Origin of the sequence: Rhizobium sp. BK312 (genome assembly GCF_014193605.1) — a bacterium.
Classification (GTDB): domain Bacteria; phylum Pseudomonadota; class Alphaproteobacteria; order Rhizobiales; family Rhizobiaceae; genus Rhizobium.
Genome location: NZ_JACHZP010000004.1, coordinates 1 through 57,671, shown reverse-complemented (window position 1 = coordinate 57,671; position 57,671 = coordinate 1). Strand labels below are relative to the sequence as shown.

Annotated in this window: 48 protein-coding genes and 1 pseudogene (1 of these 49 running past the window's edge); 28 read left to right on the top strand and 21 right to left on the bottom strand. The window is 59.5% G+C overall.

Annotation, left to right across the window (positions count from 1 at the left end; genetic code table 11):
* Positions 1–251 carry the final stretch of a glycoside hydrolase family 26 protein gene (locus tag FHT85_RS12575; RefSeq protein ID WP_112400102.1) on the top strand. It extends 697 nt beyond the left edge of the window, so only the last 251 of its 948 coding nucleotides appear in the window; its start codon lies beyond the left edge, outside the window; its stop codon occupies positions 249–251.
* A gap of 60 nt (positions 252–311) precedes the next feature.
* Positions 312–776, top strand: coding sequence for a DUF995 domain-containing protein (locus FHT85_RS12570; protein ID WP_246779965.1), 465 nt, complete (start codon positions 312–314; stop codon positions 774–776).
* 130 nt (positions 777–906) lie between these two features.
* On the opposite strand, the gene FHT85_RS12565 is transcribed toward FHT85_RS12570, so the two are convergent.
* On the bottom strand, positions 907–1,227 hold the full coding sequence (locus FHT85_RS12565) for a hypothetical protein (protein WP_112411063.1): 321 nt from the start codon (positions 1,225–1,227) through the stop codon (positions 907–909).
* A gap of 488 nt (positions 1,228–1,715) precedes the next feature.
* Here FHT85_RS12565 and FHT85_RS12560 point away from each other — a divergent pair, with 488 nt between their 5' ends.
* A complete protein-coding gene (locus tag FHT85_RS12560) occupies positions 1,716–2,846 on the top strand; it encodes a helix-turn-helix domain-containing protein (RefSeq protein WP_112411064.1) in 1,131 nt (376 codons plus the stop codon).
* Between the two features lie 134 nt (positions 2,847–2,980).
* Here FHT85_RS12560 and FHT85_RS12555 read toward each other — a convergent pair whose 3' ends face one another.
* Positions 2,981–3,988, bottom strand: a complete 1,008-nt coding sequence (locus FHT85_RS12555) for a LacI family DNA-binding transcriptional regulator (protein ID WP_112411065.1) — start codon at positions 3,986–3,988, stop codon at positions 2,981–2,983.
* A gap of 320 nt (positions 3,989–4,308) precedes the next feature.
* On the opposite strand from FHT85_RS12555, the gene FHT85_RS12550 reads away from it, so the two are divergent.
* From FHT85_RS12550 to FHT85_RS12540, 3 genes are all read left to right on the top strand, one after another.
* Positions 4,309–5,295: a sugar ABC transporter substrate-binding protein gene (locus FHT85_RS12550; RefSeq protein WP_112338061.1), complete on the top strand. Its 987-nt coding sequence runs from the start codon at positions 4,309–4,311 to the stop codon at positions 5,293–5,295.
* 161 nt (positions 5,296–5,456) lie between these two features.
* Positions 5,457–6,983 (top strand): sugar ABC transporter ATP-binding protein, encoded by a 1,527-nt coding sequence (locus tag FHT85_RS12545; RefSeq protein WP_409527329.1) that lies wholly within the window; start codon positions 5,457–5,459, stop codon positions 6,981–6,983.
* A complete protein-coding gene (locus tag FHT85_RS12540) occupies positions 6,967–7,989 on the top strand; it encodes an ABC transporter permease (RefSeq protein WP_112411066.1) in 1,023 nt (340 codons plus the stop codon). Before FHT85_RS12545 ends, FHT85_RS12540 begins: the two co-directional genes overlap by 17 nt.
* Positions 7,990–8,042: 53 nt before the next feature.
* On the opposite strand, the gene FHT85_RS12535 is transcribed toward FHT85_RS12540, so the two are convergent.
* Entirely contained in the window at positions 8,043–11,069 is a 3,027-nt protein-coding gene (locus tag FHT85_RS12535) for an alpha-mannosidase (protein ID WP_112411067.1), read from the bottom strand.
* Positions 11,070–11,281: 212 nt separating this feature from the next.
* On the opposite strand from FHT85_RS12535, the gene FHT85_RS12530 reads away from it, so the two are divergent.
* Entirely contained in the window at positions 11,282–12,418 is a 1,137-nt protein-coding gene (locus FHT85_RS12530; RefSeq protein ID WP_112411068.1) for an ROK family transcriptional regulator, read from the top strand.
* A gap of 14 nt (positions 12,419–12,432) precedes the next feature.
* Here FHT85_RS12530 and FHT85_RS12525 read toward each other — a convergent pair whose 3' ends face one another.
* Positions 12,433–13,479, bottom strand: a complete 1,047-nt coding sequence (locus FHT85_RS12525) for a Gfo/Idh/MocA family protein (protein ID WP_112411069.1) — start codon at positions 13,477–13,479, stop codon at positions 12,433–12,435.
* A gap of 270 nt (positions 13,480–13,749) precedes the next feature.
* On the opposite strand from FHT85_RS12525, the gene FHT85_RS12520 reads away from it, so the two are divergent.
* The 6 genes from FHT85_RS12520 to FHT85_RS12495 all read left to right on the top strand — a co-directional run bounded on the left by FHT85_RS12520 (position 13,750) and on the right by FHT85_RS12495 (position 20,140).
* Entirely contained in the window at positions 13,750–15,048 is a 1,299-nt protein-coding gene (locus tag FHT85_RS12520) for an extracellular solute-binding protein (RefSeq protein WP_112411070.1), read from the top strand.
* A gap of 67 nt (positions 15,049–15,115) precedes the next feature.
* Complete coding sequence (locus FHT85_RS12515) at positions 15,116–16,045, top strand: carbohydrate ABC transporter permease (protein WP_112411071.1); 930 nt, start codon at positions 15,116–15,118, stop codon at positions 16,043–16,045.
* Positions 16,042–16,884, top strand: coding sequence for a carbohydrate ABC transporter permease (locus tag FHT85_RS12510; protein WP_112338055.1), 843 nt, complete (start codon positions 16,042–16,044; stop codon positions 16,882–16,884). Before FHT85_RS12515 ends, FHT85_RS12510 begins: the two co-directional genes overlap by 4 nt.
* A gap of 40 nt (positions 16,885–16,924) precedes the next feature.
* Positions 16,925–18,163 (top strand): ROK family transcriptional regulator, encoded by a 1,239-nt coding sequence (locus FHT85_RS12505; protein ID WP_112411105.1) that lies wholly within the window; start codon positions 16,925–16,927, stop codon positions 18,161–18,163.
* 39 nt (positions 18,164–18,202) lie between these two features.
* A complete protein-coding gene (locus tag FHT85_RS12500; protein ID WP_112411072.1) occupies positions 18,203–19,057 on the top strand; it encodes a sugar phosphate isomerase/epimerase family protein in 855 nt (284 codons plus the stop codon).
* Between the two features lie 21 nt (positions 19,058–19,078).
* Entirely contained in the window at positions 19,079–20,140 is a 1,062-nt protein-coding gene (locus FHT85_RS12495; protein ID WP_112411073.1) for an ABC transporter ATP-binding protein, read from the top strand.
* 13 nt (positions 20,141–20,153) lie between these two features.
* Here FHT85_RS12495 and FHT85_RS12490 read toward each other — a convergent pair whose 3' ends face one another.
* From FHT85_RS12490 to FHT85_RS12475, 4 genes are all read right to left on the bottom strand, one after another.
* Positions 20,154–20,369 carry a hypothetical protein gene (locus FHT85_RS12490; RefSeq protein WP_112338051.1) on the bottom strand — a complete coding sequence of 72 codons (216 nt, stop codon included), beginning with the start codon at positions 20,367–20,369 and terminating at the stop codon, positions 20,154–20,156.
* A gap of 183 nt (positions 20,370–20,552) precedes the next feature.
* Complete coding sequence (locus FHT85_RS12485) at positions 20,553–21,353, bottom strand: GGDEF domain-containing protein (protein ID WP_246779989.1); 801 nt, start codon at positions 21,351–21,353, stop codon at positions 20,553–20,555.
* A 401-nt stretch (positions 21,354–21,754) separates the two neighbouring features.
* The gene (locus FHT85_RS12480) at positions 21,755–22,285 is read right to left on the bottom strand and encodes a chromate transporter (RefSeq protein ID WP_112411074.1); all 531 of its coding nucleotides are present in this window, start codon (positions 22,283–22,285) and stop codon (positions 21,755–21,757) included.
* On the bottom strand, positions 22,282–22,797 hold the full coding sequence (locus tag FHT85_RS12475) for a chromate transporter (RefSeq protein WP_312861340.1): 516 nt from the start codon (positions 22,795–22,797) through the stop codon (positions 22,282–22,284). The genes FHT85_RS12480 and FHT85_RS12475 overlap by 4 nt, the downstream gene beginning before the upstream one ends.
* Before the next feature lie 155 nt (positions 22,798–22,952).
* On the opposite strand from FHT85_RS12475, the gene FHT85_RS12470 reads away from it, so the two are divergent.
* Positions 22,953–23,870, top strand: coding sequence for a LysR family transcriptional regulator (locus FHT85_RS12470; protein ID WP_183774100.1), 918 nt, complete (start codon positions 22,953–22,955; stop codon positions 23,868–23,870).
* Positions 23,871–23,949: 79 nt separating this feature from the next.
* Here the strand turns inward: FHT85_RS12470 and FHT85_RS12465 are convergent, their stop codons facing one another.
* The gene (locus tag FHT85_RS12465; protein ID WP_162709670.1) at positions 23,950–24,690 is read right to left on the bottom strand and encodes an ROK family protein; all 741 of its coding nucleotides are present in this window, start codon (positions 24,688–24,690) and stop codon (positions 23,950–23,952) included.
* A gap of 40 nt (positions 24,691–24,730) precedes the next feature.
* Positions 24,731–27,151 carry a glucan 1,4-alpha-glucosidase gene (locus FHT85_RS12460; RefSeq protein WP_112411077.1) on the bottom strand — a complete coding sequence of 807 codons (2,421 nt, stop codon included), beginning with the start codon at positions 27,149–27,151 and terminating at the stop codon, positions 24,731–24,733.
* A 179-nt stretch (positions 27,152–27,330) separates the two neighbouring features.
* On the opposite strand from FHT85_RS12460, the gene FHT85_RS12455 reads away from it, so the two are divergent.
* From FHT85_RS12455 to FHT85_RS12435, 5 genes are all read left to right on the top strand, one after another.
* Positions 27,331–28,857 (top strand): ABC transporter substrate-binding protein, encoded by a 1,527-nt coding sequence (locus FHT85_RS12455; protein ID WP_112411078.1) that lies wholly within the window; start codon positions 27,331–27,333, stop codon positions 28,855–28,857.
* Between the two features lie 183 nt (positions 28,858–29,040).
* A complete protein-coding gene (locus FHT85_RS12450; RefSeq protein ID WP_162709672.1) occupies positions 29,041–29,982 on the top strand; it encodes an ABC transporter permease in 942 nt (313 codons plus the stop codon).
* Positions 29,982–30,860 carry an ABC transporter permease gene (locus FHT85_RS12445; RefSeq protein WP_112411079.1) on the top strand — a complete coding sequence of 293 codons (879 nt, stop codon included), beginning with the start codon at positions 29,982–29,984 and terminating at the stop codon, positions 30,858–30,860. The genes FHT85_RS12450 and FHT85_RS12445 overlap by 1 nt, the downstream gene beginning before the upstream one ends.
* On the top strand, positions 30,861–32,069 hold the full coding sequence (locus FHT85_RS12440) for an amidohydrolase/deacetylase family metallohydrolase (protein ID WP_112411080.1): 1,209 nt from the start codon (positions 30,861–30,863) through the stop codon (positions 32,067–32,069). It abuts the gene before it with no gap.
* 17 nt (positions 32,070–32,086) lie between these two features.
* Entirely contained in the window at positions 32,087–32,599 is a 513-nt protein-coding gene (locus FHT85_RS12435; RefSeq protein ID WP_405048024.1) for a RidA family protein, read from the top strand.
* Positions 32,600–32,666: 67 nt separating this feature from the next.
* Here the strand turns inward: FHT85_RS12435 and FHT85_RS12430 are convergent, their stop codons facing one another.
* Positions 32,667–33,500 (bottom strand): IclR family transcriptional regulator, encoded by an 834-nt coding sequence (locus FHT85_RS12430; RefSeq protein ID WP_112411081.1) that lies wholly within the window; start codon positions 33,498–33,500, stop codon positions 32,667–32,669.
* 92 nt (positions 33,501–33,592) lie between these two features.
* Here FHT85_RS12430 and FHT85_RS12425 point away from each other — a divergent pair, with 92 nt between their 5' ends.
* The 6 genes from FHT85_RS12425 (at position 33,593) to FHT85_RS12400 (ending at position 42,649) form a co-directional block, all read left to right on the top strand.
* Positions 33,593–34,789, top strand: a complete 1,197-nt coding sequence (locus tag FHT85_RS12425) for an aminotransferase class V-fold PLP-dependent enzyme (RefSeq protein WP_112411082.1) — start codon at positions 33,593–33,595, stop codon at positions 34,787–34,789.
* Positions 34,790–34,821: 32 nt separating this feature from the next.
* Positions 34,822–36,654: an ABC transporter ATP-binding protein gene (locus tag FHT85_RS12420; protein ID WP_112411083.1), complete on the top strand. Its 1,833-nt coding sequence runs from the start codon at positions 34,822–34,824 to the stop codon at positions 36,652–36,654.
* 158 nt (positions 36,655–36,812) lie between these two features.
* Positions 36,813–37,811, top strand: coding sequence for a LacI family DNA-binding transcriptional regulator (locus tag FHT85_RS12415; protein WP_112411084.1), 999 nt, complete (start codon positions 36,813–36,815; stop codon positions 37,809–37,811).
* Positions 37,801–39,579, top strand: a complete 1,779-nt coding sequence (locus FHT85_RS12410) for an adenine deaminase (protein ID WP_112411085.1) — start codon at positions 37,801–37,803, stop codon at positions 39,577–39,579. Before FHT85_RS12415 ends, FHT85_RS12410 begins: the two co-directional genes overlap by 11 nt.
* Before the next feature lie 130 nt (positions 39,580–39,709).
* The gene (locus FHT85_RS12405; RefSeq protein WP_112411086.1) at positions 39,710–42,067 is read left to right on the top strand and encodes an Orn/Lys/Arg decarboxylase N-terminal domain-containing protein; all 2,358 of its coding nucleotides are present in this window, start codon (positions 39,710–39,712) and stop codon (positions 42,065–42,067) included.
* A gap of 21 nt (positions 42,068–42,088) precedes the next feature.
* Positions 42,089–42,649 carry a GNAT family N-acetyltransferase gene (locus FHT85_RS12400; protein ID WP_095438591.1) on the top strand — a complete coding sequence of 187 codons (561 nt, stop codon included), beginning with the start codon at positions 42,089–42,091 and terminating at the stop codon, positions 42,647–42,649.
* A 38-nt stretch (positions 42,650–42,687) separates the two neighbouring features.
* On the opposite strand, the gene FHT85_RS12395 is transcribed toward FHT85_RS12400, so the two are convergent.
* Positions 42,688–43,005 (bottom strand): hypothetical protein, encoded by a 318-nt coding sequence (locus tag FHT85_RS12395; RefSeq protein WP_112411087.1) that lies wholly within the window; start codon positions 43,003–43,005, stop codon positions 42,688–42,690.
* Between the two features lie 367 nt (positions 43,006–43,372).
* Here FHT85_RS12395 and dinB point away from each other — a divergent pair, with 367 nt between their 5' ends.
* Positions 43,373–44,488 (top strand): DNA polymerase IV, encoded by a 1,116-nt coding sequence (dinB, locus tag FHT85_RS12390; protein ID WP_246779964.1) that lies wholly within the window; start codon positions 43,373–43,375, stop codon positions 44,486–44,488.
* Between the two features lie 13 nt (positions 44,489–44,501).
* On the opposite strand, the gene FHT85_RS12385 is transcribed toward dinB, so the two are convergent.
* Positions 44,502–45,377, bottom strand: coding sequence for a helix-turn-helix transcriptional regulator (locus FHT85_RS12385; protein ID WP_112411088.1), 876 nt, complete (start codon positions 45,375–45,377; stop codon positions 44,502–44,504).
* 113 nt (positions 45,378–45,490) lie between these two features.
* On the opposite strand from FHT85_RS12385, the gene FHT85_RS12380 reads away from it, so the two are divergent.
* Positions 45,491–46,942, top strand: a complete 1,452-nt coding sequence (locus FHT85_RS12380) for an MFS transporter (RefSeq protein WP_183774097.1) — start codon at positions 45,491–45,493, stop codon at positions 46,940–46,942.
* 98 nt (positions 46,943–47,040) lie between these two features.
* On the opposite strand, the gene FHT85_RS12375 is transcribed toward FHT85_RS12380, so the two are convergent.
* Positions 47,041–48,825 carry an APC family permease gene (locus FHT85_RS12375; protein ID WP_112411090.1) on the bottom strand — a complete coding sequence of 595 codons (1,785 nt, stop codon included), beginning with the start codon at positions 48,823–48,825 and terminating at the stop codon, positions 47,041–47,043.
* A gap of 242 nt (positions 48,826–49,067) precedes the next feature.
* Between FHT85_RS12375 and FHT85_RS12370 the strand changes: the two genes are divergently transcribed.
* Positions 49,068–51,437 carry a DUF1989 domain-containing protein gene (locus FHT85_RS12370; protein WP_112411091.1) on the top strand — a complete coding sequence of 790 codons (2,370 nt, stop codon included), beginning with the start codon at positions 49,068–49,070 and terminating at the stop codon, positions 51,435–51,437.
* On the opposite strand, the gene FHT85_RS30820 is transcribed toward FHT85_RS12370, so the two are convergent.
* The 7 genes and pseudogenes from FHT85_RS30820 to FHT85_RS12335 form a co-directional block, all read right to left on the bottom strand.
* Positions 51,434–52,033: a PAS domain-containing protein gene (locus tag FHT85_RS30820; RefSeq protein WP_112338234.1), complete on the bottom strand. Its 600-nt coding sequence runs from the start codon at positions 52,031–52,033 to the stop codon at positions 51,434–51,436. The two genes, FHT85_RS12370 and FHT85_RS30820, sit on opposite strands and share 4 nt — an antisense overlap.
* A 116-nt stretch (positions 52,034–52,149) precedes the next feature.
* Complete coding sequence (locus FHT85_RS12360) at positions 52,150–53,487, bottom strand: NAD(P)-binding domain-containing protein (protein ID WP_112411092.1); 1,338 nt, start codon at positions 53,485–53,487, stop codon at positions 52,150–52,152.
* A gap of 68 nt (positions 53,488–53,555) precedes the next feature.
* Entirely contained in the window at positions 53,556–54,596 is a 1,041-nt protein-coding gene (locus tag FHT85_RS12355; RefSeq protein ID WP_112411093.1) for a heme-dependent oxidative N-demethylase family protein, read from the bottom strand.
* A gap of 29 nt (positions 54,597–54,625) precedes the next feature.
* Positions 54,626–55,591, bottom strand: a complete 966-nt coding sequence (locus FHT85_RS12350; protein WP_112411094.1) for a PDR/VanB family oxidoreductase — start codon at positions 55,589–55,591, stop codon at positions 54,626–54,628.
* Positions 55,588–56,193: a dimethylamine monooxygenase subunit DmmA family protein gene (locus tag FHT85_RS12345; protein ID WP_112411095.1), complete on the bottom strand. Its 606-nt coding sequence runs from the start codon at positions 56,191–56,193 to the stop codon at positions 55,588–55,590. Before FHT85_RS12345 ends, FHT85_RS12350 begins: the two co-directional genes overlap by 4 nt.
* Before the next feature lie 10 nt (positions 56,194–56,203).
* The gene (locus FHT85_RS12340; RefSeq protein WP_112400064.1) at positions 56,204–57,337 is read right to left on the bottom strand and encodes an aminomethyltransferase family protein; all 1,134 of its coding nucleotides are present in this window, start codon (positions 57,335–57,337) and stop codon (positions 56,204–56,206) included.
* 112 nt (positions 57,338–57,449) lie between these two features.
* Positions 57,450–57,671: pseudogene (locus FHT85_RS12335) on the bottom strand (bifunctional methylenetetrahydrofolate dehydrogenase/methenyltetrahydrofolate cyclohydrolase); the annotation flags it as partial.

Sequence of the window (57,671 nt, the reverse complement as noted above, 5' to 3'; positions counted from 1 at the left end):
CCTTCGTGGAAGCGACCAAACCCGGCTATGACCGTGTGAAGCGCTTCAAGAAGCCGATCGTGATCGCGGAATTGGGCTATCAGGGCAACGAGGCCTATGTTCATGGATGGGCCGAGGAAGCCAACAAGCCGCACTCCGAATTCCCCAACCTGCAGGCGGTAGTTTATTTCAACGATCGTGAAGTCTACCCCTGGCCGGACGGCCTGGGCAGGCCGGACTGGCGGGTCGCCACACCGCCCCTGCTGAACTGACCGCGATGAAAGGTGGAGGATAAGTATATGTCCTGGTTCCGTTTCATCATCCTGAATACCATGTTCGCGATGCTGCTGGCCGGCACCGCGAACGCGGCGACGCATCGTCATATCGATCGAATGACGGCGCATGCGGCCCACCAAGCCATGCCGATGAGTGCGAGGGAGCTCAAAAAGCTCTACGCGGGACGCTCCTGGATATGGAAAGACGGGGCCGGCTTCTTCTCACGCCATCACCGCCGATTTACGGCCTGGTCGCACGCGGGCGCTCGAAAATCCTATGCAAAGGGCACCTGGTATGCGACCGATCGCGGTAGCCTCTGCATGAGCGCGGTCTGGCACAGCAAGAAAAGTGCAGCATCCAATGTGTCCTGCTTCCTGCATCGCGAGAAAGCTGGGACCATCTATCAGAAACGAGCATCAGGCGGAAAATGGTATGTGTTCCGTCATAATCCGATCAAACATGATGACGAAGTTCTGAAACTGCGACCGGGCGATTATGTTCGCAGGCATCTGCCCGGTTGAAGTCGAATACTCACATAGGGGTTTTTCTTGGATAGCGGGCGGCACGCGTCCCCACTTGTTCCGTCGAACCGACATCCGGGAAAGCCCCTATTCTTTGCCGCGCACATGGCCCGGCAGCGATTGGCTCGCCTTAGAACACACCGCGATTGTAGCAATGCGACGTTTTTCCAAATCCGCTTGGCGTACAGATATAGGGAGAGCCCTTAAAGTAGTCCTCGGCGGAAATCGAAGTGGTGTTGGCAAGCGATCTTCCACTGTAGAAGACGACGTCGTTCTTTTGATACTTCTTCATATACAGCTGAATCGTCTTATTTTTTACATGCAGGTTCTCGGCCGCATTAGCGTTTGCAGCCATTCCTGCCGAAAATACAATCGCAAGTATTACAGGCACGGAAATAGCAATTTTTCGATTGCCAGTAGTCAGATTATAAGAGCTCTTCCAAAAACTCATAAGTTTACTCTCCTTTGCAAGTTTCACTCGTGTATTTCAGCTGAAAATATTTAAGCAATTTCTATAAATATCTTGAAAATATTAACGAAATCTGCTTAATTTCCCTACAGCCTTCCGGCGGGGAACTGCAACAATGCTGCCTGCGATGAATATAGCTTGGCGCGATATTCGATGGATGCACAGAGCCTTGACTCAGACATCCACAGACTTCTTTGGTTCGCTGGCCAAGGCGCATCGCAGGGCAGAATCATTTTCTCAAGACGTGATCCAATCACGTCCCTTTAGTCAGTCCGCCAACCGGCGGACGCTCGGATGGACTGAAATTCGGGCTGTTTTGCGACGACCGGGGAAGATCTTGGATATGCAAGATCTATACTATCCACGCGCGATCTATTTTGACCGTCCATCACTCCTTTTCATCCGCCCGTTGCCAGAACAACGCGGGAACCGCCAATCGAGTTGGAATGCTTCGTCGAAAGGCTATTACGATGATGTGGGATAAAACGGAGACTAGCTCCGAACAACCGACCCTTGTCGAAAGGCGCCGCTGGCCCCGCATTTCCGATGCTCCCCTTTGCGGCAACGCCACAGACCTGCCGGTACTGGTGTCGCTGCCATTTTCCACGTCCAATGAGGCTCCCAACCAGCAATTCCCGGCTTGGCGGAAGCATATGGCGCCTTTGATCGATGCTTATCTTCCCGAGAGCGCCGAGGCCGCCGATGGCTTTGCTGCGAGCCAAACCGTATGGAATCTGGAAGGGGCACTTCTCGTTCAGCAGCAAACGCCGGCTTTCCGTTATGAGCGCCCTGCAGAAAAAGTACGCTTCAGCGCCATAGATCATTGGCAGATCACCTTTCTGCGCACGGGCAGAACATGGACCAGCGTCAACGGACATGTGGTCGAAAACGAGCCTGGCATGATGGAAATCCGGGCACTTGGCTGCCCGTTTTACGGCCGCACCATAAGCGCGCAATCTGTCTCCCTTATCCTGCCTTGCGATCTGTTTGCCGATCACGGCGGACTGCCTGGAGCAAGCAACAACATCGTCCTGGGGGGTGAGCGCGTCAAGTTGCTGGCTGACTACATTGCTTTTCTTGAAGCAAACCTCGACCGTTTGACAAAAGACGACCTGCACAGTGTACGCAACCAACTGCAGGAAATGATATTTCATAGTGTCGCACCGCTGGTGAACGGCCACACGACCGGCGATCGCAGCTCCGAGATCGGCCTTATGACGAAAGCTCGTCGCTTTATTCAGAACAATCTCGGATCGGCGGATCTAACCGCTGAAGCATTGAGCCGTGAATTGGCAATCTCCCGAACCCGGCTTTATGGACTGTTCCAGACATCGGGTGGTGTGTTGAACTATGTGAGAAGACGAAGACTTCTGGCTGCACGCGCAGCACTTGCCGACCTGAGCAACGGTCAGAAAATCGCAGATATAGCAGGTAATCTCGGCTTTGAATCAGCAGCTAACTTCAGCCGGGCCTTCACACACGAATTCGGCTATAGCCCAAGCGAAGTCCGCAGGCATACAGGCGAATGCAAGGTCGATCATCTACCGCAGATGACGGAGACATCCACCTTCGGCGACTGGCTTAACACGCTCGGTATTTGAGCGGTATAAAGCTACATATCGGCATGGCAGTTCCAACGGCAGTAGTTCAGATATTGCTACAGATAAATGCGGCGAGTAATATATGCAGTCGATATGCGGTGTAGCGCCTGCTAGGTCACCGACATCGCCCGCTTTCAATCCGGCTGCGGTGAAGAGGTTGTTTCCCCCTCGGAAATCGCGCAGGGCAACAAGAGTGGTTTGCCGAGCTCGGGGGCACCCTGCTTGCTCAATAAAACAGCGACCGCTGCCGCCGCTATGTCCTGAATTGGCTGCTTGACGGTGGTCAGGCGTGGGATTGTCATGCTTGCAAGCGGAATACCGTCAAAGCCGACGATGGAAAGGGCAGCCGGGATTGGAATTCCCAAATCATGAGCTGCCCTCATGCAGCCGATCGCCTGTTGGTCGGAACTTGCGAATATCGCGGTTGGGCGCTCGTGGCGAGCGCGCGCTAGAAGATAGTTTCCGGCAGACCGGCCGCTTTCATAGTCGAAGGCGGCTTCGGCGATCAGTGGCGCCGCATTCTGCTTGCCCTCTCTGATCAGCTCCATCGCATCGATATAGCCCTTGAGACGATCATTCGCAGGAACTGAGTCTTTTGGACCGGAAATGAAGCCGATACGGCGATGGCCCAGCTTCACAAGATGCTCGACACCGAGGCGCACGCCGCTTCGATGATCGGCGGCAATGCCGGAATATCCCGGAAGGAGGCGATCGACGATGACGATCGGCAACCCCTTCGGCGGCTTGAGCGTATGGAAATCATTGCTGGGAACAAGGATGATGCCATCCACCTTTCGGCTTGTCAGCTGGCCGATCCGATCCGCCTCCTTGGCTGCTTGATCAAAGGAGGTCATGACGATGATGTTATAGCCATGCCTTGCCGCCGCCTGCTCTGCGGATTGCACAAGTTCCGAAAAGAAGGGGTTGGTAAGATCGGGAATGACGATGCCGATGAGACGGCTGACCTTGCCGCGCATGCTTCTGGCAGATGGGTCTGGCATATAGCCGAGCTGCTCGATAATGCCTCTGACCCGCACTCTCAATTCGCCGGTCACGGAAGGATGATCATTCAAAACCCGCGAAACGGTCCCGGTGGAAACTCCTGCCAGCTTGGCAACGTCACGAATTCCGACCTTTGGCATATGGATACCAATATCCCTTCATCTCACCCTTCCGGCGCGCCCTGATCCGGGCTCTCAGCTAATGGTCTCTGCAATCTTAGTCAAAGGCTTCATGTCAAGCTGATCTTCCATTGCTTTCACATAAACGCTCCGCACAATGGAAACGGTTCATCATACCTCTCTTCCAGCATTGGTAAAGTTGAAATTTAAGCCAGATTTCAGCCGAAATTTATAGCGCCTTGACAATTCTTGGCGGCATGCTACCCAATATACGTGGAAACGGTTCATTGTCGCAGACAACTCAGTTGGAGCTGAGCTCAGGATCGTTCGGGAGGAAAGAAATGTCCAATTCTACAAAGCGTGAATCCGTCTTGATCAACGCACCCCGGCGCGCGGCGCTGAAGCTCGGACTTGCCGGCACTCTGGTGCTTGCGCTGTCGTGCGGCGTGTCGCCCGCCTTTGCTGCCGGCAAGCCCAAGGTCGGGCTGATCATGAAATCTCTGTCCAACGAGTTCTTCAAGCAGATGAAGGCCGGCGCGGACAAGTATGCGGCTGAAAACAAGGACAAGTTCGACTTCAAGGCCGTCGGCATGAAGGACGAACGTGACTTTGCCTCGCAGGTCGACGCCGTCGAGAATTTCGTGACGCAGAAATACGACATCATCGTCGTCGCACCGGCCGATTCCAAGGCCATGGCAACGCCGCTTGCCAAGGCAGTGAAGGCCGGCGTGAAAGTCATCAATATCGATGTGCCGCTTGACGCCGACGCCAAGAAGGCAGCCGGTATCGATCTCGCCTTCTTCGGCCCTGACAACGCTGCCGGCGCCAAGCTTGCCGGTGATGCGCTCGCCAAGGATCTTGGACCCGGCGCAAAGGTCGTGATCCTGGAAGGCAATCCCGAGGCCGACAACGCCAAGGAGCGCAAGGCTGGCTTCATGGATTCCATCAAGAACGGCAAGCTCGAGCTTCTCGACAGCAAGACCGCACATTGGGAAACCGAAGAAGCCAATACCGTCATGACGAATTTCCTGACGAAATATAAGGATATTCAAGGCGTCATGGCTGCAAACGATTCCATGGCCCTCGGTGTCGTCAAGGCGCTCGATGCATCCGGCCAGGCAGGCAAGATCAAGGTTGTCGGCTTCGACAACATCCCGTCGGTCAAGCCGTTGATCAAGGACGGCAAGATGCTTGCCACCGTCGAGCAGTATGGCGCGGAAATGGCGGCCATGGGCATCAAGTACGGCCTTCGCGAATATGCCGGCGAAAAATTCACCGGCTGGGTGAAGACCGACGTGACGCTCGTCACCGCCAAGGACCTCAAATAGCCGATAAACCCGCCTTGCGGGCAGGGATGCGTCGGCATTCGCCGGCGCATCCGCTTTTCGATCGATCTTCTGACCGGCCGTTTAGCGTGAGGCGTTGGCCCCAGTGGAAGGCGCCGCGAGGAAGATCGTTATCTCCAATTCGAAATGGAAACGCTGAGGAGGTGGACGTGCCTGAGACAGTAGATGATGCCATCCTGAAGCTGGAAGGAATAGGCAAGCGCTTCCCGGGCGTCGTGGCGCTGAAGGATGTCTCAATAGAGATCGGTCGCGGCAAGGGCCACATTCTTCTTGGTGAAAACGGTGCCGGCAAATCGACCTTGATCAATCTGCTTGGCGGCGTCTTCAAGCCGGACGATGGCCGCATCCTGTTTGACGGCAAAGCCTATCATCCGTCCTCTCCGCTCGAGGCGTTCAAGGCGGGCATCCGGGTCATTCACCAGGAGCTGCATCCGCTTTCCAATCTTACCGTCGCCGAAAACTTACTTTTTGAGCATCTGCCGCGCCGATACGGCTTGGTAAACTACAGGCAAATGAACGCCAGGGCGGCGGAGCTGCTGGCGGAAGTCGGCCTCGACGTGGCGCCGACGACGCTTGCCAGCAGCTTGAGCGTCGCTCAGCTTCAGCTTCTCGAGATCGCCAAGGCGCTCTCCAACGAAAGCAAGCTTCTGGTTCTCGATGAACCGACGGCAACCCTGACCTCCAAGGAAGTTGATCGGCTTTTTGAGATTCTCAAGCGGCTGAAGGCGCGGGGCGTTACCACGCTCTATATATCGCATAGGCTCGAAGAGATCTTCGAGGTGGGCGATGACGTCACCATCCTGCGCGACGGGCAGCATGTGATTACGCGGCCGCTCGAAGGACTCGGAATTCCGAAAATCGTCGAACTCATGGTCGGGCGCGAACTTGCGCAGCACGACGCCTTCCGCGGCGACAGCACCATCTCCGGCGAGGCGCTTGGCATCTCCGGTCTCAAAGTGACGAGCCACAGCCCGGAATTGTCATTTTCCGTTGCCAAGGGAGAAATCGTCGGCATTGCCGGACTTGTCGGCAGCGGCCGCACCGAGGCGGTCCGGGCCATATTCGGCGCCGACACCAAGGCTGCAGGCGAAATCCGCATAGATGGCGAACCGGTCGAGATTGCCTCGCCCAAGCACGCCGTAACCGCCGGACTGTGCCTGGCGACCGAGGATCGCAAGATACAAGGGCTCATGCTCGACATGAGCTGTGCGCAAAACACCACCATCACCAATCTCGCCAAAGTCTCCCGCAAGGGGTTGATCATCCGCAAAGTCGAAGACGAGTCCTCGCAGCGCCTTGTGCGTGAATTGCGGATAAAGACACCGTCCATCCATCAGGCCGTCAGGACATTCTCCGGCGGCAACCAGCAAAAAGTCGTCATCGCTAAATGGCTGTTTCGCGGCCCCAAGGTGCTGATCTTCGACGAGCCGACGCGCGGCATCGATGTCGGTGCCAAGGCGGAAATCTACGAGCTTCTGGGGAAATTTGCCGCCGAGGGAAAAGGCGTCCTCGTCGTGTCTTCGGATCTGCCGGAACTCATGAGCATTTGCCATCGCATCATCGTCTTCTCGGACGGCAAGATAGCCGGGGAAATCCCTCGAGCCCAATTTGACGAGAGCAGGATCCTCTCGCTCGCTTACAAGGAGTACAGTCGTGTCCGGAAACATTGAAAAGGCGACCGAGGCAAAAGAAGCCAGCGTCTGGGACAAGCTCATCCGGATCTCGATGAAAGAGGCCGGTGTCGCCATCGCCCTCGTCCTGATTTTGATCTTCTTCTCGCTGACTGCGCCCTATTTCGCGACGCCGGAGAACTTCCTGAAGATCTTCGTGCAGATCGCCATCAATACGGTGCTTGCCGCCGGCATGACCTTCGTCATTCTCACCGGCGGCATCGATCTTTCCGTCGGATCGCTGCTGGCGCTTTGTACGGTCATCGGCGCAACGATCATGATCGACCCGAGATTTTCTCCCTGGCAGGCGATCGCTCTTGCATCGCTCGCCTCGATGGGGGCCGGCGCGATTCTGGGTGCCATCAACGGATGGATCTGCGAGAAGTGGAAACTTCCATCCTTCATCGTCACCCTTGGCATGCTTAACGTCGCAAGCGGCCTCGCCCGCGTCGTCAGTGACAACTCCACCATTACCGGCCTGCCGCAGCCCTTCGTCGACTTCGGCAATCTGATTTTCTGGGGCGTCCTCCCGTCGATCTTCCTGATCGCGATCGTCGTCGTCCTCATCGGCTGGTTCGTGCTGCGCTACACGGTGTTCGGGCGTTTCGTCTTCGCAATCGGGACGAATGAGGAGGCCGTCCGCCTCTCAGGTCATGAGCCGAAGAAGTACAAGATCGCGGTCTTCACCATTTCCGGGTTAACCGCTGGCATCGCCGCCATGGTCTACCTGCTCCGTCTCAATGTCGGCAGCCCGGTTGCCGGCATCGGCTATGAGTTGAACGCCATTGCGGCCGTCATCATTGGCGGCACCAGTCTCTCCGGCGGCAAGGGCTCGATCATCGGAACGCTTGTTGGAGCCTGCATTCTGCAGGTGCTGTCCACGGGGCTGCAGCTCCTGGGTGCCGACGACAACATCAAACCGATCGTTATCGGCGCCGTCATCGTGCTCGCCGTCATTCTCGACAGCTATCGCGGCCGGCTGATGCGGATATTGGAGAGCCGCTGACGAGGCGGCTCTCCGGAGCAAAGGCTATGGCTCGACAAAATCGAGCTTTGCCGTCAGGTCCGCTGCAATTTCCAGGTCCGGATTTCAAACGGCATGATGTCGGCAGGGCCGGTGCGTTCGATCGGCTCCTCCAGGATGTTCAGCGGCCCCGAAGCCTGCCATCCTGACGGCAGGGTCAGCGACAAGCGGCCGCGCCGACCGGCCGGTTCGTACAGCCGCAGGATAAGTCCCTCCCCTTCCTCGGCCGGCTTCAGGCCGGAGAAGGCGACAGGTATGCCTTCGATACCAAGCGGCGATAAGGTGCCGGCCGCAAGACCGCTTGCCTCCATGCTGAGCAGCGGCTGGTTGAGATCGATCGCCTCAGCTAGAACGCCAGCGTCATACCAGGCGCCTTCATGCGGCATCAGCGCATAGGTAAAGCTCTGCTCGCCTTCGTCGGCCAGTGGATCGGGATAGATCGGCGAGCGCACGAGGCTCATGCCGATGACATTGCCGCGGGCGCTGTGGCCGTATTTGGCGTTGTTGAGCAGGGCGACGCCGAAGCCAGGTTCGCTGAGATCGACGAAGCGATGCGCAGCCGCCTCGAACATCGCCTGTTCCCAGGAGGTGTTGGTATGCGTCTGCCGCTCGACGACACCGAAGGCGCATTCGAAAGTCGCGGTGCGCGACCGCACGGCAACCGGGTTCAGCGTCCGAAGCAGGGTGCGCCGGTCGTGCCAATCGATCGTCGTCTCGATATCCAGCCTGCGGGCATTGGCCGTCAGAACATAAAGCTGGGTCACGGTCGAGCTGCGGTATCGATTGATGACACGGATCGCGGCGCGATGCGGTCCCTCCTCGACCAGAGTGATGCTCTCCGGCCGATCGAGCCGGATGCCTTTCTCGGCATAGTCGGCGTCGACATCCCAGGCATCCCAGTTGCGCGGCTTGTCGACTGGATAGACCCAGAGCTGATTGGCTACCCCCTCAATCGCTTCCCGTCCCGTCGCCTTGTGAATAAGGCTCGATACGGCGCCATCCTCGCCGATGGTAACGGACAGATGCTGGTTTTCGAGATGATGGGTATCTGCCTTGAGCCCAGCTGCGGGCTTCAGTGCGTTGCGATCGAAGACCGCGACGGAAAGAGGCGCGATGGGATCGGTAGATGCAAGGACCGTTCCGTCCGATAGGGTTGCGGTCAGCGGGCGCGGCGAAAGGGATGGGTTGACCACAACAAGCGCATCCGTGACCTCGCCAACCGGAAGATGGGCCGACAGCGTTGTCAGAGACCTGACCTGCTCCGCCTTGGCATTGTCGATCACGCCGTCAAGCTCGCGCTCGGCATCGGCATAGACCTCGCGAATGCTCGATCCAGGCAGGATATCGTGAAACTCGTTCTTCAGAACGACGCGCCAATCAGCCTCCAGGCTCAGAGGTTTGGCAGCGCCCAGCATATGGGCAAGCGAGGCCAGCGTCTCCGCCGTGATCAGGGCGCGTTCGGCCTGGCGATGCTTGCGCTTGACCCCGCTTTGCGATGTCAGCGTCGCGCGATGCAGCTCGAGGTAGATTTCCCCGTCCCAGACCGGAAGCTCCTTTTCCTTAGCGGTGCGGTGCGCCTTTTCGTAATAGCCCTTCACGGTGCCCCAGCGTGCCTTCGGGATCGCCGGGAAGTCGCGGAGCTGTACCTCGCGCTCGACCATTTCCGGCGTGACGCCGCCGCCGCCATCGCCATAGCCGACGGCCATCAGCGAGGTGTCATGCTGTGTCTTGCCGCGGAAATTCTTCCAGGTCGGCACGAAGCAATCCGGCTGCACGAAGCCGTTGTAACCTTGCATGGGGTTATCGAACGTATGGGTCAACACCTTGCTGCCATCGAGCCCCTTCCACCAGAAGAGGTCGGACGGAATGTGATTACTTTCGCTCCAGTTCACCTTGATCGTGAAGAAGCTGTCGATGCCTCCAAGCCGCAGGATCTGCGGCAGGGCACCGGAAAAGCCGAAACAATCAGGCAGCCAGCAGACGCTGTGACGCAGGCCAAAATGCTTTTCGAAATAACGCTGGCCATAAAGCACCTGGCGTACGAGGCTCTCGCCTGTGGGCATGTTGGTATCAGGCTCGACCCACATGCCGCCGACGGTTTCCCATTTTCCTTCGGTAACCTTCTTCTTGATCCGCTGGAGCAATTCCGGATCATCCTCTTCCATCTGCGCATAGTATTGCGCGGTCGATTGATTGAAGCGGAAGTCGTCGGAGTGTTCCATCAGCGAAAGCGCGGTGTTGAAGGTGCGGCGCATCTTGCGGCGCGTTTCGTCATAGGGCCAAAGCCATGCCAGGTCGATATGGGCATGACCGGTCAGCAGCAGTTCGCCATTCTGTGGGAAGCGCTTTTGAAGCTCCTTCAGTTGCGCAAGCAATTCATCATAGGCAGCAGCTGCCGAAGCACTCTGCGCTTCGCTGAGACCGGCCGGATTGTCCTGAAGTTCCGGCAGTTCCCAGATCTTCTGCTGCATCGCCGCGCCCGAGGTGCGCGAGATATAGGCTGATGTGTCGGAGGGCCAATCGAGGCTGCGCAGCGCCCGTTCGGCGGCATCGATCAGATGCGGCACGACTTCGTGGCCGTCGAGAATATCGGCAGCCTCGCCGATCTGTTGCAACAGGAGATGCAGCCGGTGGACCGGTTCATCCAACCAGATCAATCGCGCCTTGTTGAGTTTCGGCGCCCTATTCGGCTCCCCGAACGGAAAACGCGCAACGCTCTCGGTGGCGATCTGGAAGTCGCGCCCCTTGATCGGAAATTCCTGGTGATAGGGGTCGAGGCCGAAAGTTTCCGCGTCGCCATCAGGATAACGCAGCGTCAGCAGGCTCTCGCCGCCAAGGTCGAGCTGTAGGCGGATCTGCTCGAGCGGCCAGTCCTGCGGCGCCGTTGCCTTGGCAGCGAAGCGAACCGTCCCATTGCGATGCGGCCAATCCTGATGATGCGCTATCGGCTCTCCATCGAAGGTCCAACCATCGATCTCGAGGCTTTGTCTGTCACGCCAATGCGCTAGCTCTGCGGTGCGGACTTTCAGGCGATCAAGGCGTTGAGCAATAGTAAGAGACATGGCGGATCCTATCGGAAAATCGGCAACTGACGGCAGAGGAGAGAACACGTGAACGCGAACAGGTCGCGGGCCTCGCGCCCATCTCCTCCCAGCAGATCGCACAGCCGGAATTTAGATTAAGTAACTTTGTTTTGGCGTCAAGGCGCACAGAAATAAGTTGCGAGAGTTTTGTCCGTGATACACAAGCATCAGGATACGCAAGGAAATCGAACATGCGATATCTTCGATCCGGGCCACGGCGCTATCAGCCGCAGGATGCGGACGTTACGCGGGGTAAGACACTCGGTCTGCGGTCTGGAGAAATCGCCGATAGAAATATTCGCGTCATTCTGGAGGCGATCCGCCGCCACGGCCCTTTGACCCGCATGGAGCTTGGAAAACATTCGGGACTGACCGGACCGGGAATCACCAACATTCTGCGCCGGCTTGGCGATGAAGGGCTGGTGACATCGCATAGGCGCAAAGGTGCCGGTGGCGGCGCGACATCAACGGAATTTGCCCTGCGGCCCGAAGGGGCCTTCTCGATCGGCATCCGTGCTCGTCAAAATCGCGGCGAGGCCGTGCTTGTCGATCTCAGCGGCCAGGTTCACGACCGCGTTTATTTTCCTCTTACGCAGAGAAGCAGGGTCACATCGATCCAATCGGCGATCGAGGGCATGATTGGCCGTCACGCCGACCTGCCGATCATCGGTCTGGGTATCGGCTCGAACGACTGGAGCGCGGAAGAGCGCGAGCAACTGGATGCCACATCGAAACTGCCGCGCAGCTATGTCGAGAGCGAATGCACGGCAAGCCTGCTCGCCGAGCGCACGATCGGCACGCCGCCCCTGAAAGGTGGTCTCGCGATGATCATCATCGACGAGGATGTGCAGGCCGGCTTCCTCGTTCGCGGTGTTCCCTATTCGGGCGTTCACGGCCGTGCGGGCAATATCGGCGATATGCGAACTGGTCCCGACAATGTTCCCTTGAACACGGTCGTCGGATTTGGCGCACTGCGCAAATTTCTCAGCGGCGACGAATTCAGCCGCCTGATAGACGGACAAGAGCCGCCATCACCATTGCTCGCGGAATGGATCCGCGAGGCGGCAAGCCACCTGCTTGATCCGATCATCGCGATGGCCGGCTTCATAGCGCCGAGCGTCATCATGATCGGCGGCGACCTGCCGCGAGGCGTCTTCGACGCGCTGATCCATCAGCTGTCCGTCGAGCGCCGTGATACGTCGAAGCGCCCCTTCCTCACGCCTTGGATCTCACCGATGAAGCCGGCAAGCTTCAGCGGCGGCGGCGTGGCACTGGGAGCGGCACTCCTGCCTTTTCTGAATACCCTGCTGCCGCCAGTCTCCGGCTGAACCTCACGGCGGATTCAGGCAAGCGCCACGTCCTTATGACTGATATCCGAGGCGAGCGCTTTGTCGAGAACCTTCTGAATGTTGGCCGCGCGGCGGAACGAAGGCTCCTGTGTCCTGCCCATTCTGACCGCCTGGACAAACCGCTGATAATTGGTTTCCACTTCGTCGAACGGGATATCGCGCCATGTTGCCGTATGAACGTCTTCGGCGAGGCAGGCGCGAAGCGTCGACTTTCCTGTGTCATAGATGATCTCGATCGAGCCCGTCTCGCCGTAAATCCGGAGGCGCAGTTGGTCCATCTGCCCGGCAGCGGTGCGCGTCGCCTGGATCGTGCCGATCGCTCCCGTCGTGAAATCGACATTCATGGTGAAGCTGTCATTCGCATCGAGATCGTATTCGCCGATCTTGTGGCCAGGCGCCTTGTCGAAAGTCTTCAGCCGCGCGAAAACATGAGCGATATCGAGACCGGAACCATAGGAAGCGAAGTCCACGATATGGATACCGATATCGCCGAGCGCACCGTTCGAGCCATGCTTCTTGCTGAGACGCCACAGCCATTTGCTCTCGGATTTCCAGTCGCCCCAATGCTTCCCCACCAGCCAGCTTTGCAAATGCGAAGCTTCGATATGCCTCACCTTGCCGATTTCGCCGGCGAGCACCATCTGCCGCCCCTTCTGCAGGGCAGGTGAATTGCGATAGGTGAAATTCACCATGCCGACCTTGCCGGCCTTCTCGATAGCCTCGGTCATTTCCATCGCCTTGGTTGCGTCGGTCGCAAGCGGCTTTTCGCAGAAGACATGCTTGCCGGCCGCAATCGCCTGCAGCGTCGTCGGGTGGTGAACAGCGTCAGGCGTCACATTGGCCACGGCATCGAACTCGCCCCAGGCCAAGGCCTCTTCCAGCGAGGCAAAACGATTGGGAATACCGTGTTCCGAGCAAAAGGCGGCCAGCCGCTCGGGCACGACATCGACGCCGCCCACGACGCTGACGCCTTCGATCTCCTTGAAACTTGCCGCGTGCTTGTTGGCCATTCCGCCGGTGCCGAGAATGAGCAGGCGCATCTGATCCTCCATGGATAATTTGGCCGTTTCGATAGCCAGAGTAAAACTTCGCCGTCCATCGCGGATGGCCGCGATGGCTCGACTGTTATGGGATCGGAAATGCGGGTTGAGGCCGCTAGCTACTGCTGAATGTCGCCAACATCTCAATCCTCCCGAGCCGCGACTTGACATCAAACCAAAGTAACTTAATCTAATTAATGCAGCATGGAAATGAGGAGAGGTCAACTGACCGCCAGGCTGTATCCGTTCAAAATGGGGAGGAGACCCATCATGAAGAGAGCGTTCGTCAGCGCCTTGGCGCTGAGCACGATGTTGTTTTCATTGCCTGCCGCATTAGCCCAGGAACTGGCGACGAAGGACAGGATCGGCCTTGCCGATGCGCCGAAAACCCTCACTATCCGGCTCACGAACGACAGCCCCAACAACGCCGATCCGGCGATTGCCCAGGGCTACCAAAAGCTCTTCGTCGATTTCATCAAGAAGCATCCCGACTGGAAGCTGCAGATGCAGTTCATGTCGGCGGATATCGGTACCGAACAGGCAAAAATGCTCGAACAGGCGAAGGCCGGCAACGCTCCCGACTGCGCCGCTGTCGACTCCTTCGTCCTCTCACAGTTCATGGTCAATCATGTGCTCGCCGACTTCACCCCCTATTTCTCGAAGGATGAGGTTGCCGATCTCTTTCCCTTCATCCGCAACGGCATTACCGACAAGGATCAGACCATCCGCGCCTGGTGGTGGGATACCGATCTTCGCGTTCTCTACCGCAACAAGTCCATCGTCCCCGATGCACCACAGACCTGGGACGACCTGAAGAAGGCCGGCATCGCCTCCGTCAAGGAAGGCATGGAGGGCATTCTTTTCAACGCCGGCCGCTATGAGGGTTCGACCTTCGACTGGCTCGCCAATTACTGGGCGCTCGGCGGCAAGCTCGTCGACGATAGCGGCAAACCTGTTTTCGGCGAGGGCGAAAACAAGGAGAAATTCCTCAAGGCGCTGACCTATTACAAGGATCTCGTCGATTCCGGCGCCGCACCCAAGCGTGTGACCACGATCGGCAACTATGATGATCTGAACGCGGCCGCGGCTGCCGGAACGACGGCGCTCTTCATCGGCGGCAACTGGCAGCTTGCCCAATTGAAGGCAACACTGGATGCAGACGAGTTCGCCAACTGGACTTTCTCGCCCATCCCAGGCCCGACTGCCGATCAGCGCTCGACCGGTACCGGCGGCTGGACGATTGCCTCGTTCAGCAAGGATAAGGACAAGGTCGAGATGTGCGCCAACCTTGCCCGCGACATCTACATGGGGCCGGGCAATGCGCTTCAGCAGCAATTGCCGACCCGCAAATCGCTCTTCGACAAATATGAAGTCTTCGCGACTGAAGCCAACAAGACCTTTGCCGAAGCTCTCGCCAACGGCCAGGCCCGCCCCGGCGCCCCGATCTATCCGGAAATCTCAAATCAGATCCAGATCATGATGGGCGACGTCCTGTCGGGTACCAAACAGCCGGAAGAGGCCCTTAACGCGGCTTTCAAGGCGACTATGGAGGCTTACAAGCGTCTCTAACGATTGCGATCACGGCAGCGCCCTTAGGGGCGCCGCCGGCAGTATCAAACCCGGACAGAGAAGCCCAATGACCCCAATCGCCATCGAGGCTGCCAGCCGACCCCACAGCAGATCGTTCATGCGCCGCTTTGCAGGTGCGCCTCTACCCTGGATCATGCCCGTGATCATCGTCATCGGCATCTTCTATCTCTATCCGATGATCGACGTGTTCCGTCTGTCTTTCACCAATGCGACGCTGATCGGTGACAATCAGGATTATACACTCGCTTCCATTGCGAACATGCTGAGTTCGCCGCAGCTTCCCGACATCCTCTGGGCTACCCTCGTCTTCGTCGGCGGCAGCGTCATCGGCCAGCAGATCCTCGGCCTTGCCGTCGCCGTCGTCGTCGTTCGCGGAGAAAAGCGCGGCCTGTTCGGCACGACAATCCTCAGAACCACGGCGCTGATCGCCTGGGTCGTGCCGGGCATTGCCGGCGGCATCATCTGGCAGATGCTGTTTTCAGAGGCGCCCTATGGCGCGCTGAACAGCATCCTGCGGCTCATGCACCTGCCGACGGTCGCCTGGCTTTCCGATCCCGCCATCGCGCCTTGGTCGGCCCTGATCTCGAACATCTGGCGCGGAACGGCCTTCTCGATGGTTGTCATGTATGCGGCGTTGAAGGCAATCGATCCGTCACTCTACGAAGCGGCGGAAGTGGATGGCGCGACGGGCTCGCAGCAGTTCTTCTTCATCACCATACCGCAGCTGCGCACGGCCATCCTCGTCAACATGATCCTGATTACGATCATGACGCTCAACACCTTCGACGCGATCATCACGCTGACGGGCGGCGGGCCTGGCCGCGCCACCGAGGTCATATCGCTCTATGTCTTCAACATCGTCTTCCGCAACTACGATCTGTCCGGCGGCAGCGTGCTTTCCGTGCTGATGCTGATTATCAGCCTCGGACTGGCCGTTGTTTATGCGTCATTCCTACCGAAGGAGGATGAACGATGAGCAGGCGCACCGGCACGCGCTTCGGCGATTTTCTGAGCTATCTCTTCATGCTGGCGATGTTCGTCTTCTTCGCCGGCCCGCTCACCTACCTTCTATCGATGGCGCTACGCGACAAGCGGGAGATTTATCGCGGCGTGGCGCGCTATATCCCGCACAATCCCACCATCGACAATTTCATCACCGTGCTCAACAACAGCTACTTCCCGCTCTATCTGTGGAACGGCCTGAAGCTTGCGGCTCTGAGCGGCTTCGGCGTTTTGATCGTCGCCATGCCCGCGGCCTACGCCTTCTCGCGCTTTCAGTTCCGGGGCAAGGGCCTTTCGATGATGGGGCTTCTGCTCTTTCAAATGATCTCGCCGCTGGTCATCATGGTGCCGCTCTACCGCTATATGAACCGTCTCGGCCTGCTCGATACGCATTTCGCCGTGACGATGGTCTATATCGCGCTTGGCGTGCCGCTTGCGACATGGCTCCTGAAGAGCACCATCGACGGAATTCCACGCAGCCTTGATGAAGCGGCGATGATCGACGGATGCAACCGCTTCTCCGTTTTCTGGCGGATCGTCCTGCCACTGTCGGCACCGGGCATCGCCTCCGTCTTCATCATCACGGTCATTGCCGGCTGGTCGCAATTCCTCGTACCTTTTCTGCTGCTCACGCAAAACAATTTGATGCCGATCGGCGTCGGGATCTTTAACTTCCGTGGCATGCAAACCGACTCATCCATCCAGCTGCTGGCGGCCGCCTGCCTCATCTCCGTCGTACCGGCGATCGTCGCGTTCCTGTCGCTGCAGCGGCTGATCCTTGGCTCCATGACCAGTGGCTCGGTAAAGGGATGAGGCCGGTTTGCGCGCCCCAGACTGATAAAGGATCCCGATGATGAACCAAACGACCGGTGTCAAACCGTCTCCCGACCTGACGGGAGCCAATGTCGAGGATGCGGGCGAGCATAATCGAGCCGTCGTTCTGCGTTGCATCCACAGGCAAGCACCGATTTCGCGTGCGGAAATCGCCCGGCAGACCGGCTTCACCAAGCCGGCGATCGCCCGCATCGTCGATCGCCTGCTCGATGAAGGCCTGATCATCGAAGCCCGCCGGCGCCATGGCCTGAGGGGGCAGCCGGCGATCGAACTTGAGATCAACCCCGACGCCTTCTTTGCGATCGGCATCAACATCGATCGTGACCATCTGACGATCCTCGCCGTCGATGCCGTCGGCAACGTGCGCGCCCGCGTCCACCATGAGAAGCGCTACATTCTGCCGGGCGAATTCATGCAGCTGACCGCCGATGCGATCTCGCATTTCCAGCGAAGCCGTCTGATCGACGACGCGCATCTGGCCGGTATCGGGCTTGCGATGCCGGACTGGCTCGGCGAGATCGCCTTCCTGGGCAAGCCCGACGATTACGGAGAGTGGATGGATTTCGATGTCCGGACCGCATTGGAAAACCTGACACAGCATCCCGTCTTCATCGAGAACGAAACCAATGCGGCAGCGCTTGCCGAGCTTGACTACGGGCTTGGCGCCGAAAGCCGCAGCTTCTTCTACATTTCGCTCAATGCCTGCCCCGGTGGCGGCCTTGTGCTCGACGGCGCCGGCCATCGCGGCGCCATGGGCCTGAGCGGCGAGATCGGCTGGCTGCCAATCGTCGATCCCCGCCACAGGGGAGGCCAGAAAGTCGAGCTTCTCGGCGAAATATTCTCGCTCTTCTTCCTCTACAAGTTCCTGGGCGAGCATGGCATCGAGGCAAACGTGCCCTCGGACCTCCTCACGCTGGATGCCCGTGGAAGGAAGCTGGTCTCGCAATGGCTGAAGACGATGAGCGCGCATCTCGCCGTCGCGGTCAAGCACATCGGCATGATCGTCGATCCCGACGCCATCATCCTTGGCGGCCGCCTGCCTATCCGCATGATCGATGAGCTGCTGCGCTATGTCCACGACCACCTTGATATGGAGGATACGGCGCTGCCATCGATCCATCGTGCCTCGCTCGGCGAGGACGCCTGCGCGATCGGCGCCGCGGCAATGCCGATGGCGGCAGCCCTCATGCTCGCCTCGGCCGATGAGGTCCAGCGCACGCGTTCACCGCTCAAATTCATGGACCGCCTGAACACCTGAACAATTGAATTGGCGGCTGCGGCCACAGGGAGGATTTTAATGAGGATCGGTTTTTATACGTCGACGTTCAACGACAGGCCATTCGAAGAGGTGGTGGACTTCGCCGCTTCCGCCGGCTTCGACGCGATCGAAATCGATGTCCGCGGCCATATCAAGACACCGGACAAGGTGCGGGCGGCGGTCGCCCTTGCCCGCGACCGCAACCTCTTCGTCTCCTCGATCGCCTTTTTCGGCAATCAGCTCGATACCGATCGCGCCAAACGCGGCGAGCTTCGAGCCATCACCGAGGAATTCGCCGACGCGATCGGCGAAGCGGACGTGCCGATCTTCGTAATCTTTCCCGGCCGAAACGACAGCGCCGACGAGGACGCCAATTATGACGATTTCGCCGACTTCGCCAACCGACTGATCGCCCGGACGACATCGAGCGGGTTGATCTTCGCGATCGAGAACTGGCCCGGCCCGAAGGACAATTTCATCGGCACCACGCCGAAAGGCTGGCAGGAGCTCTTCAAACGAATTCCCGACAAGCGCTTCGGCCTTGAATTCGACCCTTCCCATCTCATCCGCATCGGCGTCGATCCCTATGTCGCCATGGATGCGGTCAAGGATCGCATCGCCATCCTTCATGCCAAGGACACGGCAATCGATACTGCCGTACAGCAAGCCGTCGGCTATCACGGCAAGGGGTGGTGGCAGTACAAGCTGCCGGGCCATGGCCTTCTCGATTGGCCGCGTTTCCTGCGTCAGGCGCGCGCCAACGGCTTCGACGGGACGCTTTCGATCGAACACGAGGATGCAGCTTTCGGTTGGCCGGGTAAGGACCTCGCCCAACGAAAGGAAGGCGAGCGCCTCGGCCTTGCCTATCTCCGAAAGGTCTTGAACGGGCTTTGAAGCTATCCGGGAGGAGGGAAAATGGCACATGTCAGAGTGAACAACGCGCGTAAGGACTATGGCGCATTCAAAGCCATCAAAGGCGTGTCGGTTGATATCCGCGACGGCGAGTTCGTCGTGCTCGTCGGCCCCTCTGGTTGCGGCAAATCCACGCTGCTCAGAATGATCGCCGGCCTGGAGGGGATCACCTCAGGCGATATCCAGATCGGCAAGCATATCGTCAACGATCTCGCGCCGAAGGATCGAGACATCGCGATGGTGTTCCAGAACTATGCGCTCTATCCGCATATGACGGTCGCCAAGAACATGGGCTTCTCCCTGCGGCTGAAGCGGATGCCGAAGGCGGAAATCGATCAGCGGGTTGGCAATGCCGCAAAGATCCTCGGGCTCGAAAACCTTCTTGAGCGCTATCCGAAGCAGCTATCCGGCGGCCAGAGGCAACGTGTCGCCATGGGTCGCGCGATCGTACGCGATCCCGCTGTCTTCCTCTTCGACGAACCCCTGTCGAACCTCGATGCGAAGCTTCGCGTCCAGATGCGCTCCGAGATCAAGGAAATGCACCAGCGGCTGCAGACCACGACAATCTATGTCACGCATGACCAGATCGAAGCGATGACGATGGCGGACAAGATCGTCGTCATGAAGGACGGCCTGATCGAGCAATCCGGATCGCCGCTTGAGCTCTATGACCAGCCGGCCAATCTCTTCGTTGCGGGCTTCATCGGCTCTCCCGCGATGAATTTCATTAAGGGCAGCATGACGAACGCCGGTTTCCGTACCACCGACGGGATCGTGCTGCCGAGCGGTCAGCATCCGGCGGCGGCCGTTACCTATGGCATTCGCCCCGAAGATATCAGGCTCGTCCAGAATGGCATTGCGGTGGAAACCGTCGTCGTCGAACCGACGGGATCCGAGACTATGGTCATCGTCCGCCTTGGTACGCAAACGGTCACCTGCGTTTTTCGCGAACGGATCAGAGCCGCACCGGGCGATGTGCTGCACATCGCACCTGCCGATGAGGCAGTTCATCTATTTGACAAAAGTGGAGAGCGCATCGCGCGCGCACGCTCGGAATTCAATTGAGGAGAGATGTTTATTACCTGTGTGATGCCGCACGCAGCGATGGAGCAGAAGCCGTCTTGCGAATGGTAATTTCAATACCGCCCATGGACTTGCCGTCATCGGTCACATCCGGTACGCGAATGTAAAGGACCTCGGAATAGTTGCGGAACGTGCCGCCGATCAACTCATATATTGCAAGTGCAGTGTTCTCGGGAAGCTCTTCGACCGATACGCTTTTACGTTGCTGCATGGGATGCTCTTCCAAAAGTCGGGCCGCCTTCAAGAGATTGGGCAACTGCCGACACTTTAGTCCTGATTTGTCGCAAAGATATCCCGGGAATCATGAAAGCTGTCACAAATGCGTGAGGTTCATTTCCAGGAAAACGGTGCGGCGGCACGATGTCGTGATTGGCGACCGAGTGGCGGGCTTACTCTATAGAGCAGCCTCGCATCGGGACCATGAAGATGGAGCGATCCGGAAGCCGTTCTTTCCCGACGATTTCACTTCATACAAACCACGATCCGCTTTGGCGAATATGTCCTTGGAAGAATGACCGGGCACGATTATCGCCGCGCCGACGGAGGTCGCGATGCGAATGGTCTTCGTCGGCGTGGAGACGGTCCAGTTCAACTCTCTGACAACGCGATCGGCGATTTTTGCGAGATCCTCGGTCGAAAGGCATTCGTGAATGACGGCGAACTCGTCGCCGCCAATGCGCGCCACCATATTGGCCTTGGGGACCGCGCGTGCAAGCCTGCGCCCTGCCACTTTGAGACAATCATCCCCAGCCTGATGTCCGAGAGTATCGTTCACGGATTTGAAGCCGTCGAGATCCACGAGAAGGAGCGCTCTGCCGGTTCGGCCCTCGGCTGCGCATATTTCATTGAAAAACGCTTCGAATCTGGTGCGGGACGTCAACCCGGTGAGCATGTCGTACTCGGCCAATTGACGAAGCTGCTCGACCATCGTCTTCTCGGCGGTAACATCCTGCTTCATCCCGAAAATTCTGGTCGCAGCTCCGTTCGCGAATTCGACGCAGGCGGTTATTCTGATCCATCGCCGATTGCCTCTTGCGGTAATGATCTCAGCATCCAGGCTGAAGCCCTCGCCCGTGCGAATTGCCTTCTCGCGCACCTCATCGAGACGCTTTCGAACCTCGGGAGTATAGAGTTTAAGGATCTCATCCCTCGTCAGCGGCGTTTGCGGCGCAAGATCAAAGAGCTCGTAGACCATATCCGTCCAGCTGAGCGTCTGGTCGGGAAGACTGCATTCCCATACCCCGATACGAGCGGCCTTGAACGATCGATCAAACAATTCACGCAAATGCATGAACTCGCGCGAGGCGATTGCCTGAGGATCGAGTATTCCATTTCCATCGCAGGACACTGGGGGCCTCACCAGCTGATCAAAAGGACCTCACCAGCTTTATCGCCGGTAATCTTTCCCAGTGGAATGATTACATGGATTGTTTGCATATTGGTTTCCAAATGCAAGAGCGCCGCGATGATCATCGACATCAATAACCCTATTTTGAGGGCGGCCTCCATGAAACAGAGGATTTCAGGCGTTTGTGAAAATGAGTCCCAAGGGCAAGAAGGATGTCTGCCCCAAACCGGATACTGAACCACGCCGGCTCACATCTGGCCGACACCGCTCAAGCCGATCAATGCGCCAACGCCGAGAACGATGAGCGGATGGACGCGCGTTGTCGCAAGAACAAGTGCGGCCGCTGCGGCAATCGCCGCGAGAATCCACCCCTGGGTTGATGCCTCCGTGATGACAGCCGCGCTGGCGGTGACAAGCCCGGCGGTCATCGGCACCAATCCCGCCTGCACGATCCGTCGCCATGGCCTGTCCTTGAAGCGGTTCCAGAGATGGAGCACCAGATAGGTCAGGACCGAAGAAGGCCCGAACTTTGCCGCGGAAGTAACCAACACACCCGCCCATCCGGCAACGTGCCAGCCGACCAGAGGCACGACCATCAAGTTCGGACCGGGAGCCGCCTGCGCCAATGCGAACAGCGCACCGAATTGCTGCGCCGTCATCCAATGCTGCACGTCGACGACCTGCCGATGCATCTCCGGAAGAATGGAATTGCCACCGCCGAAGGCCAGCAGCGAAAGCTGAGTGAAAATGATTGCAAGAGAAATGAGGGTCGTGATCATGCTTCGAGCTTCCAGGTGGCGAGGATGCTGAGCGGCGCCAGAACCAGCATGGTCGGCAGCAAGGGTAGCCCGGCAATGGCGATGGCAGCAAAGCAAATGGCGGCAATGACCAGGGTGACTGGCCTGCGGCGCAGCGGCAGGACGATCTTGACGGCCATCGAGATGAGCAGACCGGCCGCGGCTGCAGCAAGGCCTGCAAACATGTGCTGGATGCGCGGATCGCTATTGAACTGATCGTAAACGACACCGAGGCCGATCACGATTGCCGTCGGCGCGACAATCAGGCCAAGAAGAGCCGAAAAAGCACCCACCACGCCCTGAAACTTCGAGCCGATCGCAACCGCCATATTGATGATATTGCCGCCGGGCAGGAACTGACACAGCCCGAGCAGTTCTGTGAACTCCTCCCCCGTCAACCATTTGCGATCCTCAACCACCATGCGGCGTGCGAGCGGCAGAACCCCGCCAAACCCGATGAGGCCGAGTTTGAAAAAGCCGAAAAAGAGCTCCACGACCGTTGGTCCTTCGCGTTGAGCAGCATTGGAATGAGAAATGGCATCCATATCGTGGCCTGTATGTTTATGTCGGACAGACCGTCAAAATAGGCTTTTACCGATCATGCGTCCAATATATGGATAGAACATCATCCATATGTTTGAGATATGCCATGATCGAACTTCGACATCTCCGTTATGCCATGACCGTTGCCGATGAGGGCCATATGACCCGCGCTGCCGAAAGGCTCGGCATCCAGCAACCACCGCTCAGTCAGCAGATAGCTAAGCTGGAGGCCATCGTCGGTGCGTCGCTCTTCAAACGGCTGCCCAGAGGCGTCGAGCTGACGGATGCGGGGCGGACATTTGTGGAGAGGGCAAGGACCATTCTCCACGATGTCGATCTTGCGATAGAGGCGACGAGGCGCAATGCCCGCGGAGAGGAGGGAAGCCTTGCGATCGGCTTTACCAGTTCGGCCGCCTTTCATCCGCTGGTCAGCGCAGCCGTCCGCTCGCTCGGCGAGACATCGCCGGATGTCGCACTCAAGCTTGAGGAAGCCAGTACGCCCGATCTGATCGCCATGCTGCATTCCGGCCTTCTCGACGTCGCGCTCGTGCGCTCTCCCGTTGCACAGTCGAGCGGCCTTGTGATTTCCCGAATTCTCGATGAAGAAATGCTGGTCGCTCTTCCCGATCGCCATCCTCTTGTGATGGCGAAAGGAGAGAAGTCTCGCCACGTTCGATTGTCGGAACTCGCAGACGAAGCCTTCATACTTTACCGCCGTCCCTCCGGGCCGGGGCTATACGACAGTATCATAGCGGCTTGCCTTGCCGCGGGTTTCAGCCCGAAAATACGGCATGAAGCTCCCCGGTTGCTGTCGACGCTCAGTCTGGTCGCCGCGGGACTCGGAATCTCCATCATTCCAGGATCGATCGCTCGGCTGGAGACGAACGGCATCGCATATCTAAGGCTCGACCCGGGTGCCAATCTCGTGGCGCCGCTTTATTTCGCGCGAAAAGATGAGCAGCCAAGCGGCGCGCTGCAACTATTTGCCCACATCGTTCAGCACGAGAAAGCCTTACTGAAATAAGCCGGCTATCTTTCTAGCCGCGAAGATCAAGCGACCTGAGACTGATCCTCATGCCGCTCCATTCGATCACCGCCGCAGCCTAGAAGCTCAAAGTCGTATCCGTCCAAAGCCGAAATCCTCCGAGAAACGCATTTTCGTTCCCGCCGATACGGCAGGCGGATGGCAGTTCCTTGAGCTTCTCGGCATTGCCGCCGCCGATAACGATTTCATGCGGCAGCAGTGCCGCCCTCAATCTCTCAACGATCTCCTCGACCGACTGGCGCCACTTCTTCTTGCCGTATTTTTCAAGGCCACGCTCGCCGATGAAGTCTTCGAAGGTGCCCCGCTTCTTGTAGGGCAGATGGGCGAGCTCCATGGGCAGACAAACGTGATTGGCAATCATTGCCGAACCCAATCCGGTGCCGAGGCCGAGAAACAGCATATTGCCATCTTTGTAGTTGCCGATTGCCTGCATCACGGCGTCGTTGACAAGCTTCACTGGCTTGCCGAAAGCGGCGGAAAAGTCGAAATCCTGCCAGCCGCTTCCCAGATTGTGCGGTTCCATAGCTGGCCTGTTGTTCGAAACGGGCCCGGGATATCCCATACCGATAACGTCGTATCGCCAATCACTCGTCAGATCCTTGACGGTCTGGACCATCTCTTTTGCCGACATTGTAGGCCCGGAGACGGCCGCCCGGCGCTCACCGCCGGAGCTGAGACGCATTTTTACATGCGAACCGCCGAGATCGATTGCCAAGACGACAAGCTCTTCTGTCGCAGCCGGCGCCACGGCTTTCTTCAGTTTTACGTTTGTTTTGCGGCTCTCTGTTACCTGGCTCATATTCGTCCACACTTTCTATCCACGACGGGCACAAATCGCACTATGGCGCCTCAACGACGGAGACGGAGAAATCCTCTCCCTCCCAGCGGTCGGTGTCAGGCCAGTAAAAGGTAAAGGCAATCGAACCGCCTTTGGGGAGGCGCTCGCATGACAGCTCCGCGACATGTATCCCGAAGCCGTTCTGGCTCGTTTCGGTATCGCTGGCGCTGGCCCAACCGTCGACACTCCAGCGAATGATGGCCCGCGCCATGACCTCGATCCGCAGGCGCTTGCCGACGGAAAGCTGCGACAGCTTGTTGTTGAAACGCCACGGCACGAAGGGTGCCGTCACCTTGTTTTTTAGATAGCGCTCGACACCTTGCGGCGGCATGTCGAAAACCGCTCCGTCTCTCAGCGAACGCAGGAGCTTGATATGCTCGGCATGAGCCCAGACGAGTGGCATGGCGCTGCCGGAAGGTTTCCCGAGGGCAAGGCCCAGCTCCGGAATATCGGGCTGGTCCCACACCTGTTCCGGCAGCAATCCGCCCTGCCCGGCAGACTGCTCGAGTGTCTTGAGCAAACCAAGAGCCGCTTCCGGCCGGCCGGCCGCGAGCTCATAATGGGCGCGCTCGCCCGCAAGTAAGGGCCATGGACGCCCGATGCCCGTGCCGTCGAACGGGCCGCCGTCTTCATGCTCGCCATAGCCGTCACCGGTATAACGATACCATAGAGACCCTTGCGGCAGGTCGCATTTGAGCTGTGCGTCGATCACCTTCACGGTGTCGAGGATGCGAGGATCGTCGGCAGCTCGCAATCCGAACCGTACCAGCGCCAAGGCATCGGGACTGACGACTCGCGCGGTCGGCAGGAACGATTCAGCGGGCGGCCTGTTCTTGATCGGCACGAAACCATCGGCGGGCGAGCTTCCGTCGGCGATCTCAGGCGGCGCAATACGGACATAATAGCCCTTGACCCCGAGAGCGGCGCTCTCCGCATCGCTGCTGACATAGGTCCAGCGCTCGATCTGGTCGTTCCAGGCATCCGCGGTCTGCCGCAGATAGTCCGCATTGTGCATCTGACCGGCAATTTCCAGAATATCAGCCGCCGCCAGCAGCGCAGCGATTTCAACCGCCAGCGTGAAGGGAGAAAAGCCGCCATCCTCCTCCCAGCGGTCCTCACCCGTGACAGGCCCGTTGACGACGACGTAGCGTGCTGCGCTTTCGACCATCGGCACGTAGGACAATAGCAGATCGCCCGTAAGGACTCCCTCGCGGCGCAGCGCATCGGCAAGCAGGATCGGGAAAGCGCATTCGTCCATTTGGATCCCGCTCCAATAAGGCTCGCCATCCAGCCAGCAATTCTGCGGCCAATGCCCATCCTCTTCCTGGATAACGCGCAGATAGGCCAGAATGCGCAGCGCATCCTGCGAAGCGCCCGCAGCTAAGAAGCCGCCTGCTGTCTCGACCAGATCGCGCGGCCAGACCAGATGATAGCCACCGAGGTCTTCGTCGCCCTTGGCAAAACCCCACGGAATGGAGAGAGAAGCAACGGCCGGCCCTTCGAAAGAAAGAGGCCGGTGCGTTGCCAGAACGGCTGTCGAGATCCGATAACGATTGACTTCGGGCGGCGGTGCTCTCGGTTCGTCGAGGGCCAGCAATCCGTCTTGCCAGACCCGCCAGTCGGCAACATAGCTGCGCTCGGCATTCTCATAACCGGCTTGCAAGCTGGCAAGGGCATTGTAGCCGGCCTCTTTGGAATGGCTTCCAAAGCCGAGCGATACGGTGACGGTGTCGCTGCCGCCGATCAGATCGATCTCCCCGGTCAGGGCGACGTTGCCGTCGACGGCACGCGCGACGGCCGGGTCCAACCGGGCCTCTTTCTGCAATTGCTGCCATCCGTCGGAAATACCGACATAGCCGGCAGATGCCGTCCGCCAGCCGCCGCTTACGGCAAGAGCCATCGAGACGCCGCCTGTGCCCGTCGCGAAAAGCATCGGCGTGCCCTTATAGTCTTCCACCCACCCCGTATTGCCGTAACCGGCATTGACCAGATGCGGAGCGGCAAGCAGATACAGACGATAATCGTGGATCGTTCCCTCAAGCGGCTCGAACGATATCTGCTGGAGCAAGCTACTGCGCATCGGGTCGACGATGATGCGCTTGATGATCCTGTAACGACCATCGATTGCAGTATTGATCAACCGATAGGCCGGAACGCCATCCTCGACCGTGGTGACGACGCTCTCCGTATCGCGCTTTTCCTCCGAAAAATAACCATCGGGACCTGTGACGATCAATCCGATGTCGCGGGTACAGGCGCTATCGACGCGGGGATAATAGATTTCGTTCAAGATGCCGTGACTGAGAGTGAACCAGATGCGGCAGGCCGGCGAAAGCGCCGTGCCAACTCCGCTCTTTGCACTGGACGTCCAACGAGGTTCGATACCGTTCACGTTGGGGCCGGAAGCATCGTAAGGCGCCATGCACTATCTCCTCTATCGCTGCAATCTGCTCCGACCAAACTGTTTCGGCAAGACGGAACCTTTGCGCATTCAAGCCGATACGCCCTTGTTTTCACCACCATTGACAGCCCCCGTCCGTTCTGTATTCTGTTATAAAATCTTATATAACATAATTGTGGAACATAATTGGGAGAATTTCGATGAAGTTAAGACTCGGATTCCTGATTGCGGCTGCCTTGGTTGCAGCGCCCTCACTGTTGATGGCTCAGGAAAAAGGTGGCGTCATCAATGTCGCGACGATCGGCGAGCCGCCGACGCTCGATCCAATGACTTCCACCGCAGATCTCGTCGGTATCGTCACCCAACATATCTTCGAAACGCTCTACACCTTTGACAAGGGGTGGAACGTCACGCCGCTGCTTGCCGAGAGCCTGCCTGAGATCAGTGCCGACGGCAAAACCTACACGATCAAACTCAGGACCGGCATCAAGTTCCACGACAGCAGCGTCATGACTTCCAAGGATGTGGTCGCCTCGCTCAACCGCTGGATCAAGCTGGCGTCGCGCGGCAAGCAGGCAGGCGGCTTCGTCGAATCGATCACCGCCCAGGATCCGGGGACCGTCGTCATCAAGCTGAAGCAGCCCTACGCGCCTCTCACCTCACTGCTTGCCTTCAACAACTCCGCCGCCATCATCATTCCAGCCGGCAAGCAGGCCGATACGATGACCGATTTCATCGGCACCGGCCCCTATATGCTGAAGGAGCGCAAGCCCGACCAGTATATCCAGCTGGTGCGCTTCGACGGCTACAAGCCGCGCGATGGCGAAAGCAATGGTTACGGCGGCGCCCGGCATCAATATCTCGACGAAATCCGCTTCGTCCCGGTGCCCGACGCCAATACTCGCGTGGAGGCGGCCATTTCCGGCCAGTATGACTACATCGACAGTCTTCCAGTCGAATCCTTCGACAAGCTGAAATCCGCTTCGGCGACCCAGCCGCTGCTCCTGAAGCCGTTCGGCTATCCGGTCTTCGTCTTCAATACCGCCGACGGCATCACGAAGAATGTCGCGATCCGCAGGGCGATCCGTCAGGCGCTCAGCATGGAAGATATGATGGCGGCAGCCTTCGGCAGCACAAATTTCTATACGGTTGACGGCAACATGTACCCCGCCCCGTTTACCTGGAGCACGGATGCCGGCGTCAAGGGCAACTACAACCTCGCCGATCCGGAAGGTGCCGCAACTACCGCCAAGGCGGCAGGCTACAAGGGCGAACCGGTCCGCATCCTGACCAGCCGACAGTACGAGTTCCATTACAAGATGGCGCAGGTCGCGGCCGAATATCTGAAACAGGCAGGCTTCACGGTAGACCTTCAGGTGGTCGACTGGGCTACGCTGACCCAGCGCCGTGCGGACAAGGCGCTATGGGATATCTACATCAGCCACAGCCCCTTCCTGCCGGAACCGGCGCTCATCGGCACGCTTTCGCCAAGCTCGCCCGGCTGGTGGACGACGCCGACGAGCAAAGCCGCGATCGACGCGTTCAACACAGAGGTCGATCCGAAGAAGCGCGTCGGCCTCTGGGCGAACGTTCAAAAGACCATCTATGACGAAGCCCCCATGATGAAGATCGGCGATTTCAACGCCGTTGCGGCGATCTCCACCAAGCTTCAGGGCGTCGCCCCCGCACCGTGGCCCTACTTCTGGAACGCATCGATCAAGAAATAAGCCTCCCAAGGCGCTCGGGCGCCGGTCACGGCCGGCGCCCGTTCCGAATCCCGTCCGTTTGCGGACTTAGAGCAATTCCAGGAAAAGCCCGCAGCGGTTTTCCGTTCGGAATTGCGAGAGAGCAGAGAAATAGAGTGGTTCCGCGATTCGAAGAAAAGCGGAACCACTCTGGGAACCGACCCAATGATACGCTACATCCTTCAACGTCTTGCGGGCATGATCGTCGTGATGTTTCTCGTCGTCACGATCGTCTTCGTGATCGTGCGCGTGACCCCCGGCGATCCGGCCGCCGTCATGCTCGGCCCGGATGCGACCGCGCAGGATATTGCCGAGCTCCGCACCCGGCTTGGCCTCGACCAGTCAATCTTCGTCCAGTACCTGTTCTATGTCGGGCAGTTGCTGAAGGGCGATCTCGGCCAGTCGATCTTCCTCAATATTCCGGTTTCCTCTGCGCTTCTCGGACGTGCCGAGCCGACCTTTTTCCTGACACTGTTCTCGCTCCTCATCGCTGGCGTCATCGCGCTGCCGATCGGCATCTATGCCGCCTATCGGCGCGGATCGCTCGTCGACCAGGCTTCGATGGCGATCGGCATGCTGGCCGCGAGCATACCGAGCTTCTGGCTTGGCCTTATCCTGATGCAGATCTTCGCGGTGCGCCTGGGAATGTTCCCGGTTTCCGGCTATGGCGGACCGGGCACAAGCTTCCTAGATCGCATGTATCATTTGACGCTGCCGGCCGTCGCACTGGGTCTCGTCTCCTCGGCCTTGATCCTGCGCTTCACCCGCGCATCGATGCTCGACGTGCTTGGAGACGACTATATCCGCACCGCCCGCGCCAAAGGGCTGATCGAACGCCGCGTCGTCCTCAAACATGCGCTGAAGAACGCACTCATTCCAATTCTGACCGTTCTGGGGCTGACGGCTGCCGTGCTGATTTCCGGCGCTGTCGTCACCGAGACGGTCTTCGGCCTGCCGGGTGTCGGAAGCCTCGTCGTCTCCGCGGTGCTGCGCCGCGACTATCCGGTGATCCAGGGGGCCTTGCTCGTCATCGCCGGCCTCTACGTCCTCATCAATTTTGCGATCGACATGCTCTATCTGCTGGTTGATCCGAGGGTACGCTACTGATGGCCGACATCGCAACCGAGACACCCAAACAGGCGCAAAGCGAGCGACGCAAGTTCCTTCGTCGGCTGCTGAAGCGCAAGACCGTTGCCATCGGACTGATTGTGCTGACGATCTTCGTGCTGCTCGCCGCCCTCGCGCCATGGATCGCACCCTATTCGCCCTCGAAGCTCTCGATCGTCAACCGACTGAAGCCGCCAAGCGGGGTCTACTGGTTCGGCACCGACGAGTTCGGCCGCGATATATTCTCCCGGACCATCTATGCCGGACGGCTGTCGCTGCTCGTCGGAGCCGCCGTCGTGGCGCTATCGGCTGTGATCGGCGTCACGCTGGGCCTGCTCGCCGGTTTCTTCCAAAGGCTCGACACGCCGATCGCCCGCCTGATCGATGCGATGATGGCGTTTCCCGACATTTTGCTCGCCATTGCGCTGGTCGCAGCCCTCGGCCCGTCGCTGACGACGGTCATCGTCGCACTGTCGATCGTCTACGCACCGCGGCTGGCCCGCATCGTCCGCGCCTCGACCCTTGTCATTCGTGAACTCCCTTACGTGGAGGCTGCCAAGGCTCTCGGCATCTCGACATTCCACATCATGACGCGGCATGTGCTTAGAAACCTCCTGTCGCCGATCCTGGTGCAGGGCTCGTTTCTCTTTGCCAGCGCCATGCTGGCCGAAGCCGGGCTCTCGTTTCTCGGCCTCGGCGTCAGCCCCGAAATCCCGACCTGGGGAACCATGATCGCCGCCGGCCGCCAATATATCGGCCAGGCCGACTGGATGACCTATTTCCCGGGCTTTGCCATCATTCTCTCCGTGCTCTCGTTGCAAATGGTCGGCGACGGCTTGCGGGACATGCTCGATCCAAGACTTCGAAAGGACCTGTAAATGACCGGTGAAAAAGCGGGCAAACCGCTCCTCCTCACCAATGTGAAGCCCATGGCATTCGGCGGTACTAAGGTCGCTGGCGTCATGGACATTCTCGTCGACGCTGACGGCAGGATCGCCGCTTTCGGCCCGCAGCTTGCCGCTCCCGGCGACGTCGAGCGCATCGACGGCAAGGGCGCCTGGATTTCGCCCGGCTGGATCGACCTGCATGTCCATATCTGGCATGGCGGCACCGATATCTCGATCCGTCCGTCCGAATGCGGCGCCGAGCACGGCGTCACGACGCTGGTCGATGCAGGTTCGGCTGGCGAAGCCAATTTTCATGGGTTCCGCGAATACATCATCGAACCGTCCAGGGAACGCATCAAGGCCTTCCTCAATCTCGGCTCGATCGGCCTCGTTGCCTGCAATCGCGTCCCCGAATTGCGCGATATCAAGGATATCGATCTCGACCGCATCCTCGAATGCTATGCCGAGAACAGCGAGCATATCGTCGGCATCAAGGTACGCGCCAGTCACGTCATCACCGGCTCCTGGGGTGTCACACCCGTCAAGCTCGGCAAGAAGATCGCCAAGATCCTGAAGGTGCCGATGATGGTGCATGTCGGCGAGCCGCCGGCGCTATACGACGAAGTGCTCGAAATCCTCGGGCCGGGCGATGTCGTCACGCACTGCTTCAACGGCAAGGCCGGATCCAGCATCATGGAGGACGAGGACCTCTACAATCTCGCCGAACGTTGCGCCGGCGAAGGCATCCGGCTCGATATCGGCCATGGCGGAGCGTCCTTCTCCTTCAAGGTCGCGGAAGCGGCGATCAAGCGTGGCCTGCTGCCCTACTCGATCTCGACCGACCTGCATGGGCATTCGATGAACTTCCCGGTATGGGATCTCGCGACCACTATGTCCAAGCTGCTCTCGGTCGGCATGCCGTTCGACAAGGTCGTGGACGCCGTCACCCATGCACCGGCCTCGGTCATCAAGCTTTCGATGGACAGCCGGCTGTCGGTCGGCGAACGAGCAGACTTCACCATTTTCGACCTGGTGGATGCGGATCTCGAAGCGACCGATTCCAACGGCGACGTCTCGCGCCTGCAGAAGCTGTTCGAACCACGTTACGCGGTCATCGGCGCGGAGGCGATCACCGCCAGCCGCTACGTGCCACGCGCTCGCAAACTCGTCCGCCACAGCCACGGCTATTCGTGGCGCTAATCAAACACCAGGCTCGCATAGCAGGAGCATACGTGAACACGTCCCCAACACAGGCCGCTTCAGCAGCGCAAACACCTTACCAGCGACTGGCGGCGCTCGGCATCGAGCTTCCACCGCCGCCGCCGCCGATCGCCAATTTCGTCACCCATGTCCGCGAAGGCAACGTGCTGTACCTTTCGGGTCAAGGGCCGCGGGAGCTGGACGGCCACCTCCATTCCGGCAAGGTGGGCGGTGACGTCGGCGTTGACCGGGCCTATCAACATGCGCGGCTGACGGGCATCAATCTTCTTGCCGTCATGCATGGTGCGCTCGGCGACCTTTCCAGGGTGAAGCGGGTGGTGAAACTACTCGGCATGGTCAATGCCGTGCCGCATTTCGAAGACCATCCGAGCGTCATCAACGGCTGCTCTGATCTCTTCATCGAGGTCTTCGGCGAGGCGGGCCAGCATGCCCGTTCGGCCGTCGGCTTCGGCTCGCTTCCCGGCAATATCACGGTCGAGATCGAAGCGATCATCTCGCTCAATGATTAGTTTTTGCGCAATTCCGGACGCAAAACCGCGTCACACTTTTGCTGGAATTGCTCTAAGAGGGACGAATTCAGTGGTTGCGCCAGCCCATCAGCTTTTCGATCCGCTCGGCAGCCGCTCGCACCTGCTCGCCATAATGGTTGCCGTCGGAAACGGCTTTCTGTTCGGGAAGCACGATCGAAATGGTCGCGACACATTGACCATCCCGGTCAACGACCGGCGAGGCGATACAGGCGACCGCATAATCGGACTCCGCCACCTGGATCGACAAGCGCTCCTCAAATGCTTTGCTCGCGGCATCGGAGAGCACGCCGGCATCGACCTCGGCCCGACCGGTCGGCGAGGTGCGGGCACAGCGCTTGAAAAGCTCGATCCTTTCCTCTTCGGGCAAATGCCCGACCAACAGCCGGCCGGAGGCCGTCCAGTTGAGCGGCACGCGGGTTCCGACGCGGGAGGCGACCTGGAAATGGCTTGGCCCATCCGCCATCGCCAGTACCAGCATGGAATCGCCGTCGCGCCCGCAGACTTGTACCGTCTCGCTCGCCTGCCGGCAGAGATCGTGCATCTCGCGCGTGGCGACGCTCATGAAATCCAGCGACCGGGCATAGGCGAGGCCATAGTGGTAAAGGCGCGCCCCGAGCCAGACGGACCCGTCGGCATTGCGGCCGAGCATGTTCTTTTCGACCAGGTCGTCGATGATCACGTAGACGGTCGAAAGAGGCGCCTTGATCGCCTTGGCAATCGCGTAAGCGCCAGCGGGCGCGCCGGTTTCATAGAGATAATCGATCACCTGCAGCGCGCGGTCGATGCCGCTCACGCGCGAACGGCGCGCGCCTTTCGTTTCCGCTTCCCCGATCGAATCGGCGTCTTCAGGGCGTGCGGTGGGTAGGGTCTTGGCGTCCAAATCAACGCTCCTCGTGAGATTTCGAGAAGCTATTACATTACTATGGTATAGCTGTCGATGACAATCGGCAGTCATCACTTTGGAGAGATAGAATGTCCGATGATATCCGCAGCAAGATCGGCCTGAGGCCCGTCATCAATGTATCAGGCACCATGACCAGCCTCGGCGCATCGATCGTCGTGCCCGAAGCCATCGCGGCAATGGCGGCGATCCTGCCGCAATTCGTCGAGATCAACGACCTCCAGCGCAAGGCCAGCGCGGTCATCGCGCGGCTGGCGGGTAGCGAGGCCGGCTTCGTCACGGCATCCTGCTCCTCGGGCATTAGCCTCGCCGTCGCCGGCGCCATTACCGGCAACAACCTCCTTGCCGTAGAGAAACTGCCTGATACCGCACCAGACAAGAACGAAGTCATCGTGCAAATGGGCCATGTGGTGAGCTACGGCGCTCCGGTGGATCAGGCAATCCGCCTTGCGGGCGGCAAGGTCGTGCTGATCGGTCAGGCAACATCGACGCACCGCTTCCACATGGAAAACGCCATAAGCGAAAAGACGGCGGCTGCCGTCTATGTCATATCCCATCACGTGGTCGATTACGGCCTGCTGCATCTGACCGAATTCGTCGAGATTGCGCATTCCAAAGGCGTGCCAGTTATCGTCGATGCCGCGTCGGAATATGACCTCAAGCTCTTCCTGGCACAGGGTGCCGACATCGTGCTCTATTCCGGCCACAAGTTTCTCGGCGGCCCGACCTCCGGCATCGTTGCCGGCAGGAAGGAGCTGGTGCGCAACGCCTTCCTGCAGAACATGGGCATCGGCCGGGGCATGAAGGTCGGCAAGGAAAGCATCTATGGCACTATGGCGGCGCTGGAAGCCTGGGAGAAGCGCGACCATGCCGGCATCCGCGAACGCGAGACCGGTTATCTGAACCTATGGAAGCGAACTCTCGACGGCCGCCCCGGTGTCACCGCCCTGATCGAACCCGATCCCACCAACAACCCGCTCGACCGCATGCGTGTCATCATCTCGGCGCCCGAGGCGCATATCACCGCCTGGGATCTTGCGGCGGCGCTGGCCCGCGGCAACCCGCCTGTCATTGTGCGGGACCACGAGGTGGAGCATCACTATTTCTATCTCGATCCATGCAACCTGCATCCCGGCCAGGAGACGATCGTCGCGACCCGGCTTGCCGAGGAGCTCGACAATGCCCGCGCCTCCAACGAGATCATCGCGACGCCGATCGAGAACCGCAGCCGGCACCGCTTCGACGGCATGTTGAACTGGCCGGATTGAGCTGTGGCACGGATCGCAAGAAGGAAACGAGCATGAGCATGTCGCAGGCAAAGGCCGCAGGGGCTGCCGAACCCATCCTCTCCGTGGAGAACCTCACCGCCTCGTTCCTGGTGGACGGCGTATGGAAGCCCGTCGTGCGCGACGTTTCCTTCTCGGTCGCACCAGGCGAGACGGTGGCGATCGTCGGCGAGAGCGGTTCTGGCAAGAGCGTCACCTCGCTATCAATCATGCGGCTGCTGCAGAGCGATTCAAGCCGCATCGAGGGCACAATCATGCTGGGTGGCCGCGACCTGCTTTCGCTTCCCGAGCATGAGATGCGCAAGGTGCGCGGCAACGACGTGTCGATGATCTTCCAGGAGCCGATGACATCACTCAATCCGCTCTTCACCATCGGCGACCAGATTTCCGAGGCCTTGCTCTGCCACAAGGATATGTCGGCGGCGGATGCCAAGGCCGAGACGATCCGGCTTTTGGAAAAGGTCCGCATTCCCTCAGCCGCCTCGCGCTTCGACGAATATCCGCACCGCTTTTCCGGCGGCATGCGCCAGCGCGTCATGATCGCCATGGCGCTCGCCTCGAAGCCAAAACTGTTGATCGCCGACGAGCCGACCACCGCCCTCGACGTCACGATCCAGGGCCAGATCCTCGATCTCATCAAGATGCTGCAGGAGGAGGAAGGAACCTCCGTCTTGTTCATCACGCATGACATGGGTGTGGTCGCAGAAATCGCCGATCGCACCGTCGTTATGTATCGCGGCGAGCAGGTGGAGACGGGCGCGACGGCGGACATCTTCCATCGTGGCCAGCATCCCTATACCCGCGCGCTGCTGTCGGCCGTGCCGGTGCTCGGTTCGATGCAATCCTATGAACAGCCGCTGCGCTTTCCCGTCGTCAATGCGGCAACGGGAGAGTCCGACACGCCTGCCGAGATGCCCGATACGGTGGCAAGAGAAAAACCAGTTCTGCAGGTGAAGAACCTCACCAAGCGCTTCGACATTCATTCGGGCCTCTTCGGAAAGCTCAAAGGTCGCGTGCATGCGGTCGAAAACGTCTCATTCGATCTCTTTGCCGGCGAAACATTGTCGCTTGTCGGTGAATCCGGATGCGGCAAGTCAACGACAGGGCGCGCCATCATGCGGCTGATCGCGCCGCAATCCGGCTCCGTCATCGTCGATGGCCGCGACGTACTCTCGCTTGGCAAGCGCGACATGCGAGAGATGCGCAAATCCGTGCAGATGATCTTCCAGGATCCCTTCGCCTCGCTCAATCCGCGCATGACGGTCGGGCAAGCGATCGCCGAACCCTATCTCGAACACAGGATGGGAACGGCAAGGGAGGCGAAAGAGATCGTCGCCGATATGCTGCACAAGGTCGGGCTGACGCCTGACATGGCCAGCCGCTACCCGCATGAATTCTCCGGCGGCCAGCGCCAGCGCATCTGCATCGCCCGTGCCCTGGCATTGCAGCCGAAGGTGATCGTCGCCGACGAAAGCGTGTCGGCGCTCGACGTGTCGATCAAGGCCCAGGTCATCAACCTGATGCTCGATCTGCAGCAGAGCCTCAACCTTTCCTTCCTGTTCATCTCCCACGATATGGCCGTGGTCGAACGCGTCAGCCATCGTGTCGCCGTTATGTATCTCGGCGAAATCGTCGAGATCGGCCCCCGTGCCGCCGTCTTCGGCAATCCGCAGCACGACTACACGAAGAAGCTGATGGCCGCCGTTCCGGTGCCAGATCCCGACCGGCGGCGCGAGAAGCGCGCAGGTGCCAATGACGAGTTGAAGAGCCCGATCCGGGCCGTCGATTACCTGGTCAAGCCGCGCGAGTATCGAGCTGTTTCACCGGGCCATCTGGTTGCCGTCTGAAGCTTCAATTCAGATAGGCTGAACGCCATACATCATCCGCAACGGCAGCAGGCGCCGACATTGCAGGAGCCTCCTCTTTCCCTCAGCAACAGGAGCTCTTGCAAAAGCGCGCCGCGTTGATTAATCGTTTAATCACGGAAATCGGAACGAACTCCTGGATGAGCCAGACACGCCCTTCTTCGATTCGGGAAATCGCGACCAAGCTGGGTGTCTCCACGGCAACGGTCTCGAATGCCCTGCGTGGCACGGGGCGAGTGTCTTCAGCCCTTGCGGCACAAATCCGTCTGGAAGCGGACAGGCTCGGCTATGTGCCTGACCATGCGGCCCGCGCTCTGCGCACCGGCAAGAGCAATACGATCGGCCTGCTGGTCCCGAATATCGGCCAACCATTGTTTCCCGCCTTTGCCCAGGCCGTCGAACGCGCCGCGAAACGACGCGGTCTCGTCGTTCTGATCGGCGACAGTCAGGGCGATCCGCGGCAGCAGGATTTCGAAATCAGGACCATGGTCGCCCGCGGCGTCGACGCGTTGATCGTGATACCGACACGCGGCACGACCATTGTGCCCACGGATGTCCCGGTGCCGGTCGCCGTCATCGACAGCGCCGCCACGGTCGGCAATGTCGCCGCCAGCGATCATCGCGAGGGTGGACGTCTCATCGCCCGCCATCTGCTCGAGCTCGGTCATAACCGGCTTCTCATCCTCGCCGGCCCGGAAAATTCGCTGGTGGCACGCGAGCGCGTCGAGGGAATGTGCGACATCTTCCGCCAGGCCGGCGTCAAACCGGCATTGCGACATAGCGAGGCGACTTTCGAAGCCGGCAGCGTCCTCGGACGCGAACTCGATCTCCGCCATTTTACAGCCTGCGCCGCCGCCTATGACGCTCTCGCCATCGGCTTTGCCATCGCCGTCAAAGATAGAGGCTGCAGCATTCCGGAAGACATGTCGCTCACCGGCTTTGATGATCTGATGTGGGCTCAAATCGTCTCCCCGCCGCTCACGACAGTTCGACAGGATCTGGAAACGGTGGCGAACCACGCGCTTGCCTTCGTTGCCGGAGAAACTGATACCAGCCGAATATTTCCAACGGAACTTGTCTTACGGCAATCCACCGCGCACCCATCCGCCTTTGCCAAGGGAGGCAGACATGCCGAATGAACCCTACGACCTCCATTCGTCCGAGCTGCGCGATCGTGCCGTGCGGGCGGCGTTGGGGCTTGAGCCGTTCGATGTGCTGATTACCGGCGGAACGCTCGTCGATGTCGCGACCTCGGAAATGAGACCGGCCGATATCGGGCTTGTTGGCCCCTTGATCGCAAGCGTCCACGCCTTGGGGACAAGGAGGGACGCAAAGCAGACCATCGACGCTTCGGAACGATTCATCACGCCCGGATTTATCGACACGCATATGCACGTCGAAAGCTCGATGGTGACGCCGAGGCGATATGCCGAAACGGTCGTTCCCCAGGGCACGACGACGGTCTGCTGGGACCCGCATGAAATCGGCAACGTCGCTGGCCTTGATGGTATTCGCTGGGCGCTTGAGGAGACACGGCAATTGCCGCTGCGCTTCCTGACACTGGCGCCGTCCTGCGTGCCTTCGGCGCCCGGCCTGGAACTTGCCGGCGCGGAGTTCCGCTCGGGCGAAATGTCGACCATGCTGAGCTGGCCGGAGATTTCCGGCGTCGCCGAAGTAATGAACATGCGCGGCGTCCTTGAGCGAAGCGAGCCGATGCGCAGTATCGTCGAAGCCGGACTTGCGAGCGGCAAGCGCGTCTGCGGTCATGCCCGCGGCCTCGAAGGCGCGGAATTGCAGGCCTTTATTGCCGCAGGCATCCAATCCGATCACGAACTCACCTCAGGCGAGGACTTGCTGGCGAAATTGCGGGCGGGCCTTACCGTCGAGCTACGCGGTTCCCACGACTATGTCCTGCCCGGCGTGATCGAGGCTCTGAAAAAGCTGCCTCATCTGCCGCAAACGCTGACAATCTGCACCGATGACGTCTTCCCCGACGATCTCGTGAATGACGGCGCGATGTCATCGGTTCTGAGGCGCCTCATAGGCTACGGCATGAAGCCGGTCGATGCCGTCCGCGCCGCCACGCTTAACGCCGCCATGTGGTTGAACCGTTATGATCTGGGGTTGGTCGCGCCCGGCCGCCGCGCCGACATCGTCATCCTCTCCGATCTGGAAAGGATCGTGGTCGACCGCGTCTATGCATCGGGGCGTGAAGTTGCCAGAGACGGCAATCTTATTGGAAGCGGCAAGGGCGTGTCCTCGGATGCCTATCGCGACACCGTAAAACTCGGAAGGCTTTCTGCCGCCGACTTCACCATCACTCTGCCTGGTATGACCGAAGCTCGTGTCAACACCGTCGTCAGCCCGCGGTTTACAAAATGGGGAGAGGCAGCCGTCAAGGTCGAAGACGGCAAGCTTGTTCTGTCTGATAACATGCTTCTGATGGCGGCCATCCACCGCCATGGAAGAAAGGACCCGACGCCCGTGATCGGCATCCTGGAAGACTGGGGCCATTGGCGCGGCGCGCTTGCGACGACGATATCGCATGACAGCCATAATCTTACCGTCTTCGGCCGCGACCCCGCGGACATGGCTGCGGCAGCCAATGCCGTCATCGAGGCTGGCGGCGGCATGGCAACGGCCGCCGGTGGCAGGGTTACAGCCGTTCTGCCCCTGCCCGTCTGCGGCTTGCTGTCGGATGCGCCCGCAAAGGACGTGGCCGATGATTTCGCCAAGCTGCGCGCGGCAGCCGATGCGATCGCTGACTGGATGCCGCCCATTCGCACCTTCAAGGCAGTCGTCGGAGCAAGCCTTGCCTGCAATCCCGGCCCGCATGTCACCGATCTCGGGCTGACCGACGGAACTACCCGGGACATCAGACCGCTTCTGGCTAAAAGCCGAAACTGAGGTCACCGGCCAAACGGTAATATTGCCGATTTAGGAGAACATCCGAACCGCAGTGGACGTCCTCTATTCTGTCACATCCATGTCATGAAATACGCCGACACCTCATGCCAAATCAGGAGCGGGTACCCAGATGGATTATTTCAGACGTTTCAACTTTCTGTTCGCGACGCCAACCTTTGACAATGAGGATCTGGAGGGTGCCCGCTACAATCAGATCGTCGAGGAGATCGAACGCTCCGGTTTCGAGGTGGTGCGCGCGCGCAATCTCGAAGACGCCGAGATCGCCGTACAGACCGATGCTGCCATCGGCTGCATGCTGGTCGACTGGGGCAAGAAGGGCTTGGAAGGCAAGACGGCTTCGCTTATTAACCTCATGCGCCGGCGCGGCCTCGAATTTCCCATTATCCTTCTGATCCGGCGCAAGCGCTTCGAGGATGTGCCGGTCGAAGTCCTCGATTTTATCGACGGCTACGTCTTCCTGTCGGAAGAAACGCCCGCCTTCATCGCAAAGAGCCTCATCAGCCGGCTCAAGCAATATGCCGAAACGCTGAAGACGCCTTTCTTCGGTGCGCTGGTCGATTATGCCGAGGAAGGCAATCACCTCTGGACCTGCCCCGGTCACAACGGCGGCATCTTCTACAGCCGCAGCCCCATCGGCCGCGTCTTCATGGAGCATCTGGGCGAGGCGGTCTTCCGCGACGACCTCGACAATTCCGTGCTCGACCTCGGCGACCTCCTAACCCACGAAGGGCCGGCGCTTGCCGCGCAAAAGGAAGCGGCCAAGATTTTCGGCGCCGAGAAGACCTATTTCGTGTTGAACGGCACCTCTACGTCCAACAAGGTCGCGCTCTCAGCGCTCGTCACCGATGGCGACCTCGTGCTGTTCGATCGCAACAATCACAAGGCCGCCCATCACGGCGCCCTGATGATCTCGGGCGGCATTCCGGTCTATCTGCCGACCAGACGCAATCCCTATGGCCTGATCGGTCCCATGGATTTCGCTGAAATGGACGAGGACGCGCTGCGCGAGCGCATCCGCACCCATCCGCTGGTGAAAGATCCGGAGGCCTACAAGAAGCCTCGCCCGTTCCGCGTCGCGGTCGTGGAGCAATGCACCTATGACGGCACCATCCACAATGCCGAAATGATCCTCAAGCGGATCGGACATCTCTGCGACTACATCCTCTTTGACGAGGCCTGGGCGGGCTTCATGAAATTTCACCCGCTCTATGCCGGGCGCTTTGCCATGGGTCTTTCCGACCTCGGCCCGGATGCGCCGGGCATCATCGCCACGCAATCCACCCATAAGCAGCTGGCAAGCTTCTCACAGGCTTCCCAGATCCACATGAAGGACAGGCACATCACTGGCCAGAAGCGCCGCGTGGAGCACCGACGCTTCAACGAAAGCTTCATGCAGCACGCCTCGACATCGCCCTTCTATCCGCTCTTCGCCTCGCTCGACGTGGGCGCGCAGATGATGAAGGGGCGCTCGGGCGAAGTGCTTTGGGACGACACGATCCGCCTCGGCATCGAGCTGCGCAAGAAAATCCGCGCCGTGCGTCGCGAATTCGAGGAGAAGGAGCATCGTCCCGAACGCCGTTGGTTCTTCGAGCCTTTCGTGCCAGACCGCGTTGCGATCCCGGATGTGGCGAGCCCAGGCGCCGTGCATGACGTGCCGTGGGAAAGCGTCGCGACCGACCAGCTCGCCACCAATCCCGCCTTCTGGCACCTGACGCCCGATGCGGCATGGCACGGCTTTTCCGGCATGGAACCGGGTTTTGCCATGACGGACCCGAACAAGCTTACCCTGCTGACACCGGGCTTTGATCGCCGAACGGGGAAATACACAGAACACGGCATACCGGCGCCGGTGGTTGCGCAATATCTGCGTGAAAACCGTATCGTCGCGGAAAAGAACGATCTCAATTCGCTGCTCTTCCTCCTTACCCCCGGTGTCGAAGCCAGCAAGGCCGGCACTTTGATTAGCGGCCTTGTCGCCTTCAAGAAGCTTCATGACGACAATGCGCTACTGGAAGAAGCAATTCCGGAATTCTATCGCCGCCGTCCGGGCCGTTATGCGGGCGTGCGCCTGCGCGATCTCTGCGCTGAGATGCATAATTTCTTCCGCCAGGCCGATGTGAGCGCGCTGCAGACGAAGCAGTTTTCCGCCGAACACCTGCCGCCGATCGCCATGTCGCCGCATGATGCTGCACGTTGCCTTGTTCGCAACGATGTCGACTATCTGCCGATCGACGCCATTGCCGGCCGCATCGCAACGACGCCCTTCGTCGTCTATCCTCCGGGTATCGCGACCATCGTGCCGGGCGAGCGCCTGACGGAGCAGGCAAAGCCCATGATCGACTATCTCAAGATGTTTGAAACCTGCTTCAACACCTTCCCCGGTTTCGAGGTGGAAATTCAAGGCCTCTATCGCGAGATTGATGCAGCCGGCAAAATCCGGCTCTATACCTACGTCGTCGCGGAATAGGCTTGGAATTCAGGTTCGGACATGAAGCAGGATAAAACAATCATCGTTCGCCCGTCCCGGGAGAGCGACGTCGATGCCATGCTGGCAATCTATCGCCGCCATATTCACCGCGGCGTCGAGGCTGGAGTTGATGATAGCGATACGCCGCAGCCGGACGATCTGCGCGAACGGCGCAAGAATTTGAAGGACAAACGCTTCCCGCATGTCGTTGCGATCGAGGGTGAGAAGGTCGTCGGCTATGCCTATGTGGTGCTGTTCCGCAAGCGTCCGGCCTATCGCTATACCGTCAAGCATTCGATCTATGTGCATCACGACCATGTTGGCCAAGGCGTCGGGAGCCTGCTCATGCGCGGACTGATCGACGCCTGTGCCGCGGCCGGTTTCCGGCAGATGATCGGCTATATCGATGCCGACAACGCGGCGTCGCTGGCCTTGCACGAGCGCTTCGGCTTCGTTCGCGTCGGCCTGCTGCCGGCGGTTGCCTATCGTTACGGCCGCTGGGCCGACACCGTGATGGTCCAGCGCTCGCTCGGTCCCGGCTCAACCACGCAGCCGCCTCCGCCGCCGCTCTCCACCCGCTGAAGCAGAAGGGGTTGTTGCCGGCCGGCAAAGCCGCTGGCTTATACGGGCTGCTGCATTGGAGCCGGCATGAAGCCCAAAACAAAGTCTATGACCTTCGACGAGGACATTTCGCAGGGCTTGAGGACGAGGCTTGCTTCGGAGAGCACATAGAGATTGAAGCTGACGATATCGGCCCCGCCAAGCTCCTCGCCATAGAGCCAAACTCGCTTCTCGTCAGGCGATCGCTTTACCGTCACACCCCAGGGGCGATCTTGAAAGCGCCCCTCCGAATAGCCGTCAGACAGCTTCGCAAGCGCATGTTCGAAGTCCGACAATTCGGACGCCAGCAGCGCGTCGTTCGTCATGGCGCCAGGCATTCGTCACATATGCCGCAGCCGTCCTCATCCATCTTCCGTGCCGATCGGTGCCTTCGGCAGCATAGGCACGCGGTTCCGCTAGATCGAGATTCCTCGTCATGCTCGGGCGGAAGGATTTCCATCGGCAGGTCGGAAAGGGGTTCGGTTGCGTTTTGGCCCATCTTGAGGCTCCGTATTGGGGGATGGACAACAGATAAGAAGCCTCGAAGGCATCTCAAGGTGGCACTTGCGAATGACTGTCACAGAGCGATTTTCCCGCGTCTCTCCGGTACGACAACGGAGCCGGTTTGATATCGTGATCAGGGATGATATGTTCTGTATTTGTTTCAGATTCTATAATTGAAGAGTCCATGCTTGAACCTGCAGCATGATGACCGAGATCGTCATGAACGACACCAACACAAACCCTGTTCGGAAGATCATCCATGTCGATATGGATGCATTCTATGCGTCGGTCGAACAGCGAGACAATCCCGAGCTGCGCGGCAAGCCGCTTGCGGTCGGCGGGTCTGCGGCACGCGGCGTGGTCGCGGCCGCAAGCTACGAGGCCCGCGCCTTCGGGGTTCACTCGGCGATGCCTTCGATCACGGCGAAGCGCAAATGCCCGGACCTGATTTTCGTGCCGCCGCGCTTCGACGTCTACAGGGCAGTGTCGCAGCAGATCCGCGAAATCTTCGCCGAATATACTTCGATGATCGAGCCGCTCTCGCTCGACGAGGCCTATCTCGACGTCACCCAGAACCACAAGGGCATGGAGATCGCCACCGAGATCGCGCTGGAGATCCGGACCAAGATCAAGCAGGTCACTGGTCTCAATGCTTCTGCCGGCATTTCCTACAACAAGTTCCTCGCCAAGATGGCAAGTGACCTCAATAAGCCCAATGGTCAGGCTGTCATTACGCCGAAGAACGGGCCGGCCTTCGTCGAAACGCTTCCCGTCAAGAAATTCCATGGCGTCGGACCAGCGACCGCCGAGCGGATGCACAAACTCGGCATCGAAACAGGGCTAGACCTGAAGTCGAAATCCCTCGCCTTCCTGCAGGAGCATTTCGGAAAGGCAGGCCCATATTTCTACGGTATCGCCCGCGGCATCGACGAGCGCCAGGTAAAGCCCGACCGGATCCGCAAATCCATTGGCGCGGAAGATACGTTCGCCGAGGATATCGACGATCTCGAGCTGGCGACGGCAGAGTTGCGGCCCTTAGCACAGAAGGTCTGGCGCTACTGCGAAATAAGCGGTTTCAGCGCCAAGACGGTGACCGTGAAGATCAAATATTCGGACTTTACCCAGGCGACACGCAGTCGGACAAGCTCCTTGCCGGTCGCAGACGGCGGCGCCGTTCTTGAGACAGCCTCGGCGCTTCTGGCAACCGTTCACCCGTTTGCCCGGCCGATCCGGCTGCTTGGCATCACGCTTTCTTCCTTGACAAACGAAGAGGCCGACGATGGGAGATCACAGCCTCAGCTCGATCTTGGCATCTGAAGGAGGCCACCGCTCAGCAAGACCGCTTGCGCTTCATCATCGCGTTCAGCTTCTCCACCCCGGCTTCGTCGACGGGTGTATAGACGATCATGCGGTCGTCATTGCTGGGGCTTGCCCACCAATTGTTGGATTGCAGCGGCAGGATCGTGCCATCCGCCAGCCGAAAACGCTTCACGGTATTCTCGATGCCCTTGAGCTGATAGCGATCCCAGACGATGCGGAACTGATCGGAAGCGCTCATATAGCGTTCCAATTGCCGCTCCCAGCTCGGATCATCGAGATGCTCGGCCATAGAGGCACGAAACAGCGCTGCCATATTGGCCAGCATCTCGTCGGGATCGGCCTGGCTTGCGCGCCAGACAGGATTGACGAGGGATAGATAGATGCAGTTCCGGTCCTCGGGCGGAAGGGCATCCAGATCGACGCCGACAAGACGGCGATAGGCCTCGTTGAAACCGCGTATATTATAGCGCTTCGTCTGGATAAGAGCCGGATAGGGACAGAGATGATCGAGAATGCGCTGGCTTGCCTCGGTGAGCGGCTCGCAGACGCGAGGATTTTCAAGGCGAGGCGGAACCGGCAGATTGGCCAGTCTGAACAGGTGCTCCGTCTCGACTTCGTTGAATTCCAAAGCATGCGCGACGGAGAGAAGCACGCGCGGCGACACGCGGATCGGCCGGCCCTGTTCCAGCTTGGTATACCAGGTAATGCCGATGTCGGCGCGCGAGGCTACTTCCTCCCGCCGCAATCCGGGTGTACGAATCCGTCCTGCTCGACCGAGTCCCAATCTTTGCGGGTCGAGGGATTCCCGCCGCCTTCGCAACATCTCACCGAGTTCCTGTGCCCGCGACAGCATCTGATTGGGGACGATATCGAGCGTGCCGTGCATTTCCATTCTCCAGCCTGACACTTTTTATACCAGTCTAAACAGGTATCTTGTACCAGTTTAACATGGGTGTAAAACGCTGTGGACTCAGTTTTGAAAATACTTTGAGGTCCCCCATGTCTTCCGCACCAATCCGGCTTGGCCAATTCGGCCTGCTGATCCTGCTGGCCGGGCAATTGCTGCTGCAACTCGATTTTTCCATCATCAATGTCGGCCTTGCCGCCATCTCGGCCTCGCTGCACGCCGGCGAGACCGAACTTGAGCTTTTCGTCGCCGCCTATGGCGTCGCCTTTGCCGTCTGCCTGGCGATGGGTGCGCGCCTCGGCGACAATTTCGGCCGCAGGCGCATGTTCGGCCTCGCCGTCCTGTTGTTCTGCCTCGCCTCCCTGCTATGCGGGGTGGCGACATCAGTCACCTTCCTCATCGTTGCGCGCGCGCTGCAGGGAATTGCAGCAGCACTCATGGTGCCGCAGGTGCTGGCGACGATCCATGTCAGCCTGACCGGACGCGATCACGCCCGCGCCGTTTCGCTTTACAGCGCAATTGGCGGCATCGCCTTCATCGTCGGCCAGGTTCTCGGCGGCTTCCTGATCTCTGCCAATATTGCCGGCTCCGGATGGCGCAGTATCTTCCTCATCAACCTGCCGGTCTGCATCCTGATCCTGATCAGCGTGTGGCGCCATGTCCCCGAAACGCGTGGCCAAGGCAGAGTTCCGGTCGACTGGTCGGGCATGATTACGCTGGCGCTGCTGACTTTGTCGGTCCTGCTGCCGACTGCGCTCGGCCCGTCGCTACACTGGAACTGGCTTTGCCTGCTCGGCTTCGTGCCGATCCTGCCGCTGGTGGCACTTCTTTGGCGTATCCAGCGCTCCAAGGAGGCGCGTGGCGCCTTCCCGATCCTGCCGCCGTCGCTCACGCGCATCTCCAGCATGCGATTCGGCGGGCTGATCGCCATACTCTTCTTCACCTGCTGGAGCGGCTTCATGTTCGTCTTCGCGCTGACGCTGCAGGCAGGTGCCGGGCTGACCCCGCTGCAATCGGGCAATGCCTTGATTGCACTTGGCGGCTCCTATTTTGTCTCGGCCGCTTTCGTCACGCCTCGTCTTGCAAACATACGGCGTGAACTCATGTTGGCGATGGGCTGCGTGATCCAGATGAGCGGGCTTGCTCTGCTCATCGTGACGCTCGAAACGGTCTGGCCGCGACCTGGCGTCATCAACCTCATTCCGTCCACAGTCCTGATCGGTTTCGGCCAGGCGCTGATCGTCAACAGCTTCTACCGGCTGGGGCTAGCGGACGTGCCGCATGAACATGCCGGCGCCGGCAGCGCCATGCTCGCAACCATGCAGCAGGTGTCGCTGGGTCTCGGGCCGGCAATTCTGGGGGCCGTATTTGCCCAGGTGCTGCAATATTCCAGCGCCTATCTCTCCGCGGGGGTGACGGCGATCGCCGTCGAACTCGGGCTGATGGCCATCCTGCTGGTGGCCACGCTTCTACGGCTGGCGCGACAGCGCAGCCGGCCTGAAGAAACCGAGATCGGCGACGCCCTCATCGTCGCACCCGAATGATCGGACGATCAGCGTTAAAAGCATTGATCCCATAACAAAGTCCGGCCTGTCGCCAGGCCGGACTTGCAAGCATAGGCCTCGTCTTCGACCAGATGCGGCTACGCCGGCAGCTGGAAGACCCAATTGGCAATCAGCACGATGGCAAGGCCGCCGGCAAGCGCCAGATAGGGCAGAATACCCGCCTTCTTGACACCCAGATCCTGGCCGACCAGACCAAGATCATCCATGGCACCGGCCGGGAACTTGCCGCCATCGCGAACATAATGCCTGTAAGCAAAGACCGGCAGGATGAGGGCCGCAAAGGCAAAACCGATCCAGAGCGCATTGGCATAGCCCCAAACCTTGGCTCCCGCGCCAAGGAAGAGCGCATTGACGAAAGCAAGGACGGTGTTAAGGCCGATGAGCCACGACGGCGCTTTCCACGGGCGCTCGACATGACCGGAGTCCATGCGGTGTATCCAGCCGGAATTGAGGTTCAGGAAGTTGAAGATGATGTATCCGACGTTAGAGACGGCAAGCACGAAGAAATAGCCGCTCGTGTCGGAGGCAATGGCGAGAAGAAAGAGATTGAAGGCGAAGTCCGTCCACATCGCTCTCGTCGGCGCACCGTTCTCGTTCACATGATCGAGATATTTCGGCAGCCAGCCGTCCTTCGAGCCCTGATAGAGGGTGCGCGAGGAACCCGCCATTGCCGTCATGATCGCAAGAAACAGTGCCAGGATCATCAGGATGACGAGCAATTGCGTAACGATCCGGCCGGCGCCGATCAGACCGCCGAGCGCTTCGGCAACGCCGGTACCGTCGACGATGCCGGGCGCCAGCATGCCGGTATGACCGAGCACGCCTTGGAAAGCGAAGGGCACCAGGAAGAAGAAGACGCAGCAGGCAAGGCCCGAGTAGAAGATTGCCTTGAACGTATCCGTCCTCGGGTTCTTCAGCTCACGCGTGTAGCAGACCGCCGTCTCGAAGCCATAGGTCGACCAGGCGGCGATATAGAGGCCACCGAGGAAAAGCGTCCAGCCGCCATTGCTCCAGGTGCCGTCAGTCGCAGCGTAGGCCGCTGTCGGCGGTAGCAGGCCGGTCACGTTGGCGGAGAGGATTTGGCCGCTGACGATCGGATAGACGCCGATGATCAGAAGCGGCACGAGGACGATGATGGCGAGCCATTTCTGTACGCTCGCCGTCTCGGAGATGCCGCGATGCTGGATCGCAAAGATGATCAGCATCAGGACACCGCCGATGAAGAAGGTGGCGTTGATATTGGCGGTCGCGAGGAAAGGAATGTTGAAGCTGACGAGAGACCAGTTGCGGATGGGCGGCGTAAAAGCTGCAACGCCATCGGCGCTGAGCAGCGCTTTTACCGCATCGTCGGGCGATGTACCGGCATGGGCCGCGATGTATTCGGCAACACGCGGGCTATCGGCGGCGATCGACGTCGCATGGGCGCTGATCCAGCTGAGCACGGCCTGTGAGTCCGCCGCGGGGATCGGGAAGAAGGCATTGAGGATATAGCCTGCCGCAATGGCGCAGCCGAGGGACAGCACCGGCGACCAGGCAAACCAATTGCACCAGACCGAAAGCGGCGCGATGAATTTCGAGTAACGCAGCCAGGCCGTCGCGCCATAGACCGAGGCGCCGCCGGACTTGTTGCCGAACATGCCGGCAATTTCGGCATAGGTGAAAGACTGCAGGAAGCCCATGATCATCGAGATGATCCACACGACGAAGGCAAGCTTGCCCGTCGTGCCGGCGATGCCGCCGATGGAGAAGAGAACAAGCGGCGGCACGCCCGCAGCCACCCAGAACGCGCCCTTCCAGTCAAGCGCGCGTATAAGCTTACCTTCGGTGCCGGCGGAAGCGCCGGCGTCCACGATATCCGTCATTGGTGATATTCCCCATTTTGTTCCGGACGTATCTCTCGTACGTCTCCCTGAACGTGCCTCCCATGGCATTGCGGGGCTTGCTGGAAGTTTTCGTAAGCCGAGTCTGCGCGCGGATTTCCAGATGCATGCCCTTTATACATAGTGAAGATATTTTCTTTTTAGTCAATATCCCTTTACTTTCGGACGGCATTTTGTCAGCATGATTCCGGTGTCCGACACGCCTCATTTCCCGAGAGGGCTCTATGCGAGATCTCCATCCATCAGCAGCCGGAATACGGCCCGTCTCGGCGAGCATTGTCCGCTATCCGGGCATTCCAGCGCTGCCGCCGGACACTGAGCGCTATCGCTGCAAGGGCGGTGGGTCGCTGGTCGTCCGCGTCGAACCCGGCGATCGGATTTCGGTGGCGGATAGCGAAGGCGGGCAGGTCTGCGAGCTGACCTTCCTTGACGAGAAGGGCCGCTTTCAATCCGCTGGCCTAGGGTCGGCATTCACCGGCGAGGCGACAGGTCTCAAAGCCATTCTTTCCTCGGGGAATGAAAGTGCGGTTCGCGTCAGGACAGCGCTGGAGCGGCGTGGGGCCGATCTGGCCTCTGCGGCAGCGCTTCGCCTCTTCGGCGCCTCTTCGCCGGCAGGCAGTACCGCGGAATTCACGATCGCGACCAAAGGCCTGCTTGTCGCCTGTGCGCCAGGAATGGCCATGTCGCCGGAAACGCAGGATACCGCAACACCAATCGAGGTCAGGATCCGCCGTACGACGATCCTGCGAGACTATGCCTCCGCATTGCCCGAACCGCTCGCCGAGCCGATCGAGGATATTCGCATCAAGGCGGCGACCGCTTCGGCCTATTTTGTCAGGGCCGGCGAGTATATCCAGATCATCGATGTCTATGGCCGGCAATGCACCGACTTCCAGGCCTTTTCCGCCCGCAAGGTCGATAAGGGGCTTGATCTTGCGCTCGACTCCACCGTGACCCGCACTCTGCTCGGCCGGAGCTATCCAGCGCCCGGGCTGCCGTCCAAAGCCTTCGACCGCGATTTCGAGCCGCTGGTGGAAATCGTGCAGGATACGGTCGGCCGCCACGACGCCTTCGCCACCGCCTGCAATTCGCGCTACTACGACGACATGGGCTATCCCGGCCATGTGAACTGCACGGACAATTTCAATGCGGCACTTGCGCCCTACGGCATTGCCGGCCGAAAGGGCTGGGAGGCGCTCAACTACTTCTACAACACCAATGTCGATCACAATAACCAGCTCTATCTCGACGAACCTTGGTCGAGACCGGGCGATTACGTCCTGATGCGCGCACTGACGGATCTCATCTGCGTCTCCTCCTCCTGCCCCGATGACATCGATGCGGCCAATGGCTGGGACCCGACCGATATCCATGTCCGCACCTTTTCAGGCAAAGAAAAATTCACACGAGCGGTGGCCTATCGCATGACCCCTGATGCCGACCCAGAACTGACGCGGGAGACCGCGTTTCACCCGCGCCTCTCCGCCCTGACGCGCGACTACACCGAATATCGTGGCTTCTGGCTGCCGAACCGCTTCTCCTCGGAAGGACCGGTCGAGGAATACTGGGCCTGTCGCGAACGCGCCGTGGTGATGGATCTCTCGCCGCTGCGCAAGTTCGAGGTGACGGGACCGGATGCGGAGGAATTGCTGCAATATTGCCTGACGCGCGATGTGCGCAAGCTATCGACCGGTCAGGTGGTCTATTCCGCCATGTGCTACGAACACGGCGGCATGATCGACGACGGCACGTTGTTTCGCCTCGGCGACAAGAACTTCCGCTGGATCGGCGGCGATGACTATAGCGGCATCTGGCTGCGCGAGCAGGCGGAGAAGAAGGGCTTCAAGGCCTGGGTGCGCTCCTCCACCGACCAGATGCACAATATCGCCCTGCAAGGCCCGAAGAGCCGCGACATCCTCAAGGAGATCATCTGGACGGCGCCGCGCCAGCCGACGATTGGCGAGCTCGAATGGTTCCGTTTCGCGGTCGGCCGCATCGGCCACTTCGAGGGAGCGCCGGTCGTCGTATCGCGGACCGGCTATACCGGCGAACTCGGCTACGAAATCTTCTGCCATCCGAAAGATGCTGCAATTGTCTTTGATGCGGTATGGAAAGCCGGTGAACCCTATGGGCTGAAACCGATGGGCCTGGAGGCACTGGATATGGTGCGTATCGAGGCGGGCCTGGTCTTTGCCCATCACGAATTCGACGATCAAACCGATCCTTTCGAGGCCGGTATCGGCTTCACTGTCCCGTTGAAATACAAGCAGGACGATTTCATCGGTCGCGAGGCGTTGATACGGCGAAAGGAAAATCCGCGCCACCTGATGGTCGGTCTAGACATCGAGGCCAACGAAGCCGTGGGACATGGCGATTGCATCCATATCGGCCGCGCGCAGGTCGGCGTGATCACCAGCGCGACACGGTCGCCGATCCTCGGCAAAACCATTGCGCTTGCCCGGGTCGATGTCACGCATGCGGGGGTCGGCACCAAGGTTGAGATTGGCAAACTCGATGGCCAACAGAAGCGGCTTCCGGCTGTCATCGTGCCGCTCTCTCACTACGATCCGCAGAAGACGCGCCCGCGATCCTAATCCGCTTTCCTCTGCGCGCTCGAAATCGCGCGCGCAGCTTCTTCCGAAGAGTTTGCAAGCGAACGCATTTCGGCCGCCAGAACAGCGAAGCCCGATCCCGCCGTCCCCGCTCTTGCAGCCTCGATGCCGGCATTGACGGCAAGAAGCTTCAGATAGCGCAGGGACTGCAGGATCTCATTGGTCTTGGACGCGGTAACCCGCATGCCGGCGGTCTGCTCGTCGATACGCTGGTAGAGCGATTCAATATTCAGGATGCTGCCTTCGAGATAAAGAAGCTCCCCGGCCTCATCCCATACGCCGCCGCCGGTCTCCGTTACCCAGAGGAAATGGCCGTCGCGATGACGGATGCGATACTCCATCGTCCAGTCCGTGCGGCTTTCCAGCGCCTTGCCGACAAGCTCATCCATGAGCGGGATATCCTCTTCGCACATGATCGAAGTAAAGGTTCGCGCGCGGTTGCCGATGATCTCGTCAGCGGGATAGCCGAAAATGCGCTCGATGCCGTCGGTCATCTCAAGCATCGTATAGTTTTCGTCTGCCCGGCAGCGATAAAGAAAACCCGCCATACGGCCGAGAACGCTTGTCTGAAAATCCATGAAGCCATGCCCGAAGAGAAGGTTGCGGATGAACTCGTTTCGTCTCAACGCACAAAAGAGCCGACAAGGGCTGCTCTTCGCCTCCCTTGCCGGTTAGGTGGGGAAGTGATCCCTGATCAATTGCGCAGATATTCCTCCATCGAATCGTCAAGCGCATCGACCCAGGGCGTATGATGCGTCGGCGACATGTTGCCGGTCATCAGCGAGCGGTAGGCGTGGTCGCGGAAGCCCATGATGTTCTCAGCCTTGTGGTGCTCCCACTCCATGAAGGTCTTATTCGTGCCTTCGATGTCGAAGCTCGGATAATCCGTCTCGGCGAGCAGTTCCTTCACATAGTCGCCCTGGTACCAGATCATCTGTTCGGCATCCTCGAGCGTTTCCTCGCGGGCACGCCATTTGTCGAAGTTCGCCTGCAGTTCCGCTTCCGGCGGCAGCTTGATGCGGCCCATCATGACATCGCGCGCCCACCAGGCCTGCACGTCGAACATGTTGAAGGTATAGAACTGATCCTGCATGCCGATGTAGAAGAGCTGCGGATTCTTGTCGAAGATCACGCCCTTGTAGAGATGGTCGGCCCAGAGGCGGTTTGCCGTCTTCAAACGCAGATCATCCGGCAGGAAGGGGAAATGATGCTGATAGCCGGTGCAGAGGATAAGCGCGTCGACCTCCTTCGATGAGCCGTCGAGGAAATAGGCCGTCTTGTTCTCAAGACGCGTCAACAGCGGCCGCTCCTCGAAATTCTCGGGCCATTTGAAGCCCATCGGCTTGGAGCGATAGCTCGTCGTCACGGACTTCGCCCCGTATTTCCAGCATTGCGAACCGATATCCTCGGCCGAATAGCTGCGGCCGACGAGGAGCACGTCCTTGCCCTTGAACTCCAGCGCGTCACGGAAATCGTGCGCGTGCAGCACGCGGCCGTTGAAGGTCTTTACCCCTTCGAAATAGGGCACGTTCGGCGTCGAGAAGTGACCTGAGGCGACGACGACATAATCGAACTCCTCGTCATACATCCGGTCCTGAGGGCGATCATGCGCGGTCACCGTGAACTTCTTCGTCTCTTCATCGAAGCGCACCATGCGCACCGGCGTGCTGAAGCGCACCCATTTGCGCACATCGGCCTTTTCGACGCGGCCCTTGATATAGTCCCAGAGTACGGCGCGCGGCGGATAGGAGGCAATCGGCTTGCCGAAATGCTCTTCAAAGGAATAATCGGCGAATTCCAGGCATTCCTTCGGGCCGTTCGACCAGAGATAACGATACATGCTGCCATGCACCGGTTCGCCATATTCATCGAGGCCTGTGCGCCAGGTATAATTCCAGAGGCCGCCCCAATCCGCCTGTTTTTCGAAGCAGACGACTTCCGGGATATCAGCACCCTTCTTTGCAGCCGATTGAAAGGCCCTTAGCTGGGCAAGGCCCGAAGGGCCGGCACCGATAACGGCAACTCGTGTCATGTGGCATTCCCCTTCTCGATTCTATCGAAATTCTTATGGCATGCAGAAGTTCGGCGTGGCGTTCGGCATCAATCCGGGAAGATGCCAGGGCTGGTCGGCGCGCCGTCGTCATATCGCGAAAGCCAGTCGATCGTGGTCTGGCGGAAGCGCGTCAGGCCCTTGTAGTCGATGAGCTCGGGCGGCAGCGTCTTCAGCACGCGCGGAAAACGGCGCGCCCATTTCGGCACGGTCACCAGCTCATTCATGTTCATCAAATAGCAGCGGATGACGAAGAGTATGGCGTTGGAGCGCGGCAGGCGCCACAGGCTCTGCAGCTCGACGCGCAGATGCACCTTCTCGCCGACATTCTCGGGCGTCACCGTGGTGCGATCCGGACCCCATTTCGGATAGTTTTCAGGACTGGTATCGAGGCGCGGATTGATCGTCATCGTCCAATTGAACCGGCGCGTCGGCTTGCCCAGCTGCAGGTTCAAAAGGAATTTTAGCGCACGGTCGAAGACGCCGATCTGGTGGGCAAGCGGCACCGGCCCGTGCCACTCCATGAAATTCATGCCGATATCGAAATCGAGCGACCAATCGGCCTGGGTCGTCACCATGCCGGCATCCATCCAGAGATTGCCGTCGCGCTGGTCGACGATGCAGAAATCGCCCTGCGCCTGGCGCGAGATGTATTCGAAGGGTTCGTAAGGCAGAGTGGACGCATCGCCGAAGGTGAAGGTGTCGTCTATGCCAAGGGGACGATTGATCCAGCGCCACTGGTCGCCGTTCTTGGTGAGCGTGAAATGCTCGGGATAGCCGGCCGCCTGCTCTTCCATCAGCAGTTCCAGCGTATCCCATTGCGCCGTCATCATGTGCGGCAGCGCCTGATAGCGCAGCGGATCTTCCTTCAGCACCAAAGCCCGGTCGTGCATCTCGGCGACGTAGTGCTCGTCGACGTCGATGAGGCTTTCGTAGACCGTGTTCTCCCGCCCCTTCACATGCGGCTCCATGTTGACGGAATACATGTATTCGTCACGATCGAAGGGGAACGGGAAACGCCTGATATTTTCCGGACTGTTGCGGTAGCTGAAATCGTCCCTGAACGTTTCTTGCTTGAAGGCGATTGCCATGTCCGTTCTCCTCGATATCGGTTGAGTGCCTAAAGGTCGAGATGCAGCGCGCTTCCTTCGAAACGGGAAACGCAGATCATCACCTTTCGGCCGGAAGCCTTTTCTTCGTCGGTCAGATAGACGTCATTATGCAGAAGCTTGCCGTCGCAGACGGCGACACCGGTTTCGCACTGTCCGCAGGCACCGCCGCGACAGAGGAAGGGCGCATCGACGCCGGCAGCCTCGATCGCCTCTAGCATGCTTTCGTGATGACCGACGTGAACGGTCTTGCCCGACCGCGTCAGCATGATGGAGAAAGGCTTTCCGGGCTGCGACGACAGGAAGCGTTCGGAATGCAGGTTCTGTTCCGGCCAGCCAGCCTCCATGCCCGTTTTCAACACGCCGTCGATCATGCCGGCCGGGCCGCACACATAGAGATGCGTGCCGAGCGGCTGGCTTTCGAGCAGACGTGCCACAGGGATGAAATTGCGGTCGGCGTCGCAGTAAATCTTCACCCGTTGCGAGCCATATTGCTCGACAAGCTCGCGGCAATAGGCGCCGCGATCGAGCGAACGCATGGCATAATGCAGCTCGAAATTCGCGCTCTCGCGGGAGAACTGCTGCATCATCGCAATGAAGGGCGTGATGCCGATGCCGCCGGCAATCAGCAGATGCTTGCGGCCGCGCCAGTCCGGCTGGAAGAGATTGACGGGATAGCTGACCTTGAGCTCGTCGCCCTCCCGCACCTTCTCATGCATGAAGGCGGAGCCACCACGCGAGTCCTCGACGCGCAGCACGCTAATCTCATAGGCCGAGCAATCATGCGGCGCCGACATCAGCGAATAGGCATTGCGGCGAACATGGCCTTCGTCGTTCATCGACACGATGACATGGGCGCCGCCGGAAAAATAAGGCATCGGCGCGCCATCGAGACGTTCGAAGCGGAAGCGCTTGATGCGGTCGGCAACGGGCGTCACCTTCGCGACACGAACAGGAATTTCCGTACCACCGCTCACAGGAACAACTCCTCTGGATCGGGCGCAGTGCCCGGCTCTTCCGCATCGATATTGACGCCCTGGAAGGCGCCGAGACGACGCGAGTAGTGGTCGCGCACCAATAGCGGAAGCCCGCAATGGCCGCAGGCGAAAGGACTATGCGTGACATCGTCGGTGATGCCCTTGCAGTGGACGCATTGCACGCGGCGCGCTAGGGAACCGCGATGTTCCGTGATGATCGAGGCATAATCCATGCCGTGGTCGAGCGCCACCATCATTGCCTGGCCGATAAAGCCCTCGGTGCCGGCTATATAAAGCCGCGTGCCCATATGCGCCGTTGCAAGCGAGCCCTTCAGGCGGAAGAGCAATGTCGCAATGGTCGGCGCCGTGAAGAACATGTCGGCGCCGAGCTTGCGCAGGGCCTCATCATGGCCTCTGCCCTGCGAACCGCGCGCGACATAGAGGATTTCGCTGCGCGACAGGATGGTATCGTCAAGTCCGGCCGTCTGGTCGAGGAGGGCATTGGCCCCCTCGCCTTCCAGCGCGAACAGATGCCGCCGGGCATGCGGCTGGATGGAGAGACCACGGTAAACCGGTCGGCTCTTGATGCCTTCGACAAGCATGAGCGCCTCCTTAGCCGATGGCCGTCCTCTTCTTCTTTTCCGGATCGTCGAACGGCAGCGTATGGGCAATCGCGCTCGCCTTCAGGCTCTTGCCGCGCACTTCGAGCTTCGTGCCCTGTACGGCCTTGTCGACATCGAGGCGGGCGATCGCCATCGATTTCTTCGTCAAGGTCGAATAGCAGGGGCAGGTGATGACACCGACCTTTTTGCCCTCGGCATAGACCTCGTCGCCGAGATCGGCCGGACCGTCTGCATCGATCAGCATGCCGAAGATCTTGAAACGCTCCTTGCCCTTGAGGCGCGCATGTTCCTCGGCGCCGCGAAAACCCGTCTTGCCTGGGCTGACGGTGAAGTCGAGGCCGAGCTCCCAGAGGCTGTCGCCGGGCGGCTGATCCGCGAAAGGATACATCTGCGAGTTATCGTAGGGATAAAACAGCAGGTAGCTTTCGACGCGCAGCATGTCGAGAACGCTGAAGCAGCAGGGAATGATCCCCATCTCCTTACCTTCCGCGACGATGCGGTCCCAGACCATCGGTGCATCCTGGCCACGCACGAAGATCTCGTAACCGCGCTCGCCGGTATAGCCCGTGCGCGAGATCATTACGGGCGCGCCGAACAGCGTCGTCTGCATGTGATGGAAATATTTGAGGTCGCGGATGCCGGGCACATACTTGGCGAGATAGTCAACCGCAACGGGACCCTGAAGCGACAGATCGTGCAGATCGTCATCGAAGAGGACAGCGCAGTTGCGGCCGGCCGCCTGCTTGAGCACTTCCTCGTGGCCAGACCCCGAGCCATGCACCAGCATCCAGGAATTCGGGCCAGTGCGGTAGACGATGCAATCGTCGGTGAAGTAACCGCGGTCGTTGAGCATCGCGGCGTAGACCGAGCGGCCGGGATAGATCTTCGACATATCCCGGGTAGTGATATAGTCGAGCACGGCAATGGCATGCGGCCCGACCAGATGCACCTTCTTGAGCCCGGAAACGTCCATGATGCCGGCTTTGGTACGGATCGCGACATGCTCCTGCGACATGTCCTTCTCGTAGGTCCAGGCGGTTCCCATGCCGCTCCAGTCCTCGAGTTTCGATCCCAGAGCACGGTGCCGGTCCGCCAAGGCGGAGAAACGCCATGATAATGCCATTTCGTTCCCTCATTTTCTTCTATGGAATAATTATTTCCTGACTATAGTCGTCTTTCATGCCTTGGCAAGCCGATCCGAGTGGTTTTTTGTCATCACCCGGATGGCATTTTCTTCAAAACTTCGGTGGCTTTCTGCCGGCGGCGCGATGGGCCGCGATGACGGTATTGGCCATCAGCATGGCGATCGTCATCGGACCGACACCGCCCGGAACCGGCGTGATCGCTGCGGCGACATCGGATGCTTCACCATAAGCGACATCGCCCACCAGCCGGCTCTTGCCCTCGCCGCGCTCCGGTGCCGCGATCCGGTTGATGCCGACATCGATGACGGTCGC

Bases quoted from the DNA above. Each gene is read 5' to 3' on its own strand.
- FHT85_RS12460 (WP_112411077.1), bottom strand. From the start codon at position 27,151: ATGGCGCCTTACGATGCTTCCGGCCCCAACGTGAACGGTATCGAACCT.
- FHT85_RS12415 (WP_112411084.1), top strand. From the start codon at position 36,813: ATGAGCCAGACACGCCCTTCTTCGATTCGGGAAATCGCGACCAAGCTG.
- FHT85_RS12500 (WP_112411072.1), top strand. From the start codon at position 18,203: ATGAGGATCGGTTTTTATACGTCGACGTTCAACGACAGGCCATTCGAA.
- FHT85_RS12455 (WP_112411078.1), top strand. From the start codon at position 27,331: ATGAAGTTAAGACTCGGATTCCTGATTGCGGCTGCCTTGGTTGCAGCG.
- FHT85_RS12470 (WP_183774100.1), top strand. From the start codon at position 22,953: ATGATCGAACTTCGACATCTCCGTTATGCCATGACCGTTGCCGATGAG.
- FHT85_RS12380 (WP_183774097.1), top strand. From the start codon at position 45,491: ATGTCTTCCGCACCAATCCGGCTTGGCCAATTCGGCCTGCTGATCCTG.
- FHT85_RS12565 (WP_112411063.1), bottom strand. From the start codon at position 1,227: ATGAGTTTTTGGAAGAGCTCTTATAATCTGACTACTGGCAATCGAAAA.
- FHT85_RS12555 (WP_112411065.1), bottom strand. From the start codon at position 3,988: ATGCCAAAGGTCGGAATTCGTGACGTTGCCAAGCTGGCAGGAGTTTCC.
- FHT85_RS12485 (WP_246779989.1), bottom strand. From the start codon at position 21,353: ATGGTCTACGAGCTCTTTGATCTTGCGCCGCAAACGCCGCTGACGAGG.
- FHT85_RS12480 (WP_112411074.1), bottom strand. From the start codon at position 22,285: ATGATCACGACCCTCATTTCTCTTGCAATCATTTTCACTCAGCTTTCG.
- FHT85_RS12550 (WP_112338061.1), top strand. From the start codon at position 4,309: ATGTCCAATTCTACAAAGCGTGAATCCGTCTTGATCAACGCACCCCGG.
- FHT85_RS12510 (WP_112338055.1), top strand. From the start codon at position 16,042: ATGAGCAGGCGCACCGGCACGCGCTTCGGCGATTTTCTGAGCTATCTC.
- FHT85_RS12385 (WP_112411088.1), bottom strand. From the start codon at position 45,377: ATGCACGGCACGCTCGATATCGTCCCCAATCAGATGCTGTCGCGGGCA.
- FHT85_RS12490 (WP_112338051.1), bottom strand. From the start codon at position 20,369: ATGCAGCAACGTAAAAGCGTATCGGTCGAAGAGCTTCCCGAGAACACT.
- FHT85_RS12360 (WP_112411092.1), bottom strand. From the start codon at position 53,487: ATGACACGAGTTGCCGTTATCGGTGCCGGCCCTTCGGGCCTTGCCCAG.
- FHT85_RS12375 (WP_112411090.1), bottom strand. From the start codon at position 48,825: ATGACGGATATCGTGGACGCCGGCGCTTCCGCCGGCACCGAAGGTAAG.
- FHT85_RS12370 (WP_112411091.1), top strand. From the start codon at position 49,068: ATGCGAGATCTCCATCCATCAGCAGCCGGAATACGGCCCGTCTCGGCG.
- FHT85_RS12495 (WP_112411073.1), top strand. From the start codon at position 19,079: ATGGCACATGTCAGAGTGAACAACGCGCGTAAGGACTATGGCGCATTC.
- FHT85_RS12465 (WP_162709670.1), bottom strand. From the start codon at position 24,690: ATGAGCCAGGTAACAGAGAGCCGCAAAACAAACGTAAAACTGAAGAAA.
- FHT85_RS12515 (WP_112411071.1), top strand. From the start codon at position 15,116: ATGACCCCAATCGCCATCGAGGCTGCCAGCCGACCCCACAGCAGATCG.
- FHT85_RS12525 (WP_112411069.1), bottom strand. From the start codon at position 13,479: ATGCGCCTGCTCATTCTCGGCACCGGCGGAATGGCCAACAAGCACGCG.
- dinB (WP_246779964.1), top strand. From the start codon at position 43,373: ATGATGACCGAGATCGTCATGAACGACACCAACACAAACCCTGTTCGG.
- FHT85_RS12340 (WP_112400064.1), bottom strand. From the start codon at position 57,337: ATGGCATTATCATGGCGTTTCTCCGCCTTGGCGGACCGGCACCGTGCT.
- FHT85_RS12405 (WP_112411086.1), top strand. From the start codon at position 39,710: ATGGATTATTTCAGACGTTTCAACTTTCTGTTCGCGACGCCAACCTTT.
- FHT85_RS30820 (WP_112338234.1), bottom strand. From the start codon at position 52,033: ATGGATTTTCAGACAAGCGTTCTCGGCCGTATGGCGGGTTTTCTTTAT.
- FHT85_RS12520 (WP_112411070.1), top strand. From the start codon at position 13,750: ATGAAGAGAGCGTTCGTCAGCGCCTTGGCGCTGAGCACGATGTTGTTT.
- FHT85_RS12440 (WP_112411080.1), top strand. From the start codon at position 30,861: ATGACCGGTGAAAAAGCGGGCAAACCGCTCCTCCTCACCAATGTGAAG.
- FHT85_RS12505 (WP_112411105.1), top strand. From the start codon at position 16,925: ATGAACCAAACGACCGGTGTCAAACCGTCTCCCGACCTGACGGGAGCC.
- FHT85_RS12560 (WP_112411064.1), top strand. From the start codon at position 1,716: ATGATGTGGGATAAAACGGAGACTAGCTCCGAACAACCGACCCTTGTC.
- FHT85_RS12425 (WP_112411082.1), top strand. From the start codon at position 33,593: ATGTCCGATGATATCCGCAGCAAGATCGGCCTGAGGCCCGTCATCAAT.
- FHT85_RS12355 (WP_112411093.1), bottom strand. From the start codon at position 54,596: ATGGCAATCGCCTTCAAGCAAGAAACGTTCAGGGACGATTTCAGCTAC.
- FHT85_RS12410 (WP_112411085.1), top strand. From the start codon at position 37,801: ATGCCGAATGAACCCTACGACCTCCATTCGTCCGAGCTGCGCGATCGT.
- FHT85_RS12420 (WP_112411083.1), top strand. From the start codon at position 34,822: ATGAGCATGTCGCAGGCAAAGGCCGCAGGGGCTGCCGAACCCATCCTC.
- FHT85_RS12530 (WP_112411068.1), top strand. From the start codon at position 11,282: ATGCGATATCTTCGATCCGGGCCACGGCGCTATCAGCCGCAGGATGCG.
- FHT85_RS12450 (WP_162709672.1), top strand. From the start codon at position 29,041: ATGATACGCTACATCCTTCAACGTCTTGCGGGCATGATCGTCGTGATG.
- FHT85_RS12345 (WP_112411095.1), bottom strand. From the start codon at position 56,193: ATGCTTGTCGAAGGCATCAAGAGCCGACCGGTTTACCGTGGTCTCTCC.
- FHT85_RS12445 (WP_112411079.1), top strand. From the start codon at position 29,982: ATGGCCGACATCGCAACCGAGACACCCAAACAGGCGCAAAGCGAGCGA.
- FHT85_RS12535 (WP_112411067.1), bottom strand. From the start codon at position 11,069: ATGTCTCTTACTATTGCTCAACGCCTTGATCGCCTGAAAGTCCGCACC.
- FHT85_RS12400 (WP_095438591.1), top strand. From the start codon at position 42,089: ATGAAGCAGGATAAAACAATCATCGTTCGCCCGTCCCGGGAGAGCGAC.
- FHT85_RS12570 (WP_246779965.1), top strand. From the start codon at position 312: ATGTTCGCGATGCTGCTGGCCGGCACCGCGAACGCGGCGACGCATCGT.
- FHT85_RS12395 (WP_112411087.1), bottom strand. From the start codon at position 43,005: ATGCCTGGCGCCATGACGAACGACGCGCTGCTGGCGTCCGAATTGTCG.